Below are 57397 nucleotides of genomic sequence, written 5' to 3' on the forward strand. Positions count from 1 at the left end.
TGACAATGCCCGGGCAGCCTAGGAAATCCATGGGGTAAGCATGAGCGTCCTTAGCCAGATCCGGCGCAACGACCAGCCGATTTATCTCGACTATCAGGCGACCACGCCAATGGATCCGCGTGTCCTCGAAGCGATGATGCCGTATTTCACCCATAAGTTTGGCAATCCGCATTCGCGCAGTCATTCCTACGGCTGGGAAGCCGAGGAGGGTGTCGAGAAGGCGCGCGCCCAGGTCGCCAAGCTGATCGGCGCGGACGAGAAAGAGGTGATCTTCACCTCGGGCGCGACCGAGTCGAACAATCTCGCCATCCGTGGCGTCGCCGAGTTCTACAAGGACCGCAAGAACCACATCGTCACCACCGTGACCGAGCACAAATGCGTGCTCGATACCTGCCGTCATCTCGAGCAGCAGGGCTTCGAAGTGACCTATCTGCCGGTGCAGAAGAACGGCCTGATCGATCTGGATGCGTTGCGCGCCGCGATCACCGACAAGACGGCGGTGGTGTCGGTCATGGCGGTGAACAACGAGATCGGCGTGATCCAACCCCTGGCCGAGATCGGCAAGATCTGCCGTGAGAAGAAGACCTTCTTCCATACCGATGCAGCGCAGGCTGCCGGCAAGATCCCGCTCGACGTCGAAGCGATGAACATCGACCTGCTGAGCATCTCCGGCCACAAGATCTACGGCCCGAAGGGCATCGGCGCGCTCTACGTTCGCCGCAAGCCCCGGGTCCGCCTGGTGCCGCTGATCGTCGGCGGCGGCCAGGAGCGCGGCTTCCGGTCGGGCACCCTGCCGGCGCCGCTGTGCGTCGGGTTGGGCGAGGCGGCCGAGATCGCCATGAACGAGATGGAGGCGGAGGCCAAACGGCTGACCAAGCTGCAGGCGCGAATGCTGAAGGGCCTGCAGGATCGGTTGTCGGAGATTTACGTCAATGGCGACCTGGAGCATCGCATCCCGGGCAACCTCAATATCAGCTTTGCCTATGTCGAGGGCGAGTCGCTGATGATGGGCATCAAGAACCTGGCCGTCTCGTCCGGCTCGGCCTGCACGTCGGCCTCGCTCGAACCGAGCTACGTGCTGCGTGCGCTGGGCGTGGACGAGGAGCTGGCGCACACTTCGCTGCGCATCGGGCTCGGCCGGTTCACCACCGAGCACGAGGTCGACACCGCGGTCGACGAACTGGTGCGGCATGTCGAGAAATTGCGGGCAATGAGCCCGCTCTGGGAGATGGCCCAGGAAGGAATAGACATCAAGTCAATTGAATGGGCCGCCCACTGAGGCCCACCGGAAACTCGAGGAGAGTGTCATGGCCTACAGCGACAAGCTGATCGATCACTACGAGAATCCGCGCAACATCGGATCGCTCGACAAGAATTCCGAGGATGTCGGGACCGGTCTGGTCGGGGCGCCGGCGTGCGGCGACGTCATGAAGCTTCAGATCAAGGTCGGTGCCGATGGCCTGATCGAGGATGCCAAGTTCAAGACGTTCGGCTGCGGCTCGGCGATCGCATCGTCCTCGCTCGTCACCGAATGGGTCAAGGGCAAGACGATCGACGAGGCCGAGACGATCAAGAACACCGATATCGCGCGCCACTTGGCGCTGCCGCCGGTCAAGATTCATTGCTCGGTCCTGGCCGAGGACGCGATCAAGGCGGCGATCGCCGACTATCGCGCCAAGACGGCCAAGAAGGACGAAGCGGCGGAGTAGGGCTGATGAGCACGACTGTCGAGACGCCAAAGCCCGCAGCGGCGCGGCCGCGTCGGCCGCGACCTCAGGTGATGTCCGTGACGCCGGCGGCGATGGAACGCGTCAAGGCGTTGATCGACGGCCGCGGCAAGCCGACGGCCGGCATCCGCATCGGCGTGCGCAGCAAGGGCTGCTCGGGCCTGTCCTATACCCTGGAATTCGCCGATACCCAGCAGCCGATGGACGAGGTCGTCGAAGCCGGCGGGATCAAGATCCTGATCGACCCTAAGGCGTCGCTGTTCCTCATCGGCACCGAGATGGATTACGCCGAGGAGAAGCTGAAGTCGGGCTTCGTCTTCAAGAATCCGAACGAGAAGGGCCGCTGCGGCTGCGGCGAATCCTTCCACGTCTGATCATCCGGCCTGCGAAGCTTCATCATGGATCATTTCGCGCGGCTGGGACTGCCGGCGGCGCTCGACCTGGATCTCGCTCAGCTGGACCGGGCCTATTTCTCACGCCAACGGCAATGGCATCCCGATCGGTTCGTCGGCCGGCCGGCCGATGAGCGGGCGCGCGCATCGGTCGAAGCGGCGGCCTTGAACGACGCCTATCGCACGCTCAAGGACCCGATCGATCGCGCGGTCTACCTGGGGACCTTGAAGGGCGTCGAACTGCCGGGCGACGGCAAGACCATCGACGATCCGGACCTGCTCATGGAAGCACTGGAGGCGCGCGAGGCGCTGTACGAGACGGCCACCGTCGACGATGTCGATGTGCTGGCGGGACAGACCCGCAAGGACACCGAGGCAGCCCTTGGCAGGCTCGCGAGTTTGCTGTTGCAGGACGACAAGCCCGCCATCAGAAAGGCGCTCCTTCGTCTGCGCTATCTCGACAAGCTTGCCGAGGAAGCGCAGGCACGGCGCATGAATCTTGGACGGCCGAGGCCATGACATTGCTCGAGATCCACGAGCCCGGCGAAACGCCCCTGCCGCATGCCGGCGAGGACTCGCTGGCCGTCGGCATCGACCTCGGCACGACCAATTCGGTGGTGGCCATCGCGCGCGAGGGAAAGCCTGCGGCCCTGCACGACGAAGCAGGCCACGCGCTGGTGCCATCGGTCGTGGCCTATCCGCAGGCGGGCGGCGTGCTGGTCGGCGACGAGGCCCGCCTGCTGGCGCGCCAGGAACCCAGGAACGTCGTGGCGTCGATCAAGCGTCTGATGGGACGCGGCGCCGCCGAGCTCCATGCCGTGGCGGGCGTGCTGCCCTACGAGGTCGCCGCCGGCGGCGGGCCGACCGACATGGTGAAGCTGCAGATCGGCGGCAAGGCGCGCTCACCGGTCGAGATTTCGGCCGAGATTCTCAAGGCCCTGCGCGCACGCGCCGAAGCGGCCCTCGACAAGCCGATCGAGCGGGCGGTCATCACCGTACCGGCCTATTTCGACGACGCCGCGCGCACGGCGACGCGCGACGCGGCGCGCGTCGCCGGCCTCGAAGTGCTGCGGCTCGTCAACGAGCCGACCGCGGCGGCGCTGGCCTACGGCTTGGACAAAAGGGCGGAGGGTCTTTACGCGGTCTACGATCTGGGCGGCGGCACGTTCGACTTCTCCCTGCTGCGGCTGGAGAAGGGCGTGTTCCAGGTGCTGGCGACGGGCGGCGACACGGCGTTGGGGGGCGACGATTTCGACCGCGCCATCGCCGAGCGGATGCTGGGCGAGCGCCGGAGCGACGGCCTGGGCGATCGGATCGACGAGGCGGCTGTCAAGGCGGCGCTGGCGCTCGGCCGGCAAATCAAGGAACAGCTTTCCCATCGCGACCAAGCCTCGGGTCGACTGGAAATCTCCGGTGTGCCGTCGTTCCACACGCTGGATCGCACCGGTTTCGAATCGATGATCGACGCTTACGTCGCGCGAACGATCGACATCGCCTGCCAGGTATTGGCCGATGCCGGCATGACCGCCGGCGAGATCGAAGGCGTGGTCATGGTCGGCGGTTCGACCCGCGTGCCGCGGGTCCGTGCCGCCGTCGCCGCGATGAGCGGCAGACCACCGCTGAGCGACATCGACCCGGACGAGGTGGTGGCGCTGGGGGCGGCGCTCCAGGCCGAAGCGCTGACCGGCGGCGGCGACACGCTGCTGCTCGACGTGACGCCCTTGTCGCTTGGCCTGGAAACGATGGGCGGCATCGTCGAGAAGATCGTGCCGCGCAACACGCCGATCCCGGTCCAGCTCGCGCAGGAATTCACCACCTACCAGGACGGTCAGGCGGCGATGGCGATCCATGTTGTGCAGGGCGAGCGCGAGATGGTCGCCGATTGCCGCAGCCTGGCGCGCTTCGAGCTGCTCGGCATTCCGCCCATGACGGCCGGGGCGGCGCGCATCCGGGTGACATTCGCCGTCGATGCCGACGGGCTTCTCACCGTGTCGGCGGAGGAGCGTACTACCGGCGTGGCGCAGCGCATCGAGGTCAAGCCGTCCTACGGTCTTAGTCACGATGACATGGCCGACATGCTCTACGACAGCCTGGAGAACGCCGAGGCCGACATGACGCAGCGCCTTCTCACCGAAGCGCGGGTCGAGGCGCGGCGTAACCTGCTGGCGCTCGAGGCGGCGCTTGCCAGGGATGGCGATCTGCTGTCGGCCGAGGAGCGTGCTGCGCTCGATGCCGGCCGGGCGCGATTGGACTCCAGCCTGGGCGATGATGACCGCGGTGCCATCAACGCCGCGGCCGAAGCGCTCGAGACTCTGGCCAAACCGTTTGCCGAGCGCCGCATGGATCGCGGCATCCGCGACGCGCTGTCGGGACTGTCCGTAAACGAGCTCGAGAACCGGGTGGGCGAATGACGGGGTTTTGCTGAATGCCGAAGATGACGTTCATTCTCAAGGACGGATCGCGCAAGGAGGTCGACGCGCCGGTCGGCCTCAGCGTCCTCGAGATCGCCCATCGCAACCACGTCGACATCGAGGGCGCCTGCGAGGGCTCGCTCGCCTGCTCGACCTGTCACGTGGTGGTCGAGAAGGAGTGGTTCGATCGACTGGCGCCGGCCAGCGAGGACGAGGAGGACATGCTCGACCTCGCGTTCGGCCTCACCCATACGTCGCGCCTAGGCTGCCAGATCCGCATGTCCGAGGCACTCGATGGTCTCGTGGTGCGCCTGCCGGCGGCGACCCGCAACATGATGGTCGACAAGTAGGGAGGAGAGGCGATGGCCCGCAAGCTGCGCTGGACCGACGTCCAGGATATCGCCATCGAGCTCGAGGAGCGCCATCCCGAGGCCGACAACGTCAATCTGCGCTTCACCGACCTGCACCGCTGGGTCATGGAGCTGCCGGATTTCGCCGACGACCCGAGCCGGTCGAACGAGAAGATCCTCGAGGCCATCCAGGCGGCGTGGATCGACGAACGCAGCTAGCGATATGCCGCAATTTGAGCAAGAATCGTGTCGTACAGTAATGATGCCTGGGAGGGTGTCATGAGGGGTGACTGGCTCCGTCTTTTGCTGCTGCCGCTGATGTTGGCTTTGGGGGTGGGGGCGTGCGCCTCCAATGCCGTGCAGCCCGGCATCGTCCACACGTCGAGCGGCCCTTCCGGGTCGTATCCAGCGGCCGGGCCATACCCCGGCAGCGGCGGGCCGTACTATGGCGGGCCGCCGCCCGCTAGTGCGCCTTCCCAGGGCAGCGCCTATGCGACCCCGGGATCCGGTGATAGCGGGCGGGTCGTGTCGATCCGCGAGGTACCCCTCCAGGGGGCCGGTGGCGGAGGGGGTGGCAACGGCGCGGTGTGGGGCGGCCTGCTCGGCGCCGGCAGCGGTGCGACGATTGGCGCGATCACCAGCAACAGCCTGGGCGGCGCGCTGGTGGGTGCCCTGCTGGGCGCGGTCGGCGGCGCCATTGCCGGGACGATCGCCGACGGTGGACGCGGTCCCGGGCGCGGCATCGAGGTGGTCGTGCAGCGCGACGACGGGCAGCGGGTCACGATCGCGCAGCAGGACGACGGCGATGTCCAATTGGGCGATCGGGTGCAGATCATCCAAAACCGTCAGGGGGTCGCCCAAGCGGTACGCGACCCGTCGGTGCGGCAGGACTGATCTCCGCTCGAAACTTTATCTGGAGAAAGTGGATACCCCATGCTGGGTAAGTGGTTTTCGAGCCTGTTGATCCCGCTGGCTCTGGCGGCGGGACTGAGCGCATGCAACGGCAGCAGCGGCGCGGTTCAGCCGGGTGTCGTCAATACGTCCGCCCAGGCCGGCTATCGCGGCGAAACGGGCCGCGTCATCAGGATCCGCGAAGTGCCGGTGCGCAGCGGAAATACCGGCGTGAGCGACGGCACGCTGATCGGCGGAGGCGTCGGCATGGCCGGCGGCGCGGCGATTGGGGCCGCCACCACCAATTCGGTGGGCGGCGCCGTGGTCGGCGGCCTGCTGGGCGCCGTCGGCGGCGCGATTGCCGGCACTGCCATCGACCAGCAATCGACCCGCCGCGGCATTGAGGTCACGATCCAGCGGGACGACGGCCAGCGCGTGACGATCGCCCAGGCCGACGACGGCGACATCCAGGTCGGCGACCGCGTCGCCATCGTCTACGACCGCAATGGCGTCGCCAGGGCCGTGCGCGATACCGGCTATCGGCGGGACTGATCCGATTAGAAAGGTCCCTCGCTGCGCTCGGGATGACGTCACCTCTGCGGCAACAGCCCCGGTGTCATACTGAGCGCAGCGAGGGACCTCTCCTCGTCTGCGCGCCGCCAACGGGTGGGGGTGCGCCGTCTCGCGTCCGAGCCTATATAGGCACGGCCATGGCCAGGAATTTCCTCGGGCTCGACAAGCCGCCCGCCGACACGCGCGTCGTCGTGGCGATGTCGGGCGGCGTCGATTCGTCGGTGACCGCGGCCCTCCTGAAGGAGCAGGGCTACGACGTGGTCGGCATCACTCTGCAGCTCTATGACCACGGCATCGCTGTCGGAAAGACCGGCGCCTGCTGCGCCGGCCAGGATATCGCCGATGCCCGCCAGGTCGCCGAGCGGCTGTCCATTCCCCATTACGTGCTGGACTACGAGAGTCGCTTCCGCGCCGATGTGATGGATGCGTTCGCCGATTCCTATGCCCGTGGCGAGACGCCGGTCCCCTGCATCGCCTGCAACAGGACGGTGAAGTTCCGCGATCTGCTGAGCACTGCCCGCGAGCTTGGCGCCGAGGCGCTGGCGACCGGCCACTATGTCCGGCGCGTCGAGGGCGCCGACGGCGCCGAGCTCCATCGCGGCGCCGACCCATTGCGCGACCAGAGCTACTTCCTGTTCGGCACCACGCGCGAGCAGCTGGAGTTCCTGCGCTTTCCTCTCGGGGATCTGCCCAAGACCGAGACGCGCGCGCTGGCGCAGCGCTTTGACCTTACGGTCGCCGACAAGGCCGACAGCCAGGACATCTGCTTCGTGCCCAATGGCGACTATGCCGCCGTGGTGCAGAAGCTCCGGCCGGAGGCGGTCGAGCCGGGCGAGATTGTCGATCGCGAGGGCAGGGTGGTCGGCCGGCACGATGGCGTCGTGCATTTCACCGTAGGGCAGCGCCGTGGCCTGGCGCTTGGTGATCGCAGCGGCACCGACAACGAGCCGCTTTATGTCGTGCGGCTCGAGCCGGAGACGCGCCGTGTGGTCGTCCTGCCGATCCAGGTGCGCGTGCGATCGAGCCAGGCCTTGCGTCCCGCAACCATCGAACCGGCCGACGGCGGCGAAGCCATCGTCCGTTTCGCCGAGCCCGAGGTCGGCGTTTCGCCGGGGCAGGCCTGTGTCGCCTACGACGCTCGACATGGCAGCCGCTTGCTGGGCGGTGGCTTCATACGGCGCTTCCGATGATGAAGCTCGATCATCTCAACCTGCCGGTGAGCGACCTGGCGCGTTCGCGCGCCTGGTACAGCGAGACGCTGGGGCTGGCAGTCGAGTTCGAGGTGCCCGACAGGCGTACCGTGGCCCTTCGAGACAAGGAAGGCTTCGCCATTTTCCTGACGGAGGGCGGGCAGGCGGCGTCGAACGGCCTGGCCTTGTGGTTCCAGGTCGACAACGTCGACGCCACGTTCGAGGAATGGACGGCCCGCGGCGTCCGGTTCGCCCATGGCCCGCAGAAGACCTTCTGGGGGTACGGTGCCGAGCTGGCCGACCCGGACGGCTATCTGGTGCGATTGTGGGATGCCCGCACGATGCAGGACAAATAGCCTTCCGGGCACGTCGCCGAACCGAAGATCGGTATGTCTCCAGGCCAGAGCTGCGTGATCCATGATCCCGCGACGGGCAGTCGCGTCTCGGGCGGGGGGGATTCATCCGGCGTCCGTCATCGTAGGGTAACGGCCAGCCTGAATAAGGCCGTCATGGACCATGATAAACCCAAGCACATCGCCTTGCGACGCGACTATCTGCGTCTCGCGGCACTTTTCCTCGGCACCCAGGTCGTGCCTTCGATCGCACGGGCGCGCCAGGATCCCTATCCGAGCAAACCGATAAGATTGGTCATTCCGTACCCGCCCGGCGGCGGGACCGACATCACCGGTCGCGCCATGGCCCAGCAGCTTTCGGAGAATCTGGGACAATCGGTCGTCATCGACAACAAGCCCGGCGCCACCGGCATGATTGGCGCGGCAAGCGTCGCGAAGAGCGTGCCGGACGGCTACACGATTCTGTTCGGTGCGGCGAGCGAGATGGCGATCAATGCCAGTCTGTTCAAGAACATGCCCTACGACCCGCGCACCGACTTCGAGCCGGTGAGCCTGATCGCGACCTTCCCGCTGGTTTTCGTGGCGCCGGCCTCGCGGTCGCAGTCGCTTCGCGACCTGGTCGAGGTGGCGCGGGCGAAGCCCGATACGATCGGCTACGGCTCGATCGGCAGCGGCAGCCTGCAGCACTTGGCCGCCGAACTGCTGTCGACGATGGCCAAGGTGAAGCTGCTCCACATCCCATACAAGGGATCGGGACCGTTGGTGCAGGATGCGGTCGGCGGACATCTCGACATGGCCGTGAGCAGCGTGCCGCCGGCCGTGCCGCTCGTCCGGTCGGGCAAGCTCCGCGCGCTGGCGGTGACGTCGGCCACGCGATCGGAGGCCTTGCCCGACGTGCCGACGATCGTCGAGCTCGGGTTTCCCGGATACGAATTCAATACCTGGGTGGGCGTTGCCGCTCCCAAGGGAACGCCCCAGGACGTCATCGCGCGCCTTCGGGCTGCCTTGTCGACCGCCTTGGCGGCCAACGAAGTGCAGGCCGCGCTGCGCGACCAGGGCGCTGTTCCGGTAGGGTCGACACCGGAGCGGTTCCGGCAATTCGTCCTGGAAGAGGTGGCGAAGAGCGACCGGATCGTCATGGAAGCCGGAATCAAGCCGGAGTGACTGCAGAATTCGAGCGGTGCGAAGTCGCGATCGAGCTTGCGCCCGTCGAGGATGCCGATCGTCCGCGGCAAACTTGGATTTTTCTGGCTTCCCAGCGAATGCGTGGGCGGTCCACCGACAATCGTTCGACTCGGGTCGCCTGCTGTTCCTTGACAGGTCGGGGCCCCGCCGCTTAATAGCCCCCACCCATGGCTGGGTAGCTCAGCTGGTTAGAGCACGGCACTCATAATGCCGGGGTCGGCGGTTCAAGTCCGCCCCCAGCTACCATGGGGTATTTCCGTTAGTGATTCCAAAGGGTCAATTTCAGACCCTCAGGTGAGGGCCTGAAACAGCCTCGTGGGCTGTTCACGCAGTCGGGCAGGAACTCGCGAGAGAACGGGCCGCCCGGGATGTGCCTCACCGCCATCCGGATTTCGCCAACCCTTCCATCATGTGCTGATGATCCTCCGGCGGGAAGTACCTCGGCGGTCGACTGACGTACGACGCGAGCGAAGACGCGTAAGGGCCTGTCACGAAATAATCGAATCGAAACGGGTTGAACAACGCATTTAACGAATCAACTAAAATAAGTCAGGTCGGCGAGCAATGCGATATCTTGTAGGGCGTGATCGACGCTGACGCCATTCGTATGCGCTACGAGGCCGTGGCTGGCCATCTCGATGAGCGAGGACTGCGGCTGTTTGCTGCGAGTGAGGCGCGCGCCGCCGGGCGGGGCGGCATCGCCTTGGTGTCGCAGCTTACTGGCATCGCACGCAGCACGATTGGACGAGGCCTGAAGGACCTCGACAGGGAAGCGGCGGAATGGCCTCACGGCCTGATCCGTCGTAGTGGCGGTGGGCGTAAAGCAGCAAGCGTCGAACAACCTGGCTTACGCAAAGCCTTGCTGCGCCTGGTGGCGTCGGCCACGCGCGGTGATCCGCAGGCCGACCTGCTGTGGGTCAGCCGCAGCCACCGGCATCTGTCGGCGGCGCTCGCCGAGCAAGGATATCGCGCCAGCCGCAGCCTGGTCAGCCGCCTGCTCAACGACCTCGGCTTCAGCCTGCAAGCCAACGCCAAGACCCGTGAAGGCAGCCAGCATCCCGATCGCGACGAGCAGTTCCAGCACATCAACGATGCCATCGAGCGCTTTCGACGTGGCAAACAGCCGGCCATCTCGGTCGACACCAAGAAGAAAGAGCTGGTCGGCGATTTCAAGAACAACGGTCGCGAGTTGCGGCGCAAGGGCCGGCCCGAGGCGGTCCGCGTCCACGACTTCGTCATTCCCGGCAAGGGCAGAGCCATCCCCTATGGGGTCTACGACATTGCCGCCAATGAAGGCTGGGTCAGTGTCGGGGTCGATCACGACACCGCCGCCTTCGCCGTCGAGAGCATCCGGCGCTGGTGGCAGTGCATGGGTCGCAAGCGCTATCCCGCCGCCACGCGCCTGCTGATCACCGCCGATTGCGGCGGCAGCAATGGTGCGCGCGTCAGGCTATGGAAGGTCGAGCTGCAGAAGCTCGCCGACCAGACCGCGCTGACGATCTCGGTCGCTCATCACCCGCCCGGCACCAGCAAATGGAACCGCATCGAGCATCGTATGTTCGCCTTCATCAGCCAGAACTGGAGGGGCAAGCCCTTGCTCACTCACAAGGTCATCGTCCAGCTCATCGCCGCCACCAAGACCACCTCGGGTCTCAACATCGCCTCTGCCATCGACGGCTCCCAATATCCCAAGGGAGCCAAGGTCTCCGACTGCGAGATCGCAAATCTCAAGATCAGATACGACGCTTTTCATCCTGAATGGAACTACACCTTCGTCCCACGGCGGCCTCCCAGTGACTCCGCGAAATGAAGCACTTATTTCGTGACAGTCCCTAAGTGTGTCGTAGGGTGTCGACGACACGGGTGCCCTCCGCAAAGCATCCCAGTTGGCCGAGCGAAGCAGCCAGCCAGCGGTACGCCATTGGTACGGTCGGGTGTTCCCGTATCGCCTGCCGGGCAATTCGCTCCGCGTTTTCGTAGTCTTTCTCCAAATAGAAGGACGCGGCGATCTGGGATAGCCTGATGGGGCGCGCGGGATCGCGGGGGCTCAACCGCAAGAATCTCTCCAGAGAGGCGCGTCCCGCAGCATACTCACCGGAGAACACGAGGGTTGTTCCCCGCGCGCCGAACGCGTCGGCGCAATTGGGGCTGGCACTCAGCGCGCGCTCCGCTTCTTCGAGCGCTGCTCGACTCTCGCCGCGCAGGTGATGGGTGAGCGCGAGGCGTGCACGTGCCCCGGAATTGTCGGGATCGAGTTCGAGAGCGATGCGTGCCAGCGGCTCGCTCCGCTGGCATCCCTCCTCGATCGAGATGCGACTGAAGGCACTCGCCTCGATCAAATGCGTCCAGGCGAGCCCGTCATAACCTTGTGAACAGAGCGGCTCTAGACTGACCGCCTGCTGGAAGAGCTGCCTGGCTGAAAGGTTGTCTTCGGCAGACTGCTTAAGCATCTGCGCCACGCCGCGCTGATAGGATTCCCAGGCTGTCAGCGTGTCGGGCGCCCGGCGGGCGACCCGCTTGCGCTCGGCGTCGAGAATTGCCGGCGCAAGCTCCGTCAGGATCGCGTCGGTGACCTCGTCTTGAAGACGGAAGACGTCGTTCATTCCCAGCTCATATCGCGACGACCAGACTTGGAGCGCGGACTGCGTCTCGACGAGGCGGCACGCGACCCGAAAGCGGCCGTTGGCGTGTCGTGCGCTGCCTTCCAGGATGTAGCGCACGTCGAGCTGGCGGCCGACCTCGCGAATGTCGAATGCCGTGCCTCTGAACCTGAAGCTCGAATTTCGCGCAATGACCAACAACCAGCGCAGTCGAGCCAGTGCCGTCAGCACTTCCTCCGCGATCACATCGCCGAAGAAGTCCTGAGACGGGTCGCCCGATAGATTCGCAAACGGAAGAACGGCAATCGATGGAAGGTCTCGTGGCAAGACGCCATCCAGATGAGATGCCGTCTGCTCTTTGTGGACCTCACCGACAAAGCTGAGGCCCTTGCGCGGCAGCGTCTTGATCAGGCGCTGCTGATGCCCGCTGTCCCCGATGGCACTGCGCAGAATGTTGAGGCGCGTGGTGAGAGCGGAGTCGCCGATCGACCGTCCTTCCCAGACCGTGGCAACCAGCTGATCCTTGGTGACAATCCGGCCATGGTGCCGGACCAGAAAGGCGAGAAGTTCGACGACTTGGGGCGTCGCCGGCACGATCAGACCGTTACGACGAAGCTCTTGCCGATCCGTATCCAGGACATAGTCTTCGAAGCGATAGCGCACGGCACCACTCGCCGATTGGAGCGGTGAAACTACCACGGGCTGAAGTTGGTGACGGTGAGGAAAAGTGAGGTGGCGGTGAAGCTGGACGTTCTGGAAGCGCCTATGGTCGGCCGCGTCCGCCACAGGAGCCGACCGATGAACCGACGCCAATTCGCCTTCTGGACATGCTCATTTTGCGCTTCAGGTTCGACCGTCAAAGCGCAGCGGGCATCGCGATCCTCGAAGGTCGGCATTCTGATCAATGGCCGACCAGGTCCTGTCGTCGACGCATTCCGGCGGGATTTCCTCAAGCTTGGGTATGTGGAAGGGCAAAGCTTCACCATCGAGCCCCGTTTTGCGGAAGGGGACCTCGGTCGCCATCCCGGTCTTGTGGCTGAACTCGTCCGAATCGGCGTCGATGTCATCATGACGCTCGGAGGGCCAGCGACGCGGGCAGCGATGGATGCCACATCCACCATCCCCATCGTGTTCTCGATCGTGACCGATCCCCTTGCTCTCGGCCTCGTTGCCAGCATGGACCGGCCGGGCGGCAATGCCACCGGCCTCACGAGCCTCGATCCGGAGCAGGCTGAACGCCAAGTCGCATTGATTCGAAGCGCATTCCCGAAGATCACGCGCCTGGGCATCCTGAGCGACGACACCATCCCTGGCGCTGATCCCAGCGGCTTGGCTCCCATTGACCGCGCAAATGCTGTTGCAGCCCGGAAGCTCGGCGTCGAGCCGCTCGTCCGCAAGGTCGCCGGAGGGCTGTCACCCGACTATGCCGCCACCCTCGACGCCATGAAGAAGGACGGTGCAGAAGCGCTTCTGGTCCTGGAGGTTCCGATGCCGCTTCGCGACGGCAAGCTGGTGGCGGACCTCGCGACGGCGCGGCACCTGCCGACCGTATTCCCGGGCGGACAGTCTGGCACCGGCGGCTTGATCACCTACGGCACGACGGTGACCGACACCTGGCCGCGCATGCCGAGCCTTGTCGACAAGATCCTCAAGGGTGCCAAGCCTGGGGAGCTGCCGGTCGAGACCGTTTCGCGGCGTGAGCTAGTCGTCAATCTCAAGACGGCGCGTGCGCTTGGACTGGCTGTTCCCGAAGAGATCCTGAAGCCCGCCGACCGGCTGATCGAGTGAGGCGGTGTCGGCTAGCTGCACGTCGACAGTGCCGCCCGGGGCCTTCTTCCAAGCCCGGCTGCGTCAAAGCTGTGACAGGAACCTATTCTATCCCCGGAACGTTATCTCGTCTTCAAGGGGACAGAATGCCCGAGTACTACGAGCGTTCAAGTATCCTGGCCGGGAGGAACAGAGATGTTGAGGCTCTTTCTGAGGGCGATGCTCGTTGCGGGCATCGGCATGACAGGGGCGGCATGCCAAGACGACGGCTACGGCGCACCGAGCGGCTACTATCAGCCGGCAGCGACGGGCTACGGCAACCCGTACTACAACAATCCCCCACCTGCTCCACGGTATGGCTATGGGCAGCCTGCGCCGAGCTACAACTACGGCAATCAGCCGGGGAGTCACGGCTGGTACAACCAGACTGACGGCCGTCGCTATACCACGGTGACCGTGACGAACCGCGGCCAGAACGGGTATCGTGACGATGTCGTTCAGCAGCAGGTCGTCTGCGGCAGCCAGTACTACGACGGCTACCGTACCCGCAGAGCACCGTCGTGCTGAGGACCGACACGCGGCTGGCGGGTCATCTTCGGTGGGAGCGCGCCACTCCTGTGGCGCTTTTCTTGTCGACGCATCCTATGAGCGCCACGTCAGGGCGGAGGTTACTCTGCCCGCAGTGGTGCGCTCCCAGCGCATGACGTGCTCCTTGGCCAAAGCCGAGTTGAGTTAGCGCCTTTGAGCGGTGCCGCCCAGTTCCGCCCCGCTTGCCAAGCCGGAGCAGGGTAGGTGACCTTGGTCCGGAACATGCATGCCAACCTCGCATTCCGCCAAAGCGGGCGAGGAGGCGCGATTGCCGTCAGCCGGCGCGTTCGATCAGGGTTTCCAGCAATCGCTTGAGCTGCGCCGTCGCCTTGTCGCCGTAGCTGTTGACGATGTGCGCTTCCTGGTCGAGCGCCAGGGGGGCGAGCTTGTGCGCCAGCGCCTTGCCGCGGTCGGAGCAGAAGATCAGCACCTTGCGCCGATCGGCGGGATCGGAGATGCGGTAGACCAGCGAGTCGGCGACCATGCGATCAATCGTCTTGGTGAGGGTCGGATGATTGAGCAGGGCCGTCTCGGCGAGCTCGCCCATCGACCGGCCGTTGCCGTCCGACAGGAGCTTGAGGATCCGCCACTGCTCGACCGGCACGCCCTCCGAGCGCAGGCGGGCATCGAGCTGGCGGTTTATCTCGCGGTTGGCCTGGGCAAGCAGGTAGGCGAGATGCAGGGTGATCGGTGAATCGGCAGAGGACGAATCGGACACGAAGCGATCCCGGGCGGCGAGGGGCTTAAGTCGACACAGACGCCGGGTCTATATGACCGTGAACTATTGAAAGTTCAACTTTCCATCCGTGCGGTCGGGGGAGCGGGGTAGGATCGTCGTTTCGGGGCGGACGGAACCGGCCCATGATGGGGGCCGGGGAGGAGGAAAAGCATGGATTGCTCGTCTGCGAGCCTCCTGGGCATGCCAAGCGACGTTCCGTACACGCTCTTGCATGGGCGCACACCCGGACCGGAACGGCGCGACCGGTCGAAGCTCCGAATCGCCCATTTCGTCGCCCTGAGCGGCACGGCCGGCATCTGGGGACCGTCCTCGCTGAACAGCGCCGTGCTGGCGGCCACCGAGATCAATGCGCGCGGCGGCATCCTCGGCCGCGAGGTCGAGTTTTCGGTATACGATTCCGGCGCGCCTCTGGCCGGCCTGAGGCAAGACGCACGCGACCTGGTCGAGTTCGGCGACGCCGACGTGGTGATCGGCGCGCACACCAGCGCCGTTCGCGTCGGACTGAGAGACACGTTCGCCAGCCGGCTGCCCTATATCTATACGCCGATCTACGAGGGCGGCGAGCGGACCCCCGGCGTGCTGGCGATCGGCGAGACGCCGCCGCGCCAAGCCCGACCGGCCATCGCCTGGCTGGCCGAGCGCAAGCGGGCGGAGCGCTGGTACCTGATTGGCAGCGACTATGTCTGGCCATGGCTCTCGCACCGATCGGTGAAGAAATACATCGCCGAGGCGGGTGGCCGCGTGGTCGGCGAAGACTTCGTCGCCCTCGGGGAGGGCGACCACAGCCCCTATCTGGCGCGTATCGAGGCGGCGCAGCCGGACGTCGTGTTCATCTCGCTGATCGGTCTCGACGGCATCCTGTTCAATCGGTCGTTCGCCGAGCACGGGTTGGCCCGGCGCATGCTTCGCCTCGGCAACTGTGTCGACGAGACGGTGCTGCTGGGGATCGGCGCGGACAAGACGGAGAACCTTTTCGCCGCCTCCGGCTATTTCGTCGATATGTCCTGCGCTGCTGGCGAGGCCTTCCGCGGTGCCTACCGGGACGCCTTCGGCGATCACGCGCCGGTGCCCGGTGCAACGGCGCAATCGAACTACGAGGGGCTGTATTTTCTCGACGCGCTGGTGCGGCGTGCCGGATCGCTGGACGTGAAGGTCCTGGCCGCAGCGGCGGACGGCGCTTCCTATTGCGGCGGGCGGGGATCGGTCGGGCTGCATCGCCGCGCTGCCGACATGCCGATCTACCTTGCCGAGGCAGAGGGCTTCGACTTCCGGCTCCTCGAGAGATTCTAGAGCACGGCACTCGGTATGGGCTGAGGGCCGCGCCACTCGCGTGGCGCGATCATCGTCGATCACACAGGAGAGGCGCCACGGGAGTGGCGCGCTCCCAGCGCATGACCTGCTCTTTCGATAGCGTTTCAAGGCCGGCCACCAGGACCGAATCAGGAGGCTTTTCGGCCAAGAGGGCTTGCCGAGCTCTGAGAGATTGTAATTATCAGGGCCGTCGACTTGCGAGGAGGAGGGTTGCGAAGCCATCGATCGTGCACTTGATTGCTCGTCGATTGGCTGCATGCGCAATGCGCTTCGGCAGGGTCGTGTGCCTGACCGATGGATGTTGTCGCAAGTCGATGGTGTCGTGGGTGGGTCGTCAGTCGCGTTCGGCAACAAGGAACTGACGCACTGACGCAAGACGGGTCTGGCGAGTGCGGCTTGCGTCAGTGCCAAGTCATTGAAGAATCAGGAGGACTGACGCGCTGACGCAACGGACGCAAGAATCGGGGGAGTGAATCTCCGCGAGCGGCGAATGAGCGGAGATCATGGCTGGGAGCGCCCCTCTCGAGATGAGGATTGTGCTTGGAGGCATGCCAACGTTGGCGCGCTACCCGCGAAGAGGGCGAGGTCGATGGGAAAAGTTGGCGCTATGGCGCGCGCCCAGCAATGAGCTGCACGCGAGCTCGGCGAATTCACCGCCCCGGCGAAGTTTGTCGGGAGGATGCGTCTCGCTCCATCTCTCGCTGCGAACAGAAATTAATTGAAACGAGAAATGTTTCTGTTTTAACTATCTCAATCGGCCGGCGATTGCCGGCGTTTGCGCGGGGGGTCATGGGCATAGAAGTCAAGCTCGCGTTCGACCTTCTCGCCTTCATCTCGGTGATGGTGCTGATCGTGCTGGGGCTGGGAATCATCGCCAGCATGATGGGCATCTTCAACTTCGCCCACGGCGAGTTCGTGCTGCTCGGCGCCTACACGGTCTATCTCTTCGAGAGCAGCGGCCTGTCGTCGTGGGCCGGCATCATCGCGGCGCCGGTCGTGCTGGCGCTGATCGGGCTGGTGCTCGAACGCCTGGTCATCCGCCGCTTCTATGCTGCGCCCATCATCGCCATGCTCGGGACGTATGCGGTCGGGCTGGTGATTCGCGAGACCGTGCGCGGCCTGCTGGGCGGCCACTACAAGTCGATCTCCGAGCCGCTGCCCGGCGTGTTCACGCTGCTGGGCGTCGACTTCTCGGCCTGGCGGACAGTGATCGTGCTGACGACGATCTGCATCATCGCCGGCACCTGGCTGTTCCTGTCCCGCACCTCGGTCGGCCTCCAGATCCGCGGCTCGCTCGAGAACCCCAACCTGGCGCGGGCCTGCGGCATCTCGACCTCGAAGCTCTACGCCTTCACGTTCGCCTTCGGCGCCGCCCTGGCCGGGCTGGCCGGCGCGCTGATCGTGCCGCTCTACCAGCTCTCCGCCGACATCGGCACGCGCTTCCTGGTGCAGGCCTTTCTGTCGGTCATGCTGGGCGGAGTCGGGACTTTCGAGGGACCCGTGCTGGGCGCGGCGGCGGTCGGCGGCATGGCCGCCGGCCTGCCGTGGCTGGTCATTCCGGTGCTGGCCGATCCGCTGGTGTTCATCATCGCGCTGGCGATCGTGAAGTTTCGTCCGCAGGGATTCATCACACAGGGGAGGCTCTGATCATGAGCGAGAAGATCAATCGAGACCGCAACCAGCTCGGCCGCCGTCGCCTGCTCGGCGCAGGCGCACTCGGCGCCGCTGGCTGGATCGCCGGAGGCGGCGGCTGGATGCTGGCGCCCAAGGGCGCCTTCGCTGCCGATCCGATCAAGATGGGCATTGCCACCGACATCACCGGCGCCATCGCGCCGTCGGGCAACGCCAACTGGCAGGTCGCGCAGTTCACCGTCGAGCAGATCAACAAGGCGGGCGGCATCGGCGGCCGGCCCATCGAGCTTTTCCTCGAGGACACCGCATCCGATCCCAAGATCGCCGTCGGCAACGTCCGCAAGCTGATCCAGGACCGCAAGGTCAATGTCGTGCTGGGCGGCATCACCTCGGCGATGCGCCAGGCGATCAAGGACCCGATCGTCAATCGCGGCCGCACGCTCTACATCTACCCGCAGCTCTACGAAGGGCAGGAATGCACCAAGTTCCTCTACTGCACCGGTCCGACGCCGGCGCAGCAGTGCGACAAGCTGATCCCCTACATCATCAAGACGCTGGGCAAGAAGCGCTTCGCCATGCCGTCGGCCAACTATGTCTGGCCGCAGCTGCTCAACAAGTATGCCCGCAAGGTCATCGAGGCCAACGGCGGTAAGGTCGTGTTCGAGGAGTACTATCCGCTCGACCAGCCGGAATACTCGGCGACCATCGGCAAGATCCGCGACGGCAAGGTCGATTGCGTGTTCAACACCGTGATCCCGCCGGGCCTGCAGCCCTTCGTGAAGCAGCTCTACGAGTCGGGCTTCCAGAAGAACGGCGGCGTGCTGAGCTGCGTCTACTACGACGAGAACCTGCTGAACTATCATCCAGCACAGGAGATGGAGAATCTCTATAGCTGCCTCGACTACTTCCAGTCGATCAACGACCCGTTCAGCAAGCAGCTTCAGGTCGACTACATGAAGAAGTTCCCCGACACCAAGTACCTCTTCACCGCGGGTTCGGCGGCGACTGGCATGTACCGCGGCATCAAGTTCTACGAGGCCGCGGTCAAGGCGACCAACGGCGATCTTTCGCGCGAGGCCGTCTCGGCGGCGATGGACAAGGCCAGGATAGAGCAGGGCCCGGGCGGCGGTGCCGAGATGGTGCCCGGCAAGATGCACTGCAAGATGAACATGTACATCGCGCAGTGCAAAGTCGACGCCGGCAAGACGCGCTACGACGTCATCGAAAGCGACAAGATGGTCGACCCGAAGGAATGCTGAGCGAAGCAGGCTCCGGACTCGGGACGGCAGAGGGCAGCGCCGACAGGCGGCGGCCGGCGGAGCGCACGCGCGCGTTCCGCCGCGTGCTGCCGGTCGTCGAAGGCGTGACCTTGCTGCTGGCGCTCGCGGCGCCGGTCGTGCTCGGCGAGCGGACCGACTTGATCACGCTGCTCACCAACGTGCTGATCCTGTCGCTGCTCGCCATCAGCTTCGACCTGTGCTGGGGCCTTTCCGGCATCATGAGCTTCGGCCAGGCGCTGTTCTTCGGCGTCGCCGGCTACGCCATTGCGCTGGTCGGCCGCGACCTCGGCTTCAGCGAGCTCTGGGGCACGCTGCCGCTCGCCATGCTGGTCGGCCTTCTGCTGTCGGGGCTGTTCGCGGCCTTCCTGCTGCTCGGCCGCAAACCGCCCACCAGCATCTTCGTGGCGCTCGGCACGCTCACCGGGTCGTACGCCGCCGAACGCCTCGTCTCAGGATGGCAATATGTCGGGGCGGGCAACGGTCTCTCCGCCGTGAAGCTCCTGAAGATCGGCGACTACGAGTTCGTCGAAGGGACGGCGTTCTACGCGCTGGCGCTCGGCATCCTGCTGCTGGTCTATGCCGGCGCCCGTTTCCTGAAGCAGTCCCAGCTCGGCCTGGTGTTGGCGGGCATGCGTCAGAACGAGGAGCGTCTGGCTTTCTTCGGTTATCGCGTGCAGCTTTTCAAGGCGCTGGTCTTCTCGCTCGCCGGCATGGTCGCGGGCCTGGGTGGCGCGCTCTACAGCTACCACCAGGGCTTCATCGGGCCAGGCAACATGGGGCCCGGCCTGTCGACCGCCGCCGTCATCTATTGCCTGTTCGGAGGTTCCGGCACCCTGATCGGGCCGATCCTGGGCACCGCGGTCGTCGAGATCCTGACCTACGTGCTGGCCGACCAGGCCGCCATCAAGGCCATCTGGCCTGTCATCCTCGGGCTGGTCCTGCTGGTCGTGGTGATGTTCCAGCCCAAGGGCATCCTCGGCCTGTTCCTGTCCGATCGCGAACGCATCGGCTCCTATGGCCGGCGCCGGCGCGGCGGGTAGGGCGACATGGCGCTGCTCGAGATGCGCGGTCTCTGCAAGACGTTCCGCACGTTGCGGGCGCTCGACGGCGTCGATATCGACGTTCAGGCCGGCACCTTCCACGGCCTGATCGGTCCCAACGGCTCGGGCAAGAGCACGCTGCTCAAGGCCATCGCCGGTGATCATTTCGCCGACCGCGGGACCATCGTCTTCGATGGCCGCGACATCACGCGGGCCACGCCCTACGAGCGGGCGCGGGCCGGCCTCAGCCTGAAGTTCCAGATCACCGCCGTGCTGCCGGAGCTGTCGGTCTACGACAATGTCCTGCTGGCGAGGCAGTCCGGCGAAAGCCTGCCCAGGCTCCTGATGTCATCGTCGAGACGCCGGCTCGACGGCGAGATCGGCGCGCTGCTCGAGAGGTTCCGGCTGATAGATCGTGCCGACGATCTGGCCGGCGAGCTGAGCCACGGCCAGCAGCAATGGCTGGAGATCGCCATGGCGCTCGCGCTTTCACCGAAGCTGCTGCTGCTCGACGAGCCGACCGGCGGCATGAGCCCGGAGGAGCGCCGCGCCACCGGCCGCCTGCTCGAGCCGATCAAGGCGCATTGCACCCTCATCATCGTCGAGCACGACCTGCATTTCATCCGCGACATCTGCGATCAACTGACGGTGCTTGACCAGGGCAAGGTGCTCGACCAGGGCGACGTCGAGACGATCCAGCGCTCGCCCAAGGTCCAGCAGGTGTTCACGACCCGTGTCTGACGCAACCCTCCTGCAGGTCGAAGGCCTCAACGCCGGCTATGGTCGCAGCCAGGTGCTGTTCAGCGTGTCGATCGCCACGCCGGCGCGCGGCGCCGTTGCCGTGCTGGGTCGCAACGGCGCCGGCAAGTCGACCTTGCTCAAGACCCTGTTCGGCGAGCTGAAGCCGATGGCGGGCACGATCCGCCTCGACGGGCAGGCGGTCGACGGCGAGCCGGCCGAGCGGCGGGTGCGCCGCGGCATCGGCTACGTGCCGCAGGAGCACGGCATCTTCGCCAAGCTCACGGTGCGCGAGAACCTGATGCTGGGCGCGATCCGTCAGCGTGATCGCGCCGGCCTGGACTACGTCCTCGATTTCTTTCCCAAGCTGGCGCAGCGCCTCGGCCAGACCGCCGGCACGCTGTCGGGCGGCGAGCGCAAGATGCTGGCGATCGGCCGCGCGCTGCTCGGCCGGCCGAAGCTCCTGATGCTCGACGAGCCGACCGAAGGCGTGTGGGTCGGGGTGATCGAGGAGATCGCCGACCGGCTGAAGCAGCTGTCGCGCGAGATGTCGCTGATCCTGGTCGAGCAGCACATCGAATTGGCACTTGAGGTCGCCCAGCATGCCTATGTCATGGACCGCGGCCACATCGCCCTCGATGGACCGTCGCAATCGGTCAAGACCGACCCGCAGCTCATGCGCCACCTGGCGCCATAGGAGAGTCGCCATTGGCGCGTTACGCGACGATCATTCTCCTCCCCAGCTTCGCTGGGGAGGTGTCGCCGTCTTCGGCGACGGAGGGGTCATGAGCCTCATTGATGGTGGCTCATGACCTCTCCGCCCCGTGTGACGGGGCTCCTCCCCAGCGAAGCTGGGGAGGAGAATGAGAAGAAAGCCAAGACCAGGAAGAGGAGGAGAGAATGGCTGTTCAAGTTCCGACCGAGGAGCAACTGCGCCAGGTGGCGGCGGAAGTGGGGCTATCGCTGACCGACCGCGACGTCGCGTCCTTCATCGACCTGATGCGGCCGAGCGTGGCGGCCTACAACGTCGTCGACGCCATGCCCGACAACCTGCCGCGGGTGAAATATCCGCGCACGCCGGGCTATCGCCCGCCGCCCGACGAGAACAAGCACAATGCCTGGTATGTCAAGACCACGGTCAACGGCGCGTCGCGCGGCAAGCTCAAGGGCAAGACCGTCGTGCTGAAGGACAACATCATGCTGGCCGGCGTGCCGATGATGAACGGCGCGGCCACGCTCGAAGGCTACGTGCCGGATATCGACGCCACAGTAGTGCAGCGTATCCTGGATGCCGGCGGCACGATCGTCGGCAAGGCGCATTGCGAGAATTTCTGCCTGTCCGGCGGCAGCCACACCAACGCGACCGGCCCGGTGCACAATCCCCACAGGATGGGCTACTCGGCTGGCGGCTCGTCTTCGGGCAGCGCCGTCCTTGTAGCGCTGGGTGAGGCCGACATGGCGCTGGGCGGCGACCAGGGCGGCTCGATCCGCATGCCATCGTCATTCTGCGGCACCTACGGCATGAAGCCGACGCACGGGCTGGTGCCCTACACCGGCATCATGCCGATCGAGATCTATGTCGATCACACCGGCCCGATGACGGCGAACGTGTCGGACAACGCCTTGCTGCTCGAGGTCCTGGCTGGTCCCGACGGCTACGATTCGCGCCAGATCGCGGTCAAGACGCATCCTTATACACAGGCGCTCAAGGGCGACATCAAGGGAATGAAGATCGGCCTCGTGACCGAGGGCTTCGCCCAGGCCAATGCCGAGACCGACGTGAACGACAAGGTCAAGGCAGCGGGCAAGCAGTTCGTGTCCCTCGGCGCCACCGTGGGCGAAGTCTCGATCCCCATGCACTTGCTGGCGCCGGCGCTGTGGATGCCGATCGGCGTCGAAGGCCTGACCCAGACCATGATGTGGGGCGACGGCTATGGCGTCAGCCGGCCCGACCTCTACGTCACCAGCCTGATGGACTTCCATCGCAACTGGCGCACCCGCGCCAACGAGATGTCGGAGACCACCAAGCTTTTCACCATGTTCGGCACCTACATCCGGCGCTATTACGGCAGCCGCTACTATGGCAAGGCGATGAATCAGACGCGCCTGCTGACCGCCGCATACGACGCTGCCCTGGCCGAGTACGACCTGCTGATGATGCCGACCACGCCGATCAAGGCGACCGCGCTGCCGCCGGCCGATGCGCCGCGCGAGCTCTATGTCGAGCGGGCGTTGAACATGATCTCCAATACGGCGCCGTTCGACATCACGCATCATCCGGCCATGGCCGTTCCCTGCGGGATGTCCGATGGCTTGCCGGTGTCGCTGATGCTGGTCGGCAAGCACTTCGACGAGCCGACGATCTACAAGGCCGCGTTCGCCTTCGAGCAATCGGGCGATTGGAAGGCAATGTGAGTTGGGTAAAGAAACGGCGGGCCATGCCCGCCGCTTCATCTTTCCCCGAAACTCGTCTCAGCCACGGGCAGCTTGTGCTGCTCTCCTCCCTAAACTCAGGCTGCGCGCCTAAGCACTAGGCTCTCTAGCCGGAACGCCATGACTTGCCAAGACCTTTTCTTTCGACGATCAGCCCTTCGGCAGAACAATTATTGTGACAACGGCGGGCCCACCAACAAGCATATTTCCGCGCGATGCATGTGATTATCCAATGACCACGTACTTGATCACAAACAGCACTGCGAGAACGCCAACCGCAGGGTGAATGTCGCTGAAGCGGGCAGTGGCGAGCTTGATGCCGACATACGAAATGAAGCCGAAGGCAATGCCCTCGGCGATCGAGAACGTGAAGGGCATCGAAAGCGCCGTGATCACGGCCGGCGCCGCCTCCGTGATGTCGTCCCATTCCACTTCGGTCAGGCCGCGCGTCATCAGGCAGGCGACATAGAGCAGGGCCGGAGCCGTTGCGTAGGACGGAATGGAGCCGGCCAACGGCGCCACGAACAGCGCCAGGATGAACAGGATGCCCACCACCGCCGCCGTAAGACCGGTCTTGCCGCCGGCGTTTATGCCCGAAGCGCTCTCGATGTAGCTGGTCGTCGTCGAGGTGCCGACAGCGGCGCCGATCATGGCGGCACCGCTGTCGGCAATCAGGGCGCGGTGAAGCCGCGGCACCGTGCCGTCCGGCCGCATGAAGCCGCCGCGATGGGCGAGCGCGATCAGCGTCCCGGTGTTGTCGAACAGGTCGACGAACAGGAACGCGAAGACGACGGTGAGCAGCCCGACATGAAGGGCGCCCGCGAGGTCCATCTGCAGGAACACCGGAGCGATCGACGGCGGCATGTCGAAGATACCGGCGAACTTCTGCTTTCCGGCGGCGATGGCGATGATGGTCACCGCCAGGATGCCGATGATGACCCCGCCCATGATCCTCCGGTACTCCAGTGCCACGATCAGCACGAAGCCTAGCGTCGCCATGACCACGGGAAAGCTGGTGAGATCGCCGTGGGTAACCAGCGTGGCCGGATGATCGACCACGATCCCGGCATTCTTGAGCGCGATCAGGGCGAGGAACAGGCCGATGCCCGCGGCAATCGCCATCTTCAGCGATTTGGGAATGGCATTGACGATCCATTCGCGGATCGGCAGCACGCTGATGATGAAGAACAGGACGCCCGACAGGAACACGCAGCCCAGCGCCACCTGCCAGCTGAACTTCATGCCGCCGACGACAGTGAAGGCGAAGTATGCGTTCAGGCCCATGCCGGGCGCCAGGGCGATCGGGTAGTTGGCCAGGAACGCCATCAGGAAGCAGCCGATGGCGGCCGCCACGCAGGTCGCGGCGAACACGGCGCCAAACGGCATGCCGGCAGCCTTGAGGATGTCGGGATTGACGAAGATGATGTAGGCCATCGTCAGGAAGGTCGTGATCCCGGCCACGACCTCGGTGCGGACGTTGGTCTTGTGTTCGCCCAGCTTGAAGAGCTGCTCCAGCATTCCGGCTCTCCCTACGGGAACATCGCGGCAATCGCTGCCCGGTAGCGGGCTCCGGTGGCTTCGGCGGCGGCGCGGCCGGGCAGGGGCGTCGAGCTGGTGAACTGGAAGAAGCCGCCGTTGCGGCGCTTCACCAGATAGAACTCTTCGTAGACGTTGTTGCCGATGGCGTAGATGCCGACCGTGTCGGGCCTGCCCGGGATCGGCGGCAGGTCGCCGTACTGCGCCTTGGGATCCTTCATCACCGACTTGATACGCTCCAGCAGCGCCGTCTTGGCTTCGGCAACGGTCGTCCCTGCAGCCGGCGTATGCCAATAGGCGCTCATCAGCACATTGGCAGGTCCGCCCTGTCCGGGAACGCCGACATGACCCCATACGCTGGGCGCACCCTGGAAGCCCGGCGGCCGCTCCTTGTCGGGAAACACGATGTAGTTTCCCACGCCGGATTTTTCGGCCAGCGCCAGACCGGCCATCGCCGCCTCGTGGCGGTCGGCCGGGGTCTCCTGCGCCGCCGAGGGCGGCAGGGTCATCTTGGCGCGTTCGGTGAGGGCGCATTCGAGCAGGCGCGGCAGCACGGCCGTCATGCCGGTGATGTCGAAGCTCGAGTTGAGGCCCGGCAGCGCGGTGGCGAACTTGGTCGCCTTGCGCGTCGAGTCGTAACTGTCCGGGAAGGCCGGCAGGGCGATCTGCACCATCGTAGGGCTGAGCGCCAGCGCCGGTGCCTGCAGCTCCGGTCCCTGGTCCCACTTGACCGGCACGGTGAAACGCTGCTGCGGCGTAGCCTTGATGCGCGGATCGATGATCACGACGACCGGCGCGAGGTTTGCCGGCACGATAACCGTGACCTCGCTGCCGCCGGCGAATTTCACGGCAAGGCCGCAATTGCGGAACTCCTTGCTGGCATTGTCCACCCAGACGCCGCCGTTCCAGTTACCGACGGTCAGTCGCGACGCATAGTCCGCCTGCGCATTGGCACACCACGACAGCACGGCGCCGCAGACCGTCGCGGCCACCGAAACCCGATTGAGCATTGTTCCCCCAGCCTCATTGCCACGGCGACAGTGTCTCAGACCGAGTTGCAGACCCCAAGCACAAAGATGATGGGGTTCGGCAATCCGGGCCTGCGGGCCCGGCGTTTGCCATCGAGGACGGCGTTTCCTACAGTCCGCCGCCAATTCCCCCCCGAATCATTCCAGAGCCAGGACCGAGCCCCGATGCGGATGAGCCAATACTTCCTGCCGACCATGAAGGAGAATCCGGCAGAGGCGCAGATCGTCTCGCATCGCCTCATGCTGCGGGCCGGACTGGTCCGCCAGACCAGCGCCGGCATCTATGCCTGGCTGCCGCTCGGCTTTCGCGTACTGAAGAACATCGAGCGCATCGTGCGTGAGGAGCAGGATGCGTCCGGCGCCCAGGAAGTGCTGATGCCGACCATCCAGTCGGCCGACCTGTGGCGCGAGAGCGGCCGCTACGACGCCTACGGCCCCGAGATGTTGCGCATCCGGGACCGGCACGACCGCGAGATGCTCTACGGCCCGACCAACGAGGATATGATCACCGCGCTCTTCCGCGACGGCGTGAAGAGCTACCGCGACCTTCCCAGGAATCTCTACCACATCCAGTGGAAATTCCGCGACGAGGTGCGCCCGCGCTTCGGCGTCATGCGCGGCCGCGAGTTCCTGATGAAGGACAACTACTCCTTCGACCTCGACAAGGCCGGCGCCACGCACTCCTACAACAAGATGTTCGTGGCCTACCTGCGCACCTTTGCCCGAATGGGGCTGAAGGCGATCCCGATGCGCGCCGACACCGGCCCGATCGGCGGCGACCTCAGCCACGAGTTCATCATCCTGGCCGACACCGGCGAGAGCGCCGTGTTCTGTCACAAGGGCCTGGTCGACAAGGACATCCTGAACCGCCGGATCGACTATTCGGCCGATCTGCAGCCGATCGTGAACGAGTGGACCTCGCTCTATGCGGCGACCGACGAGATGCACGACAAGGCGGCGTTCGAGAAGATTCCCGAGGGCGAGCGTCTGGCGGCGCGCGGCATCGAGGTCGGCCACATCTTCTACTTCGGCACGAGGTATTCCGAGCCGATGAAGGCAGTGGTGGCCGGTCCGGGCGGCGAGCAGATCACGGTCGAGATGGGGTCCTACGGCATCGGCGTGTCGCGCCTGGTCGGCGGCATCATCGAGGCGAGCCACGATGAGGCCGGCATCGTATGGCCGGAGTTGGTGGCGCCCTTCAAGGTCGCGATCGTCGACCTGAAGCCTGACGACGGCGCCGTTTCCGGCGTCTGTGGAAAGCTCTACGGCGAGCTTGTCGCGCGCGGCGTGAGCGTGCTGCACGACGATCGCGACCTGCGGCCGGGCGCCAAGTTCGCGGACATGGACCTGATCGGCACGCCGTGGCAGGTGATCGTGGGTCCCAAGGGCGTGGCGGCCGGCAAGGCCGAGCTCAAGAACCGGCGCACCGGCGCCCGCGAGGAAGTGGCGTTCGACCAGGTCGCCCAGCGGTTTGGGTGAGCTGAGGAGGAATAGTTGGCGCCATGCCGTTCGCCGCCGTCGAGCGCCTCATCGCCTTTCGCTATCTGCGCGCTCGTCGCGAGGAGGGATTCATCTCGGTGATCGCCGGCTTCTCGCTGGTCGGCATCACACTGGGCGTCGGCACGCTGATCGTCGTGATGGCAGTCATGAACGGCTTTCGCGTCGAGATGCTGCGCCAGATGTCGGCCATGAGCGGCCAGCTCGGAGTCCAGGGCAACGCCAACGGCCTCGAGACGTCGGGCGACCTGTTGACCCGGATCGCGGCGGTGCCGGGTGTCCTGGCGGCGACGCCGGCGGCCGAGGGGCAGGTCATGGCGGTGGCCGGCAATCACGTGCGCGGCGTCGTGCTGCGCGGCATGCGGCCTCAGGATCTCAAGGCGCGCACGCCGCTCGCCGCCGCCATCGATGGGCCGGCGGACCTGCGCGATCGCTATCGGGCACAGTGCCGAGGCGACGAGGACAGGGTCTTCGACTGGGGCACCCTCAAAGGCTTTGGCGACGAGTTCTCGGTCGTCATCGGCCGGCGACTGGCCGACCTGCTGGGCGTCAAGGTGGGCGACGTCGTGCAGCTCGTCTCGCCGGCCTCCGTCGTGACCCCGTTTGGCGTCATGCCGCGCTCGGCGGCGGCGCGGGTGGCCGCCGTCTTCTGCGCCGGCATGTACGACTACGACGCCAACTTCGTCTATGCGCCGCTCGCCGACGTGCAGCGCATGCTCGATCTCGGAAACAAGGTGACCGGCATCGAGGTGTTCGTGAGCGACGGCGTGCCGCTGATGGCGACGCGCCGCCTGGTGTCGGCGGCTGTCGGCTCACAAGGCTGGGTGTTCGACTGGCTGCAGGCCAATTTCGGCTTCTTTTCCGCCATCCAGGCTCAGACCAACGTCATGTTTCTGGTGCTGACCATGATCGTGCTGGTCGCTGCCTTCAACATCGTGTCCAGCCTGGTCATGCTGGTACGCACCAAGGCGGCCGACATCGCAATCCTGCGGACCATGGGCGCGACCCGGGCCACCATAATGCGGGTCTTCCTGATCGATGGCCTGGCGATCGGCGGCGTGGGGACGGCGCTAGGCGTCATTCTCGGGCTGGCCTTCGCCCGCAACATCGAGGCCATCCGCCAGTGGCTGCAGCGCACCTTCGACATCGTGCTGTTCGACGAGACGCTGTACCTGCTGGCCGAGCTGCCGGCGCGCATCGAATGGTCGGAGGTGGCCGTGATCGCCACGATGGCGATGATCTTTGCCTTGCTCGCCTCGCTCTATCCGGCGGCGCGCGCCGCCCGCCTCGATCCGATCGAAGGGCTTCGCCGTGAGTGAGTCTGCCCCGGCCGTCGAACGCTGGCTGGCGTGGCGCTATCTCGCCACCCGCCAACGCGAAGGCTTCGTCTCCTTCATCGCCATCTTCTCGCTGATCGGCGTGGCGCTCGGCGTCGCAACCCTGATCGTCGTGCTGTCGGTCATGGGCGGCTTCCGCCAGCAGCTCCTCGGACGCATCATCGGCATGAACGGTCACATCGTGATCACAGCGCGCGATGGCATGGCGCAGGCGACGCCCGACCTGCTGGCCAGGCTCGGGACATTCCCCGGCGTGGTTGCGGTCCGTCCGGTGCTCGAGCGTCAGGCGCTGATCGCCTCGCAGGGGCAGACGCGAGGGGCGATGCTGCGCGGCATCCGGGCGGAGGACCTGCGGGGGCGGGAGATCGTGGCGCGCAGCATGGTCCTGGGCGGCCTCGCCGGCTTCGGCACCGAGCCTAGCGTGGTGATGGGCGACCGCCTGCGCGCGGTCCTCAATCTCGGTCAGGGCGACAAGATCACCCTGGTGACCCACAAGCTGAACGAGAGCGGCACGATCTCGCCGCGCTACACCGACTACAGCGTGCTGGGCAGCTTCTTGACGCGGCGCTTCGAGTTTGACAGCTCCTTGGTCTTCGTCCCGCTCGCGATGCTGCAGGACGACCTCGAGCTGGGCAACGAGGCGGTGAGCTCGATCGATCTCGACATCGCCGATCCGTCGCAGGCGCCCCGGATGGCCGACGAGATCCGCAAGGCGCTGCGGCGCGACGACCTCAAAGTCGCTCACTGGCTCGGGCTCAATGCCCGGTTCGTGGGGGCGCTGCAGGTCGAGCGCGTCATGATGTTCATCATCCTCACCCTGATCGTCGTGGTGGCGGCGATGAACGTGGTGGCGAGCTTCACCATGCTGGTGCGGGTGAAGCGCGGCAGCATCGCCATCCTGCGCACCATGGGCGCCTCGCCACGCACCATCATTCGCGCGTTCTTCATGTCGGCCGCCGCGGTCGGCCTGGTCGGCACCGCCGTGGGCACGGCGCTCGGCCTGCTGGTCTGCGCCAACATGCCGGCAATCGGCGCCTTGCTGTCTCAGATCACCGGGGCGGCGGGTGGTGGCTCGGCCGAGGTCGATTTCATCACGTCGATGCCGGTGCGGGTGCAGGCATTGGAGGTGGCGATGGTCGTCGTCGTCGCCATCGTGCTGTCGCTGCTGGCTGCCTCCTATCCTGCCTGGCGCAGCACGAGGATCGAACCGATCGAAGGGCTGCGTCATGAATGATGCCACGTCGCTGCTGTCCCTGGGCGGCATCACGCGTACCTTCGTGCAGGGCGACCGTCGCCTAGACGTGCTGCGCGGGATCTCGCTCGAGCTGCGTCACGGCGAGATCGTCGCCCTGGTCGGGCAGTCGGGCAGCGGCAAGTCGACCCTGCTGCACGTCGCCGGGCTGCTGGAGCGGCCGAGCGGCGGCGACGTGGTCGTCGACGGTCGGTCGGCCGGCACGGCGAGCGATCGCGAGCGCACCGAGTTGCGTCGCCGCTTCCTGGGCTTCGTCTATCAATATCACCACCTGCTGCCGGAATTCTCCGCCCTGGAGAACGTGATGCTGCCGCAGATGCTGAACGGCCAAACGCGGCGCGCCGCGCGCCAACGCGCCACCGAGTTGCTGGCGATGGTCCAGCTCGAAGCGCGCGGCGACCATCGGCCGGGCCGGCTGTCGGGCGGCGAGCAGCAGCGCGTGGCGATCGCTCGCGCCGTCGCCAACGCGCCGCGGGTGCTGCTGGCCGACGAGCCGACCGGCAATCTCGATGGGGCAACCGCTGACGCCGTGTTCCGCCAGCTGCTCGCCCTGGTGCGCGAGACCGGCATGGCGGCCCTGATCGCCACCCACAATCCCGAACTCGCCGCGCGCATGGACCGGACAGTCACATTGAAAGACGGTGTGCTGGCCTAGTTGATGACCTGAACGGGCCGAAGAATGGCACGTGCTACACGCGATTGCGGCTCGCTTTCCACAAGAGCGCGGCACCATAGTGGCCCGTGCCTACCGCTGACTTCGTCCACCTGAAAGTCCGGTCCGCCTATTCGCTCACCGAAGGGGCGAACAAGGTCGACGTCATTGCCTCGCTCGCCAAGGCGAACGAGATGCCGGCCGTCGCCGTCACCGATCGCGGCAACCTGTTCGGCGCGCTCGAATTCTCCCAGTACGCCGCCAAAGCGGGAATCCAGCCGATCATCGGCTGCGATCTCGGCATCCGGCGTGAGGACGAGAGCGGCCTGGCGGCAGCCGGCAAGGCCCTCGAAGCCGATTGGCTCACATTGCTGGTCCAGAACGAGGCGGGCTATCTCAACCTGATGCGGCTGGTCAGCCGGGCTCACCTCGAATTCAAGACCGGCTCGCTGTCGGCCCTGCCGCTCGCCGAACTGGTGGGCAATACGGACGGCTTGCTGGCCCTCGTGGGCGGGCCAGGCAGCGGCGTGGCCCGACTGTTGGCCGCGGGACAGGGACCTGCCGCCACGCACCAGCTCGAGCGTCTGCAGGCGGCGTTCGATGGCCGCCTCTACATCGAGCTGCAGCGCCACGGCGAGGATCTGGAACGGCGCATCGAGGAGCCGCTGATCAATCTCGCCTTTCAGCGCGGGCTGCCGCTGCTGGCGACCAACGACGTCCACTTCCCCAAGCGCGCGATGTACGAGGCACACGACGTGCTGCTCTGCATCGAGCAGGGCGCCCATATCGAGGATCCCAACCGGCGTCGGCTGACGCCCGAGCACTACTTCAAGCCCGCCGCCGAGATGCGCAAGGCCTTCGTGGATCTGCCGGAAGCCTGCGACAACACGCTGGTGGTGGCGCGGCGCTGCGCTTACATGCCGGTGCCGCGCAAGCCCATCCTGCCGCGCTACACCAAGCTCGCTGGACGCGCCGACAAGGAGGCGCTGGCCGAGATGGCCGGGAACGGGCTCGCAACGCTCAAGGCCGGCGGACGGCTGTCGCCGGACATCGATTTCGCGAAGTACCAGGAACGGCTCGCCTACGAGCTCGGCATGATCGAGAAGATGGGCTTCTCCGGCTACTTCCTGATCGTTGCTGACTTCATTCAATGGGCAAAGGACCATGACATCCCGGTCGGCCCGGGGCGCGGTTCGGGCGCCGGCTCGCTGGTCGCCTGGTCGCTCAAGATCACCGACCTCGACCCGCTGCGCTGGGGCCTGCTGTTCGAGCGCTTCCTCAATCCCGAGCGCGTGTCGATGCCGGACTTCGACGTCGATTTCTGCCAGGACAAGCGCGACCGCGTGATCCGCTACGTGCGCGACGAGTATGGCCACGACCGGGTCGCCGCCATCATCACCTTCGGCAAGCTGCAGGCGCGCGCCGTGCTGCGCGACGTCGGCCGCGTGCTGGGCATGCCCTACGGCCAGGTCGACCGCATCTGTAAGCTGGTGCCCAACAACCCGGCCAAGCCGGTGACCCTGGCCCAGGCGCTCGAGAGCGAGCAGCTCCTCAAGGATCAGTATGCTGGCGACGAGGAGATCAAGCGCCTGATCGACCTCGCGCTGCAGCTCGAGGGCCTGTATCGCAACGCCTCCACCCATGCCGCGGGCGTGGTGATCGGCGATCGCCCGCTCGACCAGCTGGTGCCGCTCTATCGCGATACCGACAACAAGGACTCGCTGCCGGCGACTCAGTTCAACATGAAGTGGGTCGAGACGGCAGGGCTGGTGAAGTTTGACTTCCTCGGGCTCAAGACGCTGACCGTGATCGAGAAGGCCTGCGCGCTGGTCGGCAAGGACACGATAGACATCGCCAAGATACCGCTCGACGACGAACCGACCTTCAAGATGCTGGCCAAGGGCGATGCCTACGGGGTCTTCCAGATGGAAGGCAGCGGCATGCGCGACATTCTCGCCAAGCTGAAGCCCAACCGCTTCGAGGATCTGATCGCGCTGGTGGCGCTCTACCGTCCCGGCCCGATGGACGACATCCCGACCTACATCAGCGTCAAGAACGGGCTCGAGAAGCCCGACTACCTGCACCCGTCGTTGAAGGGCATCCTGGAAGAGACCTACGGCATCATGGTTTACCAGGAGCAGGTGATGCAGATCGCCCAGGTCCTGTCGGGCTATTCGCTGGGCGGCGCCGATCTTCTGCGCCGCGCCATGGGCAAGAAGATCCAGGCAGAGATGGATGCCCAGCGCGCCACCTTCGTCGAGGGCGCGGCCAAGAACAACGTCGAGGAATCGCGCGCCTCGATGATCTTCGACAAGGTGGCGAAGTTCGCCGGCTACGGCTTCAACAAGTGCCATTCGGCACCGTACGCGCTGGTCGCCTACCAGACGGCCTTCCTGAAGGCCAATCACCCGGTCGAATTCTTTGCCGCGTCGATGACCCTCGATATGGGCAATGCCGACAAGATCGGCAATTTCCGGCGCGAGCTCGAGCGGCTGCAGATTCCTCTGATGCCGCCGGACATCAACCGGTCGATGGCGGAGTTCGCCGTCGAGGAGACGGCGGACGGCAAGAAGGGCGTGCGCTACGCGCTGGCGGCCATCAAGGGGGTCGGGCGCGACGCCATGAACCGGCTGGTCGAGGAGCGCGCGGCAAACGGTCCCTTCAAGGATCTGTTCGATGTCGCCGAGCGCCTCGACCAGCGCGTGATCAACAAGCGTCTGCTCGAAAGCCTCGTCAAGGCCGGCGCCTTCGATTCGTTGAACAAGAACCGTGCCCAGACCTTCGGCTCCGTCGAGGTCCTGTCGCGCCATTCGCAGGCGACGCACGAATCGCGCGCCAGCAACCAGAACAGCCTGTTCGGCGACGACACGGCCCAGCGCCGGCCGCAGCTCCCCAAGGTGCCGGACTGGGCGCCGATGGAGCGCCTGCAGAACGAGTTCTCGGCCATCGGCTTCTACCTGTCGTCGCATCCGCTGGCGGCCTACGAGCTCAGCCTGAAGCGGCTGGGCGTCAGCCGCGCGGCCGATCTCGCCGCGTTGCTGGGCCGGGGCGCGCCCGGTCGCATCAAGCTCGCCGGCACGGTGATCGACCGGCAGGAGCGCACGTCAGCCAAGGGCAATCGCTTCGCCTTCGTGCAGTGCTCCGACCAGTCCGGCGCCTTCGAGCTCACGGTGTTCAGCGAGCTTCTGGGCGGCAAGCGAAACCTGCTCGAGGCCGGTCAGGCGGTCCTGGTTTCCGCCGACGGCCGGCTGGACGGGGAGCAGGTGAAGCTCACGGCGCAGACGATCGAGCGGCTCGAGGAGGCCGTGGCCAACGCGGCGGCCGGCCTGCGCGTGGTCGTGTCGGATCGGGCTGCCGTCGAGCCGCTGCGCAAGGCGCTCGACGGCAAGCGCGGCCGCGGGCGGGTGACCCTGGTCGTCCCCATGACCGACGACGATGCCGAGGCCGAAGTCACCTTGCCGGGCGCCTATGCCATCGCCGGCGGCTTGCGCGACGCCATCGGCGGATTGCCGGGCATCATGCACGTGGAAGAGATTTGAGCCAGCAGGCCGAGCTGTTTGCTCATCCGGGTCCGCCGGCAAAGCGGATGGGGGAGGTTCGGTCCGCGCCCGACTCGCCGTTGCGTGGGGCTCCGCCGTTACCGGCCGGGATCAGGCTCGGGACATCGTCCTGGTTCTTCCCCGGCTGGCGCAGCTTGGTCTACGACCGCCTCTATCCGCAGCCGGTCCTGAGCCGCCATGGCCTGGCGGCCTACGCTGAAATCCCGCTGCTGCTCACCGTCAGCCTCGACCGCACGTTCTACGCGCCGATCTCGACGGCCGACTATCTGCGTTACGCCCGCCAGGTGCCGGACGGGTTCGGCTTCGTCGTCAAGGCGCCGGCCCTGGTGTGCGATGCGCAGGCGCGTGACGAGCAGGGACGCAGTAGAGCCGTCAACCCGCATTTCCTCGATCCGGGCTTGGCCGCCCGGGAATTCGTCGTGCCGTGCCTCGATGGGCTGGGGTCCAAGGCCGGGCCGCTGGTCTTCCAGATCTCGCCTCTCCCGCGCGACCTGGTGGAAGATGCGGCATCCCTGGTCGAGCGTCTGGCGGCGTTCTTCGGCGCCCTGCCGGATCACCTCGGAACGCGCCGACCGCTTTATGCGCTGGAGCTGCGCAATGCCGAGCTGCTGACGCCGCGCCTGATGAAGATGCTGGCCTCGGCGGGCGTTCGCTACTGCGTCGGCCTGCACGACCGCATGCCCGAGGTCGAACGCCAGGCGGCGGCGCTGAGGGTGCTCGACGGCCTCTCGCCCGGCCCCCTGGTGGTGCGCTGGAACCTGCACCGCGGCTTCCGCTACCAGGCCGCCAAGCAGCGCTACGAACCGTTCGACCGGCTGATCGACGAGGATCCGGAAACCCGGCTGGTCCTGGCCAGAATGGCGGCAGAGGCTTTCGGGAAAGGCCAGCCGGTCTGGATCACGGCCAACAACAAGGCCGAGGGAAGCGCTCCCTGGTCGCTCCTGAAATTAGCCGAGGAAATCGCCAAATTGCTGCCATAAGCAATTGATTTTGCTGGCACTTGCAATGGCCAGGCGAAGTCGTTAGAACCACGCCCACTTCGCACGCGGGTTTGCGGTCGACGGGGAGACATCCCGCCGCTCGCTCCGGTGTCCTTCGCTCCTTCGGGCACGGGGACGGCGCCCGCGGAGGATCAACCGGAAAAGGAGAAACGGCATGGCTATGCCGACCTTCACGATGCGTCAGTTGCTGGAAGCGGGTGTCCATTTCGGGCATCACACCCGGCGTTGGAACCCCAAGATGAAGCCGTACCTGTTCGGGGTGCGCAACGGGGTGCATATCATCGATCTCACCAAGACGGTCCCGCTGCTCGAGCAGGCGCTCCTGCAGGTCCGCCAGATCGTATCCAACGGCGGACGCGTGCTGTTCGTCGGCACCAAGGCGGCGGCGGCCGACCGGATCGCCGAGGCGGCCAAGCGCTGCGGCCAGTACTACGTCAACCACCGCTGGCTGGGCGGCATGATCACCAACTGGCAGACGATCTCGGCGTCGATCAAGCGGCTGCGCGAGCTCGACGAGCGCCTCAAGGGCGACGTCGTCGGTCTGACCAAGAAGGAGCAGCTCGACCTGACGCGCGAGCGCGACAAGCTCGAGCGGTCGCTGGGCGGTATCAAGGAAATGGGCGGCACGCCCGACATGCTGTTCATCATCGACACCAACAAGGAGGCCATTGCCGTCCAGGAGGCGCGCAAGCGCGGCATTCCGATCGTGGCGATCCTCGACAGCAATTCGGATCCGGACGGCATCGACTACCCGGTGCCCGGCAACGACGACGCCATCCGCGCCGTGTCGCTCTACTGCGAACTGCTGTCGGGCGCGGTGCTCGACGGCATCCGTGCGGAAATCGCCGCATCGGGCGGCGATCTCGGCGAGCTCGGCGAGCCGATGGGCGAGGACCTGCCGCCGCCGGTCGAAGGCGACGGCGCCGAAGCAACGGCGGCGGAGTAAGCCGACACTTCATCTTCGAGTGTTATCTTTCGAGGATTGAGGGGGCCGGTCGAAGAACCGGCCCCAATTGCGCCAACGGGTGCACAAACGGAGCGAGACATGGCTGAGATCACAGCTTCCCTGGTCAAGGAACTGCGCGAGAAGACCGGCGCAGGCATGATGGATTGCAAGCGGGCGCTGGGCGAGGTCCAGGGCGACCTTGAGAAGGCGGTCGACTGGCTGCGCACCAAGGGCCTGTCGGCGGCCGCCAAGAAGGCAGGTCGCGTGGCGGCCGAGGGCCTGGTCGGCGTGGCCGCGCGCGGCAACCGCGGCGCCGTCGTCGAGGTCAATGCCGAGACTGATTTCGTCGGCCGCAACGAGACCTTCCAGAAGTTCGTTTCGGCGACCGCCGGCATCGCCCTCGAGACCGCGGCCGACATGACCAGGATCGCCGCGGCGCCGTTCCCGGGTACGGGCCGCGACGTCCAGGGCGAACTGACCAACCTGATCGCCACGATCGGCGAGAACATGTCGCTGCGCCGCGCCGCCGCGCTGTCGGTGTCGGACGGCGTTGTCGCCGGCTACATGCACAATTCGGTGGCGCCCGACCTCGGCAAGATCGGCGTGCTGGTCGCGCTCGAATCGACGGGCGACAAGGCCAAGCTCGCCGGAATCGCCAAGCAGCTCGCCATGCACGTCGCGGCGGCCAATCCGCAGTCGCTCACCGTTGCGGATCTCGACGCCGCCGCGATCGAGCGCGAACGTGCGGTGCTGGCGGAGAAGGCCGGCCAGACCGGCAAGGCGGCCGACATCGTCGCCAAGATGGTCGAGGGCGGCCTGCGCAAGTTCCACCAGGAGGTCGTGCTGCTCGAGCAGCTGTTCGTCATCGACGGCAAGACCCGCGTGTCCAAGGTCGTCGACGACGCGGCCAAGCAGGTCGGCGCTCCGGTGAGGCTCGCCGGCTTCCTGCGCTTCGCGCTCGGCGAGGGCATCGAGAAGAAATCGGAGGATTTTGCGGCTGAGGTGGCTGCTCAGCTCAAGAAGTAGTAGTAACATTCCCCTTCGGCGCGCGGGCGGCTTGCCCGCGACGCCCAAGAAATCGCATACAGAGGCAATGATGCCGTCGGCCCCCCGCTATCGCCGTGTCTTGTTGAAGCTCTCGGGCGAGGGGCTGATGGGCAATCGGGAGTATGGTCTCGACCCAGCCATGGTTTCCATGGTGGCCGAAGAGGTGAAGGCCGTGCACGACCTGGGGGTGCAGATCTGCCTCGTCATCGGCGGCGGCAACATCTTCCGCGGCGTGTCGGCTGCCGCGTCCGGCATGGATCGCGCGAGCGGCGACTACATGGGCATGCTGGCGACGGTGATCAATTCGCTGGCGATGCAGAGCGCGCTCGAGCGGCGCGGTCTGCAGACCCGCGTCCAGTCGGCCATCCCGATGACGACGGTGTGCGAGCCCTACATCCGCCGGCGGGCGGTGCGCCACATGGAGAAGGGCAGGGTCGTGATCTTCGCCGCTGGAACAGGCAATCCTTTCTTCACGACCGACACCGCGGCGGCGCTGCGCGCGGCCGAGATGAGTGTCGATGCGATGCTGAAGGGCACCCAGGTCGACGGCGTCTATTCGACCGACCCGCACAAGGACAAGAACGCCCAGCGCTACGATTCCCTGACCTACATGGACGTGCTGTCGCGCGACCTGCAGGTCATGGATGCGTCGGCAATCTCGCTGGCGCGCGAAAACCGCATACCGATCGTGGTATTCGATATCCACAAGCCCGGCGCCTTCGCCCAGACGATGCGCGGGGAGGGGACTTTTACCATCATCAAGGACGAGGCCTGAGATGAGCGCGGACCCCAAGGAACTAGACAAACGCATGCATGGCGCGGTCGACGCGCTGAAGAAGGACCTGGCGGGCCTCAGGACGGGCCGTGCCTCGGTCAGCCTGCTCGATCCGGTCATGGTCGAGGCCTATGGCCAGCGCATGCCGCTCAACCAGGTCGGCACCGTGAGCGCCCCCGAGCCGCGGCTGCTCACGGTCAATGTCTGGGACAAGGGCCTGGTCGTGTCGACGGCCAAGGCGATCCGCGAGGCCGGTCTCGGCCTCAATCCGGCGCCGGATGGCCAGATGATCCGCGTGCCGATTCCCGATCTCACCAGCGAGCGCCGCGCCGAGCTGGTCAAGCTTGCCCACAAATATGCCGAGCAGGGGCGGGTGGCGGTTCGCAACGTCCGTCGCGACGGCATGGAAGCGCTCAAGAAGGCGGAAAAGGATCACAAGATCTCGCAGGACGAGCATCGCCAGAAGTCGGACGAGGTGCAGAAGCTCACGGACCGATACGTCAAGCAGGTCGACGAGGTGCTGTCTCACAAGGAAAAAGAGATCAAGACCGTCTGATGTCGACCGCGTCGCTTCCCGCCCACTCCGATCCCCCGCCCGGGCCGAATCACGTCGCCATCATCATGGATGGCAACGGCCGGTGGGCGAAGGCGCGCGGCTTGCCGAGGGTCGCCGGGCATCGCCGTGGCGCCGACGCGGTGCGTCGGGTGGTCCGCGGAGCAGGCGAGCTCGGCATACCGATCCTGACTCTGTTTGCCTTCTCGACCGAGAACTGGACGCGCCCGGCCGAGGAGGTCAACGACCTGATGGGGCTGCTGCGCCATTACTTGCGCAGCGAGCTCGAGGAGCTGCATCGCAACGGCGCGCGCTTGCGGGTGATCGGCAACCGCGCCGGGCTGGCGCCGGACATCGTCAGGGATATCGAGCGGGCGGAGGCGATGACGCATGCCAACAGCCGCATCGACGTCAACATCTGCGTCAATTACGGAGCGCGCGACGAGATCCTGCGCGCCGCCCGGCGTCTCGCCGAGCAAGTCGCGGCCGGGGAGCTCGAGGCCGATCGCATCGATGAAGGCCGTTTCGAGCGTGAGCTGCTGACCTCGGGCGTGCCCGATCCGGACCTCCTGATCCGCACCAGCGGTGAGCAGCGCATCAGCAATTTCCTGCTCTGGCAGTGCGCCTATGCCGAGCTGATCTTCGTCGACACGCTATGGCCCGACTTCGGCAAGGAGCATCTCGAGCGGGCGATGGCGGAGTTCCGACGGCGTGAGCGACGTTATGGCGGCGTCGTCGGCTGACGCGTCGACGCGAGGGTCGGGGCGGTTCAAGAGTGTGCTCGTTCGGGCTGTGTCGGCGGTCGTGCTGGGACCGCTGCTGCTCGCCGCGATCTGGTACGGCTTCCCGTGGCTCGATCTGATTGCCGCCGTGGCGGCGCCGCTGATGGTGTCGGAATGTCTTCGTCTCAGCCGAGGCCGGCCGGTGATGCGGCTGGTCGCGATCGCCTACGTGCTTGCTGCGGTCGTGGCGCTGCTCTGGCTACGCCATCAGCCGGCCTTGGGCCGCGAAACGATTCTGTGGATCGTCTGCTGCACCTGGGCAACCGACATCGGCGCCTACGTCGTCGGTCGCTCCGCCGGCGGCGCCAGGCTGGCGCCGCGCATCAGCCCCGGAAAGACCTGGTCCGGGCTGGTCGGCGGGATGGCGTGGGCGGCGGTTGCCAGCGCGGCATTCGGCTACGCCTTCGGGCTCGGGCAGACCATACTTCTCGCCGTCGTCGGTGCGCTCCTTGCCGTCGTCGGACAGGTGGGCGACCTTCTCGAATCGGCCATGAAGCGGAGCGCCGGCGTCAAGGATAGCGGCACTCTGATTCCGGGCCACGGCGGTTTGCTCGACCGCGTCGATGGTCTGGTCGCGATCCTGCTGGTCGTGGCATTGGTTCGACTGCTTGGTGACGGAGGCTGGCCTTGGACATGACGCGATGGGCTGCTCCCTCGCACGACCGACCGCGCGGCGTCACCATCCTGGGGTCGACAGGCTCGGTCGGGCAGAGCACCGTCGATCTGATTTCCCGTGATCCCGACGCCTACCGCGTCGAGGCCCTGGTCGCCGGCCGGTCGGTCGACCGGCTGGCCGACCAGGCTCGCCGGCTGCGCGCCCGGCTGGCGGTCGTCGCCGATCCGACGCGCTACAAGGAACTCAAGGAGGCCTTGGCGGGGACATCCACCGAGGCGGCAGCGGGGGCCGATGCCATGGCCGAAGCGGCCGCTCGGCCGGCGGAATGGGTGATGGCGGCGATCGTGGGCTTCGCCGGCCTGCCGCCGACCCTGGTCGCCGCCCGTCGCGGGGCGATGGTGGCGCTCGCCAACAAGGAAGCGCTGGTGTGCGCCGGCCGCCTGCTGATCGAGGCCGTCGAAACTTCCGGCGGCGCCTTGCTCCCGGTCGATTCGGAGCACAACGCCATCTTCCAGGTCTTCGAGCCGGGACAGCGGCACGCGATCGACCGGCTCATCCTCACTGCTTCGGGCGGGCCGTTCCGCCAATGGTCGCTGGCCGACATGGCGGAGGTGACCCCGCCGCAGGCGCTGGCGCATCCCAACTGGCAAATGGGCGACAAGATCTCGATCGATTCCGCCACCATGATGAACAAGGGCCTGGAGCTGATCGAGGCGCACCTGCTGTTCGGCATGCCGGGGGAGCAGATCGAGATCGTCGTGCACCCGCAATCGGTCATCCATTCGATGGTGGCCTATCGGGATGGCTCGGTGCTGGCCCAGCTCGGTTCGACAGACATGCGGGTGCCGATCTCGCATGCTCTGGGCTGGCCATCGCGCATCGAGGGGCCGGCGGCGCGGCTCGATTTCGCGACGCTTTCAGCGCTCACGTTCGAACAGCCCGATTCCGGCCGTTTTCCGTCCCTACGGTTGGCGCGTCAGGCTTTGGCGATCAACGGATTTGCACCCATCGTGATGAATGCAGCCAACGAGGCGGCTGTCGCCGCGTTCCTGGCGCGGCGCATCGGCTTTCTCGACATTGCACGCATCGTCGAGGACGTGATGGCTGGTTGGGACGACCTGGCAACGCCGGTTGCGGCGCTGCAGGAGGTCCAGGCTGCCGACGAGGAGGCCCGCCGGAGGGCCGATGTGCGATGTCAGGTCAGGTTGCCAAGCAATTGAGCTGAAATGAAATTCATGGTGTATTGACCTATGCACGGCGCTCTCAGTCTGTTCACGACCTACCTGCCGTACTTCGTCCTCGTATTGACCTTGCTCGTATTCGTTCACGAATTCGGACATTACTGGGTGGCGCAGCGCTTCGGCATTCATGCCGAGGTGTTCTCGATCGGCTTTGGCCCGGAACTGTTCGGCTGGACCGATCGCAAGGGCACGCGCTGGAAGATCTGTGCCGTTCCGCTCGGTGGCTACGTCAAGTTCCTGGGCGATGCCGATCAGGCGAGCGTCACGTCGTCGGGCGAGGCTCTCACCTCTGATCAGAGGGGGCGCGCCTTCTTCAGCCAGCCGCTCTATGCCCGCGCGGCCGTCGTCGTCGGTGGTCCGGCCGCCAATCTTCTGTTCGCCTTCATCCTATTGACGGCAGTCTTCTATTTCGTGGGAGAGCCCTATTCGCCGCCGGTCGTCGCCGTCCAGACCAACGGCCCGGCGGCCAAGGCAGGGTTGCGCACGGGGGATGAGATCATCCGGTTCGGCGACAAGCGGGTCAATCGCTACGAGGACATCCAGGATTCGCAGCTGCTCTATTGGACCCGGCCGATGCCGGTCGAGTACCGCCGCGGCAACCAGATCCTTCAAGGCGAGATCGTTCCGCAATTCTGCGAGCGGACCGACAAGTACAACAATACCCTGCGCTTCGGCGAGCTGGGGATGGACCAGCTGGTCAAGCCCGTGGTCGGCGGCTTCGTGGCCGACAGCCCCGCGGAAGCGGGCGGACTGAAGGTCGGCGATCTGCTGCTTGAGATCGACGGCAAGCCGGTGGACTATTTCTCGCGCATTCCGGAGATGATCGGCAATCAGGCCGGCAAGCCGGTCATCATCACCTACCTGCGCAACGGCCAGCGCGGCGAGGCGACCGTGGTGCCGATTGCCGACAAGGCGCTCGACTGCGCCGGCAAGGAGCTGACGGTCGGCCGCCTGCGTGTGCGTCCGGCCAACGTGACCGAGTTCCGCCGCGACGGTCTGATTCACGCGATGGATGCTGGCGTCCGCCACGTGTGGAGCATGACCAACATGTTCTACACGTCGATGGTCCAGATCATCACGGCGACCCGACCGGTCGACGAGCTCGGCGGACCGATCCGGATCGCCAAGGCCGCCGGCGAAGCGTCGCATGCCGGATGGTTCGGAATTCTCAACCTGGTCATCGCCCTGTCGATCGTGTTGGGTGTATTCAATCTGTTGCCAGTTCCCATGCTCGATGGCGGTCACCTTGCGATGTATCTATACGAGGCGATTCGAGGCCGGCCGCTCAGCCTGTGGGCGCAAGAACTCGGGCTGAAGGTCGGTCTCGTTCTGGTGATCGGCATGGCGCTGGTGGCCACCTTCAACGATATCAAGCTGCTGCTGCGCTGAGCCGTCAGCGCACGACAGCATTACCATCTGGGGACAAAAGGGGTGGCTAAGTCCTTGCTGCCGGTCTATGAAATTGCGTTCTTGAAACGGGTTGGCGATTGTGAAAGGTGCCGGGGGTGAAAGTGATCCTTCGCTGGGCGCTGATGGCCCTTGCCACCGTTGTCGTCCTTGGCCCCCCCGCCCACGCTCAACGCGCGGGCGGGGGGGCAGTGCCTGCAGCCGGCGGGACGATCACCGCCATCCAGATCCAGGGTAACGTACGCGCCGAGCCGGAGACCATCCGCTCGTACCTGCAGCTCCGGCCTGGCCAGCCCTACGACGCGGCCGCCGCCGATCGATCGCTGAAGGCGCTGTTCGCCACGGGCCTATTCTCCGACGTCACAATGGACATGCAGGGCTCGACCCTGGTGATCAAGGTCACGGAGAACCCGATCATCAATCGCGTTGCCTTCGAGGGCAACAGCAAGATAGACGACGACAAGCTGCGCGACGAGGTCCAATCCCGGCCACGTCAGGTCTTCACGCGCGCCCGCGTCCAGGCCGATGTCGAGCGCATCCTCACGATCTATCGCCGAAGCGGTCGCTACAATGCATCGGTCGAGCCCAAGGTCATCAAGCTGGAGCAGGGCCGCGTCGACCTCGTTTTCGAGATCAATGAAGGCGACGTGACCGGCGTCCAGCGCATCAGCTTCGTCGGCAACGAGCATTTCAGCGACGGCACGCTGCGCGGCAAGATCAGGACAGTCGAAAGCGCGTGGTATCGTTTCCTGTCGTCCGACGACCGTTACGACCCCGACCGCGTCAATCTCGACCGCGAGCTGCTGCGCAAGTTCTACCTTTCAGAAGGCTACGCCGACTTCCGCGTCATCTCGGCGGTCGCCGAGCTTGCGCCCAACCGGGAAGGGTTCTTCCTGACCTTCACGATCAGCGAAGGCGAGCGCTACAAGTTCGGCAAGGTCGAGATCTCGACGCGCTTCCAGGGGCTCGACGTCGACACGCTGAATCGCTTCCTGACGGTCGGCGAGGGCGAATGGTACGACGCCGATCAGGTCGAGAAGACCGTGACGGCCCTGACCGACGTGGTCGGAGCGCTGGGCTATGCTTTCGTCGAGGTTCGACCCAACATTCGGCGCAACAAGGACAATCTCACGATCGACGTGACCTTCGACATTCAGGAAGGTCCGCGCGTGTACGTCGAGCGCATCAACATCTCCGGCAACACGCGTACGCTGGACAAGGTGATCCGGCGCGAGTTCCGCCTCGCCGAAGGCGACGCCTTCAGCACGGCCAAGGTCCGTCGCAGCCAAGAGCGTCTGAAGGCCCTCCAGTTCTTCGAGAAGGTCGACATCTCGGCCGCCCCGGGATCGGCACCCGACAAGACCAACATTGAGGTCCAGGTCGTCGAGCAGAGCACGGGCGATATCTCGTTTGGCGCCGGTTTCTCGACCACCGCGGGCATCCTGGGCGACATCACGATCAAGGAACGCAACCTGCTGGGCAAGGGCCAGGAGCTGCGGCTCGGCCTGTCGCTCGGCACCTTGAGCACCCTGATCGATCTCAGCTTCACCGAGCCCTATTTCATGGACCGCCCGATGGCGGCTGGCTTCGACCTCTTTCGGACGTCGAACGACCGCCAGCAGGTCGCCTCGTACAACGACCAAAGCCTCGGCTTCGCGCTGCGCGCCGGATGGGCCTACAGCGAGTTCATGCGCCAGACTGTCCGGTACACGCTGCGCCAGACCACCATCTACAACGTCCAGCCATGGGCGTCGTACGTCGTCCAGCTGAATGCCGGCACGTCGGTCGTCTCCGAGATATCCGAGACGGTCGCCTGGGACTCGCGTGACACGCGTGTCAACACGACCAAGGGCTTCCTGGTCCGCAACTCGATCGCAGTGGCCGGACTGATCGGCACGGAGCAGTACTTCCGCACCACCGCCGATGCCGTCTATTACCAGTCCCTGTACGAGGACATCATTGGCTCGATCGGCGGATCGGTGGGTGCGGTGGTGCCTTACAACGGTTCGTCGCTCCGCCTTAACAACCTGTTCTTCATCGGCGGCGACAACCTGCGCGGGTTCCAGGTCGGCGGCATCGGGCCGCGCGATTCGATCACGGCTGACGCGCTGGGCGGCACCTATTTCTACACGGCGACCGGTGAGATCAGCTTCCCTCTGGCGTTCCTGCCCAAGGAGGTCGGCCTCTTCGGAAAGGCCTTCCTCGACATCGGCTCGCTGTGGGGCCTCGGGGGCCCGGCGGCGTACAGCAGCACGGTGCTGACCAGCAACACGATGCGCGTCTCGACCGGTGTCGGCGTCCAGTGGATCTCGCCCTTCGGGCCGATCCGCATCGACTACGCCAAGCCGCTGGTGCAGGACCCGTGGGACAAAACGGAGAACATCCGCTTCAGCTTCGGCACGCGCTTCTGATTGGGGACGCCGCAGTCATGAACATCCAGACCGACAAGACGGGCGTCGCGGAGACATCGTCGGTGGACATCAAGCGCATCCTGCAGATGATCCCGCATCGCTATCCGATGCTGATGGTCGATCGCGTCCTCGACATGCAGCTCGATCGCAGCGCTGTCGGCATCAAGAACGTCAGCATCAACGAGCCGTTTTTCCAGGGCCATTTCCCGAGCGAACCGGTGATGCCCGGTGTGCTGATCGTCGAGGCGATGGCGCAGACGGCTGCCGTTCTGGTGGTTTCCACCTTCGGTAGCGAGTCCGAAGGCAAGCTCGTCTACTTCATGTCGATCGACGGCGTGCGCTTCCGCCGGCCGGTGGTGCCCGGCGATCGCCTGGAGCTGCATGTCGAGAAAGTCCAGAGCCGGGCCAATGTCTGGAAATTCTCCGGAAAGGCGCTGGTCGAGGGTAAGGTGGCGGCCGAAGCGACGTTCGCTGCGATGATCCGCGACCGCTGAGGAGGGGAAGATGCCTGATACCGCTGCAAACTACCGCATGCTGCACACCATGATCCGGGTGAAGGATCTTGACAGGTCGCTGGCCTTTTACACCGGCCCGATGGGCATGCAGCTGCTGCGCAAGCGCGACGTGCCGGACGGTAAGTACAGCCTGGCGTTCGTCGGTTACGGTGACGAGAAGGAGCACTGCGTCGTCGAGCTGACCTACAACTGGGACCAGGACAAACCCTACGAGATCGGCACCGGCTTCGGCCACTTGGCCGTCGGCGTACCCGACGTCTACGGCCTCTGCGATCAGGTCACCAAGGCGGGTGGCAAGGTCACGCGCGCGCCCGGTCCGGTCAAGTTCGGCACCACAGTGATCGCGTTCGTGGAAGACCCGGATGGCTACAAGATCGAGCTGATCGAACGGAAGTAGGTGACCTGAAGATCTCAACCGTCGGCTTTGCCGCGTTGCTCGGCTGAAGCTGTCAAGTGGTGAGCGTGGCGCGGACCCGGAGACGCTCAGGTGCTCGCCGCTCACGCGCCCGACTAGGCGTGATCGGCTTTTGTTGAAACACCGAGAACCTCCCCCTGAGAGCGTGTGACTGCTTCCAAGCGATCGGCTCTGGTCATGCGATGGAGAAAGGAAAGATCCCTCGCGACGCTCGGGACTGACAATCATGGTGTCATCCCGCCGGACTGAAAAAAGCGCCTTCCCGGCGCCCGGAAAAGGAGAAATCCGCCAGTCTCGTTCGTCTTGTATCTAGGGGGCTGGCATCACGGCCACCGGGGAAAGGGCGGACGAGGTGCGGGGCATCTTCCGGAGGCACGGGTTTCAAACGACGGTCCGAGTGGCGACCGCCGTCGGTGGCGGTTACGCCGCGGCGGCCGGATTTGCCGCATTGATGGCCGTCGCCTTGCCGGCGACAGGCTTGGTGATCCGCAGCGAGGCGGTGGTGCTGTCCTCGATGCTGGCCTTTCTTATCTATCTTGCCTTGCTGATATTCGCCTTTGCCTATCGCCACGTGGGCGGGCTCTGCCTGATCATGGCCAGCGGCGCGATGGCGCCGTGGGCCGGGGCGTGGACACTTGCACGCTTCACCGTCGGCAGCTGACATGGCCGCTGCTCTGATGATTGCGTTGCTTGTCGCCGTCTATTGCGGATTTGCCCTCCTGGCGCTGAGTCAGGACCGGCACTGGCAGCGCGCCGGTGGCCCGCTGCCGTGTCCGGCGCGTCTCATCATGCCAATGCGCACGCTGGGCTACGGCCTGTTGCTGGTCGCGCTGGTGCTCGCCCTGATGCGAGATGGGGCAGGCTTCGGTTCGCTCGTCTGGGCAACGATGTTGAGCGTCGGCGCGCTCACTGTCGTCGCCACGCTCACGTGGCTGGCGCATTGGCTCGCCCCGCTCGTCCGCATCCTCCAGGGTCTGGCGTAATGCTCATTCTTCGTCTGGTGGCCGCGTTGGTTTTGCTGCCGACCCTCGCCTTTGCCCAACCGCAGCCACAGCCCCAGGAGAGTCCAGCGCCGCCGCCACTGACCTCGGCCGACTTCTCGGCGTTTGCCGGCGCCCAACCCTCGGTGCCGGCTCCGGGGAACGGGGCGGCTGCTCCGACCGTGGCGGCGGCGCTGCCCAAGGATCTGTCGGTCTGGGGCATGTTCCTCGCCGCCGACCGGGTTGTGCAGGGGGTGATGCTGGGGCTGGCATTCGCTTCCGTGCTCACCTGGACGGTGTTCGTGGCAAAGGTGATCGAACTCGGCATCGCCAACCGTCGACAGGGACGCATGCTCGCTGCCATCGACCGCGCGCTATCGCTCGCGAATGCGCCGGCCGATCCTTTAGTGCGCGCGGCGCGCGAGGAATGGAAACTGAGCGATGGCGGCTCCAGCGAGGACCGCGACGGGCTGAAGGAGCGGGTGGCCTCGCGACTCGAACGCCTCGAGGCCGCGGCCGGCTGGCGCATGCTGAAAGGCACGGGTCTGCTGGCGACGATCGGCGCCACCGCTCCCTTCGTCGGTCTGTTCGGCACGGTGTGGGGCATTATGAACTCTTTCATCGGCATCTCGAAGTCGCAGGTCACCAACCTCGCGGTGGTGGCGCCGGGCATTGCCGAGGCGCTGCTGGCCACGGCGCTGGGCCTCGCCGCGGCGATACCGGCGGTGGTGATCTACAATCACTTCGCACGGCGGGTGTCGGCTTATCGCGCGCTGGTGGGCGATACGTCGGCCGCCGTGTTGCGCTTGGTCTCGCGGGATGTCGGCAGATGTCGGTGAAGCTTGACCATGGCGAGGACGAGCTCGCCGAGAATCACGAGATCAACGTCACGCCGTTCATCGACGTGATGCTGGTGCTGCTGATCATCTTCATGGTGGCGGCACCCTTGGCGACGGTCGACGTGCCGGTGGAGCTGCCGGCCTCGACAGCCGAGCGGCATCCCAAGCCGGACACACCGCTCTATCTCACCCTCAAGAGCGACCTGTCGTTCGTGCTGAAGGACAAGCCGGTGACGCGGGCCGAGCTCGGCAAGGCGCTCGATAACGCGACGGGGCGTAAGAAGGACGAGCGCATCTTTCTGCGTGCTGACAAGGCGGTGCCGTACGGCGAGCTGATGCAGGCGATGAACCTGATGCGCAGCGCCGGCTATCTTAAGGTCGCACTGGTCGGACTGGAGCAATGAGAGATAGCCTCCGCTGGGCTGGCTCGTTCGTCTTCGTGCTGGGCGTTCACGCGGGCGTGGTGGGCATTGCACTGTCGTGGGCGAGCATGGAGGCGCCTTACGCGCCGCCGCCGGCCGCCGTGATGCTCGAGCTGGCGCCGCTGCCCGCTGCACCGGAGGCGACGCCGACGGAAGCCCCGCCGGCGCCGGAACTCAGCGAAGCTGTGCCCGACCCGCCCGAGCCGCCCCCGCCAATCGACCTCAAGCCGATGATGATTGATGTCGAGCTGGCCGAACCGCCGCCGCCGGTTGAGGTTCCGCTGGCCGAGGTCGTGCTGCCGCCGCCCGATCCGCCGCCGCCAGTTGATCTGAAGCCGCCGGAAAAGTCCAAGCCGGTCGAGAAGCCCAAGCCGCCGCAGCCCAAGCCGAAGGCCATTGCGGCCGTGCCGCAGGCAGCACCAGAGGAGACGCCGCGTGCAGCAGCACCAGCCCCCGGCGCGACTCCCGAGCCGCCCTCGGCGTCGTTGCCGACGTGGAAGGGCCTGCTGCTTCGCCATCTCGAACGTCACAAGCGCTATCCCCCCGAAGCGCAGCGCAGTCGACACGAAGGCATGCCCTATGTCGCCTTCACGATGAGCCGGGACGGCCGCGTGCTGTCGGCCAGGATCGTGCGCAGTTCGGGCGTGGCCAGCCTTGATCAGGAGGGCCTCGATCTCCTGCAGCGCGCCCAACCCCTGCCGCCGCTTCCCCCGGACCAGGCCGGCGAGAGCCTCGACCTCGTCGTGCCGATCCAGTTCTTCCTGAAGAGGTAGGCATGGATCGTCTCGAGCAGCTTTGCCGCGAGCGCGGCGTCAAGCTGACGATCCAACGTCGGATCGTGCTCGAGGTGCTCGAGGCGGCGACCGATCATCCCTCTGCCAACGAGATCCATCGTCGCGCCAGGCACGACCGTCCGGTCGGTGCCGCGACAGTCTATCGCGCGCTGAACAGACTGGCCGCCGCCGGTTTGATCGCACGCCTTGTCTTCAAGGACGGAAAGGTGCGCTACGAGCGCGTGGGCCGTACCCCGCATCCACACCTCATCGATGTCGGAAGCGGTGCCGTCGTCGAGGTTGATGACGACGGCGGCCTCGTCCAGTTGATGGAGGAGGAGGCACGTCGCCGAGGCTATCGGCTCGTCGACTACCGGCTCACAATGCTGGGCGTACGTACGTCCGGCTGATATGGAGACCGCTGATACGGAGACCGAAGAGCCAGATCTCGGACGTAGTCTGCGAGCCTCGGGCTGGACAGCTGGTTCGACAATCTCGACGCACAACGGCCACCCAGCATTTGCTACGCGTCACTTGGATCAGTTCGGCTTGGCGGGCGGTGGCGCAGGCAGCGGCTCGACACCCTGTGGTTGAACAATCGTCAGCGTCGTCACGTAGCTCGCGCTGTCGTAAGCGTCCTCGCCGCGATTGCCCGCCGCCTTGTCCTCGTGCTTGGTCTCCAGCACGTAGGTGCCGCGCCACGGCAGCGTCGTCGAGACCTTGCCGTCGGCGTCGCTATGAAGTTCCTTCTCCCAGCCCGACTGTGTCATTACCGAGACCTTCGCTTTGGCGAGCGGCTTGCCCTTGAAGAACACCTGGAAGGCGCCGGGGCCGGTCGGCACGATGTCGAGGTCGAGCACCGCGGGCTGAGGGCTCGTGTCGCTCACCAGGCGGGCAGCCGGCACGTAGATCCCGCGGCTGATCAGGCCGTCGCGCTTGCGCTCGAAGGCAGGATAGCGCGCGTCCTGAGCGACGATGCTGGCGCCGGTCGGCAGCGGCCCGGAAACGGCGAACGACGTGGCGCCCTTGTCGACCTTGAGCGGCAGCTCGCCGGCCGGCGACACGGCACGGGCGCTGGGCGCGAGCTTGTCGAGCAGGCCGGGCGAGACTTCGCGCAGGTTCTCGCCGAACTCGCCGAAATAGACCTGCACTCCCTGTCCATCGGCCTCGATCCAGATCTGGTGCGCCGAAGCGGGCGCCGCGGCGAGCACCAGCAGGAGGGCGGCGAGGGAGGGGCGGAAAGACATGACAGACCTCATCGGGTTTGCGGGAGAACGGGCGAAGACTTAGTGATCGTCCGGGGCTCGCGGAGGCGCAGCAGCCGCCGCACCGTCAGCGCCGCGATCGCGGCCGACGCCAGCAGCAGCAGGTCCATGCCGGCGATCGGCCAGAGATGGGCGCGCGCGAGGCTGCGCACGAGATGGTCGCCGGTTGTCAGCCAGTTCAGCAGCACCGCCGTCACGGCGAGCACGGCGATGGCGATACACTGCCAGGCCCATGCGCGAGCCGGCCGCAGCCACGCATGCGCGAACGTCGCGAGCCAGACGAGATAGAAGGCCCAGATCTCGAGCGCCGCGCGGTCATAGCCGGCGAAGGTTGCGCCGGGCGGCAGCAGGCGGTTGACGACAAAGAAGGCCAAGGTCGCGATCAGAATGCCGGTGACCGAGCCGATGGTGAGCCCGTCGACCACGCGCACGCCCTTGAGGCCCAGGCGCTCGTGGCTCCGGCGGCGCGATTCCAGCCAGAACAGGTAGCCTGTGGCGATTAGCACGCAGCCCGCGAGACCCAGCACGAAATAGACCCAGCGCAGGGTCCAGTGGCGGAACTGGATGAAGTGCAGGCCGGCGATGAAGCGCTGCGCGGTCAGGATCGGCGCAGCCGACGATCTGTACAGCAGCGCGCCCGTCGCGGCGTCGAAATAGGCGGTGTCGACGCTCATGGTGACGGTGTCGTCGAAGGCGCGCCGGATCTCGACATAGGACGCCGCATCGCCGGGATGCCAGACGCGCACGAAGTAGGGCGGTGCGCCGTGCCACATCCGCGACGTCGCGGCGACCATGACGTCGAGCGAAGCGCTGGCGGGCGCCGGCGCGTTGGCCCTGGGGCGGGTGTAGGTGCCGAACGTCTCGCGGTTGAAGGCCTGGCGGTCGCCCTGGTAGGCCGGATCACCGACGTTGGGGAAATAGAGCGTGAAGAAGATGATCAGGCCCGACAGGGTGATGACGAAATGGAACGGCAGGCCGAGCACGCCGGTGACGTTGTGCAGGTCGAGCGTCAGCCGGCGCGGCTTGCGATCGGCGCGGAAGGTGAAGAAGTCGGCGAAGATCTTGCGATGGATCACCACGCCCGAGACGCAGAGCGCCATCATCGCCATGCCAGCCAAGCCGACGATCCACAGGCCGACTCTCTCGAAGCTGATGTGCAGCATGAAGTGGAAGGGAAAGAGAAAGCGCGTGCCGGCCCAGGTGCCCGGATCGGGCATCGGCGCTGCCGTCGCCGGATCGATCTGGCGGGTGACGAACGCCCCGCCGACCGACGGATAGCCCAACCGCACGACCGGCTCGCGCTCGATGGGGAGCAGCAACGAGTACCATCGCCGGGCCTCCGCGACGCTCTCGCGGGCCTGGTGCACCACGGCATCGAGGGAGACGGTCGCGACCGGCGCCCGGCGAGTCGCCGGCATCATCCAGCGATCGATCTCGCGATCGAACACCGACAGCGTGCCCGTCCAGAAAATGGCAAATAGCAGCCCGCCCAAGACCACGCCGGCCCAGGTGTGCAGCCAGTTCATCGAGGCCCGGAACGTCGAGCCCATGTCAGTCCGCCAATTTCATCGTGCCCTTATCGTCATGCCCGTATCGTCCTGACTGCCGATGGCGCCTAAAAATCCGCCGTGAGGGAAACCCGGAACATCCGCGGCATGCCCAGCGACAGCGTCGTCGCTCCCAGGCCGCCCGCCCAGTAGTTGGCGTCGAAGACATTCTCCACGTCGAAGCGGGCGACGAGCAGCTTGCCCTTGGCGCCCGGATTCTCGAAGGCGTAGCGCGCGCCGAGGTCGAAGCGTGTCCACTCCGGCAGAGTGCGCCGCGGGAATGTCGTGTCGAAATACTGCGAGCCGGTGTAGACGACGCGTCCATTCACCGTCAGGCCGGGCGCGAACGGCAGATCCCATTCGCCGCTGAGATTGAGGTTGAGGGCGGGCGTGAACGGCGCGACCCAGCCATCGGTCAGCCCGCCTTGCGTCTTCGTGAGCACGGCATTCAGCAACATGAGGCCGCCAAGCAGGCGGACGCCCGGAACAGGTTCGCCGAAGACGTTGAGCTCAAGGCCCTGGTTGACCTGCTCGCCGCCCAGGAACTGGGTGTTGTTCGCGGTGTTGGTCAGGATGCTCGGCTGGGAGATCTGGAACAGGCTCGCCGTCGTGGTGAACTTTCCCCAGTCGACCTTCACGCCGGTTTCGAACTGCGTCGACTTGAACGGCGCGAACACCTGGCCGGCGTTGGTGAAGGTCGGGCCGACGACGGTGCCCTGCTGCAGGGCCTGGATGTAATTGCCGTAGACCGACACGTTGTCCCACGGCTTGAACACCAGGGCGACCGCGGGGCTGAGCGCACCCTGGTCGTAGCTGGTCGTGCGCGCGCCCGTGATGGTGTTGAAGTTGGCCGCCGTGACCTGCTGCAGGCGCAGGCCTGCCGTGAGCTGGATGCGCTTTTCCGCCGCCGTCAGCGTGTCGGCGATGCCGAGGCTCGAGAAGCCCGTCACCGAGGCCTTGTTCGCCGCCGGGGTCGGGATATTGGGGCGGGAGACGATCGTCGGATTGTAGAGGTTCGACGCGAACGCAGCGCCGCTCACGATGTTGAAGCCGTTGGTGTTCTCGAAGGTCGTGGCGGTGACCGCGATCTCGTGGTCGATCGGGCCGGTATTGGCGCGTGCGCGAACGCCCGCATCGACGGTCAGGATGGTGTTGTACGCACTGAGCGCGCTCGCCCCGCTGGCCGTGGCCACGCCATTGGAATTCGTGGTCACGGTCAGCGTGTTGGTGTTGAAGCCTTCGATCCGGGAGTCGTGGGCGCCGAAGGAGACGTAGGCGGTGATCTCCTCGGTCATGTCGACCTCGGCCCGGATGACGCCGAACAGGTCCTTGCGCTGCTGGGTGTTCCAGGGTTGTCCCAGGTTCGCCCTGGCGTTTGGCGCCCACGGCACGGCGACGCCGGGGTTGATGCCGATATAGGGCATCAGCCAGTTGATGTTCTGGTACTGGTATCCGCCATCGACCGAGAGGCGGACGTTCTCGCCGCGGAAATCCAGTCCGATGAGGGCCAGGGCACGCTCGTCGGTATTGTTCGTCACCGCCGTCAGGCCGCTCCGGTAGACGCCGTTGACGCGCACGCCGAACTGCTTGTCGTCGCCAAACCGGCGGGCGACGTCGGCGTGGCCGCCGAATTGACCCGCCGAGGCATAGCTCGCCGTCACCTGGGTCAGGTCTTCCATGGGCGCGCGCTTGGGCACGACGTTGACCAGGCCGCCGATGCTGGCGTTGGTCGGCGCAATGCCGCTCAGCATGGCATACGGGCCTTTGAGCAACTCGATGCGCTCGGCCATCTCCACCATGACGGAGCTCGACGGCAGCATGCCGAAGAGGCCGCCGTAGGCGAACGCCTGTGGCTGGACGTTGAAGCCTCTGATGTAGAGGTTGTCGGCGCCGCTGGTGCCGTCGGCCGCCCAGAAGCGCACCGAAGGATCGTCGACCAGGACGTCGCGAACGGTCTTCGCCTGCTGGTCCTGCGCCTTCTTCGCCGTGTAGTTCGTCTGGTTGAACGGCGTATCCATCACCGGGCGGTTGCCGAGCAGGCCGAGCTGCCCGCCGGTCGCCACCTGTCCGCCGGCGTAGGGCGGCGGAATATTGTCGATCATCCCCTGCGGCGGCACGGGAAAGGCGCCCTGCACCTGCACGGGGTCGAGTTGCATGGCACCGCCCGCGTCTGGTCCGCCGATGATGCTGACCATGGTGGGCGACGTGAAACGATACGAGATGCCCGTGCCGGACAGGAGCAACTGCAGCGCCCGCTCCGCGGTCATGGTGCCACTCACCGCGGCGCTCGTCTTGCCCGCGACCGCCGACGCATTGACGGCCACCTGAATTCCCGCCTGCTGCCCCAGTGCGGTGAGCGCCTGAGCGAGGGGCTGTGCCGGGATATTGAAGTTGGTGGTCCGCCCCGCCTGCGCCTGCTGATTGACGTCCGGCGGAACCTCCTGCGCCAAGACGCCGCCTGTTGCCGAGAGGCAGACTGCCGAAACGAAGGCAACCAGAATTGCGCGGGTCCGACGCGCCGTCGATCGCTTGGTTGACAAGAAATTCTCCCCCAAACGTCCGCTGCCGGCAGGTCACGGAGCACTGCTCACGCGAACATCGATCGGTCGCGCTCGAATCGTAGACGCAGTTCGGAGCGTCTACTCCAGCTTGAACCAGAAAAAAGTTGGAGCCGGCGTCAGGGCGCGGAGACGATCGTCAGGTAGGGAGTGATCTGAATGACTTTCGCATGTTGCGAGATCGCAAGGCCCTCCAGGGCTTCTCGTGGCCGGGCTAGGTCGAAGATCCCTGAAACCACTAGTCGATTCAACGAGCTGTCCTGGATCACGATCGCGCCAGGCATGTGCCGCCCGAGCTCTTCGACGACATCGGCGAAGATGGCATCGTAAACGATCAGCCTTCGCGCGCGCCACGACGCCACGACGGCAACCGCGATCTCTCCGCGCGATACGGTGCGCAGCTGGCGATCGAATACCATCCTCTGGCCGACGGTCAGGCGATCTCGTTTGGCTGGATTCGCCGTGGTCACCTCGACACTCCCGGACTGGACGCCAACGAACACGTTGTGTGGCGTCTTGCGGACGTCGAATGCGGTGCCCGTCACCGTGACCGAAACCTCGTCCGCTACGACGGTGAAGGGTCGCTCGTTATCGCCAACGACAGAGAAGAACGCCTGCCCCTCGATTAATGTTACCGAACGGCGGCCCTGGGCATAGCCGACCGCGATGGCGCTTCCCGCATCGAGATAGACGACGCTGCCGTCAGGGAGAACGATCTCGCGCAACTCCGCCGTGCCGGTGGTGTAGTCCGCCAGGACGTGCTTCTGAATCACCGGGAACAACACCAAGGCAAGACAGGCTGCGGTGACCGCAGCGCCGGCGGCCATCCAACGCATGACTCGCGACCTGCGAACCGCAAGCGGTGAGACGTTGCTCGTTCTCTTCCCGCCTGCGTGAGCGTCGTGCGGGATCCGCCCCATGCCAGACCAGGTGTGGCGTACCTTCTGATACTCGACCGAATGCGCTTCCTTCTCGCCGAGCCAGAGTTCGAACTCGCGCCGCAACGCGGCGTCCGCTGGTGTGGCTTCCAGGCGGAGCACCCAATCCGCCGCCTGCACTCTGATTGGCTTTCGCTTGGCGGAGGGTGCTTGCACGCAGTTTCATCCCATCGAGGCACGGACCGTCGCGCACCCCTGATTTATAGATTGTTCTGGACAGGCCATTTTCAGGTAGTAACAGAAAAATGGTCAGCTTTCGTCCTCGCTGTCTCCATAGAGGCGCTTGGTGCCGTGCAACAGTGCCTCACGCACCATTTGATGGGCCCTGGATATGGAAATGCCGAGGCGATCAGCCACTTCCTGGAGAGGCCTCTCCTCGAGCTTGTACATCCGGAATGCCAGCTGAACGCGAGGCGAGAGTTCGGCGACGGCCTCCATCAACGCGCGCACCTCGTCCCTGTGGACGACGACATGCTCGGCCGATGGCGCTTCGGATGGACGCTGGACCAGCGTGATGCTGTCGGGTGCTTCGGAGATTTCTCGGGGGCCGCGTCGGACCCAGTCGAGTGCCAGATTGCGGACGATCGAATAGAGGTAGCTCAGCGTATTCTTGATCTCTTCGCCGTGGTCGCTCCTGGCGGCCAGACGAAGCCATGCCTCCTGGACGACATCCTCAGCGATCGCGCGGTCCTGCAGGTAGCGGTAGGCGTAGTTCAGGAGTTCGTCTCGATGCTCCATATACACGGTTAAGGACGAATCTGGCGGCGCCACGCCGAAGCCTCTCAAATGCGAGTCATTCACATTATCGTACGGCTGGCAGTAACCGGAATCAATTGCGACGAGGGCGCTATTTGATGCGGCAGGCTGCGCTCCGCCGGGATCCGCGTCAGCCCCATCGACGAGGCAGCGTTGGTCTCGGCAATGTGGTCGGGGCGATGAAAGTCAGCTCATCCAGTGCGTTGCCGCGATCAGAGCCGCAGCGGCGGCAAGGGCGAGGAGGATCACGCGCATCGCGGCCCGTCGCGGTCGGAAGTTGTCGTTCGCCGGCCGCCCGATCCGTAGCACTTGGGGGGCCGCTACCGGCCCCTGCAGCGCAGTGCCGGGGAGCACCCGGCGCTGCCCCTGAGATGATCTAGCCATCATGTCGTCTCGCTCCCGCGCCGCTTGGCGCGATTAGCCCCGCATGTGCAACGGCTTGTAGGGCCGCTCGGTCTGGCCGTTGTAGAGCTGGCGCGGGCGGCCGATCTTCTGGTCGGGATCCTCGATCATCTCGTTCCACTGCGAGATCCAGCCGACGGTGCGCGCGACGGCGAACAGCACGGTGAACATCGAGGTCGGGATGCCGATCGCCCGGAAGATGATGCCCGAGTAGAAATCGACGTTGGGATAGAGCTTCTTCGAGATGAAGTAGTCGTCCTTGAGCGCGATATTCTCCATCTCCATAGCCAGCTCGAGCAACGGGTCGTGCTGGATGCCGAGCGAGGTCAGGACCTCGTGGCAGGACTGGCGCATCACCTTGGCGCGCGGGTCGTAGTTCTTGTAGACGCGATGGCCGAAACCCATCAGGCGGGTGTGGTCGCCCTTGTCCTTCACGCGCGACAGGAAGGCCGGAATGTTCTGCTTGCCGCCGATCTCGTGCAGCATGTTGATGACGGCTTCGTTGGCGCCGCCGTGGCTCGGCCCCCACAGCGAGGCAATGCCGGCGGCGATGCAGGCGAACGGGTTGGCACCCGAGGAGCCGGCCAGGCGCACCGTCGAGGTCGAGGCATTCTGCTCGTGGTCGGCGTGCAGCATGAGGATGCGGTCGACCGCCTTCTCGAGCACCGGATTGACCTCGTACTCCTCGGCCGGCACGGAAAACATCATGCGCAGGAAATTGGCGGCGTAGCTGAGATCGTTGCGCGGATAGACGAACGGCTGACCGACCGAATACTTGTACGCCATCGCCGCGATGGTCGGCATCTTGGCGACCAGGCGATACGACGCGACCATGCGCTGGTGCGGATCATGGATGTCGAGCGAGTCGTGATAGAACGCCGACAGGGCGCCGACCACGCCGCAGCATACCGCCATCGGATGAGCGTCGCGCCGGAAGCCGCGATAGAATTGGCTGATCTGCTCGTGCACCATCGTGTGCAGGGTGATGTCGCGGGTGAACTTCTCCTTCTGCGCCTTGTTGGGCAGGTCACCCTTCATCAAGAGGTAACAGACCTCCATGAAGTCGCTCATCTCGGCCAGCTCGGCGATATTGTAGCCGCGATAGAGCAGCACGCCCTCGTCGCCGTCGATGTAGGTGATGGTGGA

56 protein-coding genes and 1 tRNA gene (2 of these 57 running past the window's edge) are annotated in these 57397 nt (G+C 65.7%); 47 read left to right on the top strand and 10 right to left on the bottom strand.

All coding sequences use genetic code 11. The annotated features are described in order from the left end of the window. The 15 genes from ACILR9_RS10095 to ACILR9_RS10165 form a co-directional block, all read left to right on the top strand. On the top strand, nt 1–22 hold the 3' end of the coding sequence (locus tag ACILR9_RS10095; protein ID WP_395709789.1) for a cysteine desulfurase family protein. Its footprint begins 1097 nt before the window's first position; 22 of the gene's 1119 nt are visible here — the last part of the coding sequence; the start codon falls outside the window, past its left edge; it ends in the stop codon at nt 20–22. An 18-nt stretch (nt 23–40) separates the two neighbouring features. Next, on the top strand, nt 41–1279 hold the full coding sequence (locus ACILR9_RS10100) for an IscS subfamily cysteine desulfurase (protein WP_395709790.1): 1239 nt from the start codon (nt 41–43) through the stop codon (nt 1277–1279). Nucleotides 1280–1307: 28 nt separating this feature from the next. Further along, a complete protein-coding gene (gene iscU, locus ACILR9_RS10105; RefSeq protein WP_395709791.1) occupies nt 1308–1709 on the top strand; it encodes a Fe-S cluster assembly scaffold IscU in 402 nt (133 codons plus the stop codon). A 5-nt stretch (nt 1710–1714) separates the two neighbouring features. Beyond that, nucleotides 1715–2101 (top strand): HesB/IscA family protein, encoded by a 387-nt coding sequence (locus ACILR9_RS10110; protein ID WP_395709792.1) that lies wholly within the window; start codon nt 1715–1717, stop codon nt 2099–2101. 24 nt (nt 2102–2125) lie between these two features. Continuing rightward, nucleotides 2126–2638: a Fe-S protein assembly co-chaperone HscB gene (gene hscB, locus ACILR9_RS10115; RefSeq protein WP_395709793.1), complete on the top strand. Its 513-nt coding sequence runs from the start codon at nt 2126–2128 to the stop codon at nt 2636–2638. Continuing rightward, nucleotides 2635–4530 (top strand): Fe-S protein assembly chaperone HscA, encoded by a 1896-nt coding sequence (gene hscA, locus ACILR9_RS10120; RefSeq protein WP_395709794.1) that lies wholly within the window; start codon nt 2635–2637, stop codon nt 4528–4530. Before hscB ends, hscA begins: the two co-directional genes overlap by 4 nt. Before the next feature lie 23 nt (nt 4531–4553). After that, a complete protein-coding gene (locus tag ACILR9_RS10125; protein ID WP_395709795.1) occupies nt 4554–4880 on the top strand; it encodes a ferredoxin family 2Fe-2S iron-sulfur cluster binding protein in 327 nt (108 codons plus the stop codon). 12 nt (nt 4881–4892) lie between these two features. Beyond that, entirely contained in the window at nt 4893–5099 is a 207-nt protein-coding gene (gene iscX / locus ACILR9_RS10130; RefSeq protein WP_395709796.1) for a Fe-S cluster assembly protein IscX, read from the top strand. Nucleotides 5100–5159: 60 nt separating this feature from the next. Next, on the top strand, nt 5160–5774 hold the full coding sequence (locus tag ACILR9_RS10135; RefSeq protein ID WP_395709797.1) for a hypothetical protein: 615 nt from the start codon (nt 5160–5162) through the stop codon (nt 5772–5774). Nucleotides 5775–5813: 39 nt separating this feature from the next. Beyond that, entirely contained in the window at nt 5814–6323 is a 510-nt protein-coding gene (locus ACILR9_RS10140) for a hypothetical protein (protein WP_395709798.1), read from the top strand. A gap of 158 nt (nt 6324–6481) precedes the next feature. Next, nucleotides 6482–7534 (top strand): tRNA 2-thiouridine(34) synthase MnmA, encoded by a 1053-nt coding sequence (mnmA, locus tag ACILR9_RS10145; protein WP_395709799.1) that lies wholly within the window; start codon nt 6482–6484, stop codon nt 7532–7534. Next, entirely contained in the window at nt 7531–7890 is a 360-nt protein-coding gene (locus ACILR9_RS10150; RefSeq protein WP_395709800.1) for a VOC family protein, read from the top strand. Before mnmA ends, ACILR9_RS10150 begins: the two co-directional genes overlap by 4 nt. A 153-nt stretch (nt 7891–8043) precedes the next feature. Beyond that, nucleotides 8044–9051, top strand: coding sequence for a Bug family tripartite tricarboxylate transporter substrate binding protein (locus ACILR9_RS10155; protein WP_395709801.1), 1008 nt, complete (start codon nt 8044–8046; stop codon nt 9049–9051). 190 nt (nt 9052–9241) lie between these two features. Further along, nucleotides 9242–9318: transfer RNA gene (locus tag ACILR9_RS10160), tRNA-Met, on the top strand. 361 nt (nt 9319–9679) lie between these two features. After that, nucleotides 9680–10882 (top strand): ISAzo13 family transposase, encoded by a 1203-nt coding sequence (locus tag ACILR9_RS10165; RefSeq protein WP_395709874.1) that lies wholly within the window; start codon nt 9680–9682, stop codon nt 10880–10882. A gap of 22 nt (nt 10883–10904) precedes the next feature. On the opposite strand, the gene ACILR9_RS10170 is transcribed toward ACILR9_RS10165, so the two are convergent. Beyond that, the gene (locus ACILR9_RS10170; RefSeq protein ID WP_395709802.1) at nt 10905–12335 is read right to left on the bottom strand and encodes a winged helix-turn-helix domain-containing protein; all 1431 of its coding nucleotides are present in this window, start codon (nt 12333–12335) and stop codon (nt 10905–10907) included. A 69-nt stretch (nt 12336–12404) separates the two neighbouring features. Between ACILR9_RS10170 and ACILR9_RS10175 the strand changes: the two genes are divergently transcribed. Next, nucleotides 12405–13460: an ABC transporter substrate-binding protein gene (locus ACILR9_RS10175; protein ID WP_395709803.1), complete on the top strand. Its 1056-nt coding sequence runs from the start codon at nt 12405–12407 to the stop codon at nt 13458–13460. A gap of 174 nt (nt 13461–13634) precedes the next feature. Continuing rightward, a complete protein-coding gene (locus ACILR9_RS10180; RefSeq protein ID WP_395709804.1) occupies nt 13635–14006 on the top strand; it encodes a hypothetical protein in 372 nt (123 codons plus the stop codon). A gap of 295 nt (nt 14007–14301) precedes the next feature. Here ACILR9_RS10180 and ACILR9_RS10185 read toward each other — a convergent pair whose 3' ends face one another. Then, entirely contained in the window at nt 14302–14745 is a 444-nt protein-coding gene (locus ACILR9_RS10185) for a MarR family winged helix-turn-helix transcriptional regulator (RefSeq protein ID WP_395709805.1), read from the bottom strand. Nucleotides 14746–14916: 171 nt separating this feature from the next. Here ACILR9_RS10185 and ACILR9_RS10190 point away from each other — a divergent pair, with 171 nt between their 5' ends. The 7 genes from ACILR9_RS10190 (at nt 14917) to ACILR9_RS10220 (ending at nt 23182) form a co-directional block, all read left to right on the top strand. Then, on the top strand, nt 14917–16056 hold the full coding sequence (locus tag ACILR9_RS10190; protein WP_395709806.1) for a substrate-binding domain-containing protein: 1140 nt from the start codon (nt 14917–14919) through the stop codon (nt 16054–16056). Nucleotides 16057–16866: 810 nt separating this feature from the next. After that, entirely contained in the window at nt 16867–17724 is an 858-nt protein-coding gene (locus ACILR9_RS10195; RefSeq protein ID WP_395709807.1) for a branched-chain amino acid ABC transporter permease, read from the top strand. A 2-nt stretch (nt 17725–17726) separates the two neighbouring features. Continuing rightward, nucleotides 17727–18968 (top strand): substrate-binding protein, encoded by a 1242-nt coding sequence (locus ACILR9_RS10200; RefSeq protein ID WP_395709808.1) that lies wholly within the window; start codon nt 17727–17729, stop codon nt 18966–18968. Continuing rightward, nucleotides 18962–20029, top strand: coding sequence for a branched-chain amino acid ABC transporter permease (locus ACILR9_RS10205; RefSeq protein WP_395709809.1), 1068 nt, complete (start codon nt 18962–18964; stop codon nt 20027–20029). Before ACILR9_RS10200 ends, ACILR9_RS10205 begins: the two co-directional genes overlap by 7 nt. Nucleotides 20030–20035: 6 nt before the next feature. After that, a complete protein-coding gene (locus tag ACILR9_RS10210) occupies nt 20036–20770 on the top strand; it encodes an ABC transporter ATP-binding protein (protein WP_395709810.1) in 735 nt (244 codons plus the stop codon). Next, a complete protein-coding gene (locus ACILR9_RS10215) occupies nt 20763–21464 on the top strand; it encodes an ABC transporter ATP-binding protein (protein WP_395709811.1) in 702 nt (233 codons plus the stop codon). Before ACILR9_RS10210 ends, ACILR9_RS10215 begins: the two co-directional genes overlap by 8 nt. 203 nt (nt 21465–21667) lie before the next feature. Then, nucleotides 21668–23182: an amidase gene (locus ACILR9_RS10220; protein WP_395709812.1), complete on the top strand. Its 1515-nt coding sequence runs from the start codon at nt 21668–21670 to the stop codon at nt 23180–23182. Nucleotides 23183–23425: 243 nt separating this feature from the next. Here the strand turns inward: ACILR9_RS10220 and ACILR9_RS10225 are convergent, their stop codons facing one another. Beyond that, nucleotides 23426–24718, bottom strand: coding sequence for an NCS2 family permease (locus tag ACILR9_RS10225; RefSeq protein WP_395709813.1), 1293 nt, complete (start codon nt 24716–24718; stop codon nt 23426–23428). A gap of 11 nt (nt 24719–24729) precedes the next feature. Then, the gene (locus tag ACILR9_RS10230) at nt 24730–25746 is read right to left on the bottom strand and encodes a hypothetical protein (RefSeq protein WP_395709814.1); all 1017 of its coding nucleotides are present in this window, start codon (nt 25744–25746) and stop codon (nt 24730–24732) included. Nucleotides 25747–25929: 183 nt separating this feature from the next. Between ACILR9_RS10230 and proS the strand changes: the two genes are divergently transcribed. The 23 genes from proS (at nt 25930) to ACILR9_RS10345 (ending at nt 49195) form a co-directional block, all read left to right on the top strand. Continuing rightward, nucleotides 25930–27243 (top strand): proline--tRNA ligase, encoded by a 1314-nt coding sequence (gene proS / locus ACILR9_RS10235; protein WP_395709815.1) that lies wholly within the window; start codon nt 25930–25932, stop codon nt 27241–27243. 23 nt (nt 27244–27266) lie between these two features. Continuing rightward, nucleotides 27267–28580, top strand: a complete 1314-nt coding sequence (locus tag ACILR9_RS10240) for an FtsX-like permease family protein (RefSeq protein ID WP_395709816.1) — start codon at nt 27267–27269, stop codon at nt 28578–28580. Beyond that, nucleotides 28573–29832 carry an FtsX-like permease family protein gene (locus ACILR9_RS10245; protein WP_395709817.1) on the top strand — a complete coding sequence of 420 codons (1260 nt, stop codon included), beginning with the start codon at nt 28573–28575 and terminating at the stop codon, nt 29830–29832. The genes ACILR9_RS10240 and ACILR9_RS10245 overlap by 8 nt, the downstream gene beginning before the upstream one ends. Beyond that, nucleotides 29825–30505, top strand: coding sequence for an ABC transporter ATP-binding protein (locus ACILR9_RS10250; protein WP_395709818.1), 681 nt, complete (start codon nt 29825–29827; stop codon nt 30503–30505). Before ACILR9_RS10245 ends, ACILR9_RS10250 begins: the two co-directional genes overlap by 8 nt. Nucleotides 30506–30591: 86 nt before the next feature. Continuing rightward, nucleotides 30592–34041 carry a DNA polymerase III subunit alpha gene (gene dnaE, locus ACILR9_RS10255; RefSeq protein ID WP_395709819.1) on the top strand — a complete coding sequence of 1150 codons (3450 nt, stop codon included), beginning with the start codon at nt 30592–30594 and terminating at the stop codon, nt 34039–34041. 155 nt (nt 34042–34196) lie between these two features. Further along, nucleotides 34197–35042 (top strand): DUF72 domain-containing protein, encoded by an 846-nt coding sequence (locus ACILR9_RS10260; protein WP_395709820.1) that lies wholly within the window; start codon nt 34197–34199, stop codon nt 35040–35042. A gap of 175 nt (nt 35043–35217) precedes the next feature. After that, on the top strand, nt 35218–36009 hold the full coding sequence (rpsB, locus tag ACILR9_RS10265) for a 30S ribosomal protein S2 (RefSeq protein WP_395709821.1): 792 nt from the start codon (nt 35218–35220) through the stop codon (nt 36007–36009). Nucleotides 36010–36108: 99 nt separating this feature from the next. Continuing rightward, nucleotides 36109–37035: a translation elongation factor Ts gene (gene tsf, locus ACILR9_RS10270; RefSeq protein WP_395709822.1), complete on the top strand. Its 927-nt coding sequence runs from the start codon at nt 36109–36111 to the stop codon at nt 37033–37035. A gap of 70 nt (nt 37036–37105) precedes the next feature. Beyond that, nucleotides 37106–37831 (top strand): UMP kinase, encoded by a 726-nt coding sequence (pyrH, locus tag ACILR9_RS10275; RefSeq protein ID WP_395709823.1) that lies wholly within the window; start codon nt 37106–37108, stop codon nt 37829–37831. A 1-nt stretch (nt 37832) separates the two neighbouring features. Further along, the gene (frr, locus tag ACILR9_RS10280) at nt 37833–38387 is read left to right on the top strand and encodes a ribosome recycling factor (RefSeq protein ID WP_395709824.1); all 555 of its coding nucleotides are present in this window, start codon (nt 37833–37835) and stop codon (nt 38385–38387) included. Then, the gene (locus ACILR9_RS10285) at nt 38387–39127 is read left to right on the top strand and encodes an isoprenyl transferase (RefSeq protein WP_395709825.1); all 741 of its coding nucleotides are present in this window, start codon (nt 38387–38389) and stop codon (nt 39125–39127) included. Before frr ends, ACILR9_RS10285 begins: the two co-directional genes overlap by 1 nt. 34 nt (nt 39128–39161) lie before the next feature. Then, nucleotides 39162–39803 carry a phosphatidate cytidylyltransferase gene (locus tag ACILR9_RS10290; RefSeq protein ID WP_395709826.1) on the top strand — a complete coding sequence of 214 codons (642 nt, stop codon included), beginning with the start codon at nt 39162–39164 and terminating at the stop codon, nt 39801–39803. Continuing rightward, entirely contained in the window at nt 39800–41002 is a 1203-nt protein-coding gene (gene dxr / locus ACILR9_RS10295) for a 1-deoxy-D-xylulose-5-phosphate reductoisomerase (RefSeq protein ID WP_395709827.1), read from the top strand. The genes ACILR9_RS10290 and dxr overlap by 4 nt, the downstream gene beginning before the upstream one ends. Nucleotides 41003–41032: 30 nt before the next feature. Beyond that, nucleotides 41033–42412 carry an RIP metalloprotease RseP gene (gene rseP / locus ACILR9_RS10300; RefSeq protein WP_395709828.1) on the top strand — a complete coding sequence of 460 codons (1380 nt, stop codon included), beginning with the start codon at nt 41033–41035 and terminating at the stop codon, nt 42410–42412. A 209-nt stretch (nt 42413–42621) separates the two neighbouring features. Beyond that, nucleotides 42622–44841 (top strand): outer membrane protein assembly factor BamA, encoded by a 2220-nt coding sequence (gene bamA / locus ACILR9_RS10305; protein WP_395709829.1) that lies wholly within the window; start codon nt 42622–42624, stop codon nt 44839–44841. Nucleotides 44842–44858: 17 nt separating this feature from the next. Further along, nucleotides 44859–45335, top strand: coding sequence for a 3-hydroxyacyl-ACP dehydratase FabZ (fabZ, locus tag ACILR9_RS10310; RefSeq protein ID WP_395709830.1), 477 nt, complete (start codon nt 44859–44861; stop codon nt 45333–45335). Nucleotides 45336–45345: 10 nt separating this feature from the next. Further along, nucleotides 45346–45753 (top strand): lactoylglutathione lyase, encoded by a 408-nt coding sequence (gloA, locus tag ACILR9_RS10315; RefSeq protein WP_395709831.1) that lies wholly within the window; start codon nt 45346–45348, stop codon nt 45751–45753. Between the two features lie 415 nt (nt 45754–46168). Further along, nucleotides 46169–46432, top strand: a complete 264-nt coding sequence (locus ACILR9_RS10320; protein WP_395709832.1) for a hypothetical protein — start codon at nt 46169–46171, stop codon at nt 46430–46432. A 1-nt stretch (nt 46433) separates the two neighbouring features. After that, nucleotides 46434–46754 carry a DUF3325 domain-containing protein gene (locus tag ACILR9_RS10325; RefSeq protein ID WP_395709833.1) on the top strand — a complete coding sequence of 107 codons (321 nt, stop codon included), beginning with the start codon at nt 46434–46436 and terminating at the stop codon, nt 46752–46754. A gap of 179 nt (nt 46755–46933) precedes the next feature. Further along, nucleotides 46934–47590, top strand: a complete 657-nt coding sequence (gene exbB, locus ACILR9_RS10330) for a tonB-system energizer ExbB (RefSeq protein WP_395709834.1) — start codon at nt 46934–46936, stop codon at nt 47588–47590. After that, nucleotides 47581–47994 carry a TonB system transport protein ExbD gene (gene exbD / locus ACILR9_RS10335; RefSeq protein WP_395709835.1) on the top strand — a complete coding sequence of 138 codons (414 nt, stop codon included), beginning with the start codon at nt 47581–47583 and terminating at the stop codon, nt 47992–47994. The genes exbB and exbD overlap by 10 nt, the downstream gene beginning before the upstream one ends. Beyond that, nucleotides 47991–48785 (top strand): energy transducer TonB, encoded by a 795-nt coding sequence (locus ACILR9_RS10340; RefSeq protein WP_395709836.1) that lies wholly within the window; start codon nt 47991–47993, stop codon nt 48783–48785. Before exbD ends, ACILR9_RS10340 begins: the two co-directional genes overlap by 4 nt. Before the next feature lie 2 nt (nt 48786–48787). Continuing rightward, entirely contained in the window at nt 48788–49195 is a 408-nt protein-coding gene (locus ACILR9_RS10345; RefSeq protein ID WP_395709837.1) for a Fur family transcriptional regulator, read from the top strand. 129 nt (nt 49196–49324) lie between these two features. On the opposite strand, the gene ACILR9_RS10350 is transcribed toward ACILR9_RS10345, so the two are convergent. The 6 genes from ACILR9_RS10350 to gltA form a co-directional block, all read right to left on the bottom strand. Continuing rightward, the gene (locus ACILR9_RS10350) at nt 49325–50032 is read right to left on the bottom strand and encodes a DUF4198 domain-containing protein (RefSeq protein WP_395709838.1); all 708 of its coding nucleotides are present in this window, start codon (nt 50030–50032) and stop codon (nt 49325–49327) included. 8 nt (nt 50033–50040) lie between these two features. Continuing rightward, complete coding sequence (locus ACILR9_RS10355) at nt 50041–51600, bottom strand: PepSY-associated TM helix domain-containing protein (RefSeq protein WP_395709839.1); 1560 nt, start codon at nt 51598–51600, stop codon at nt 50041–50043. A gap of 65 nt (nt 51601–51665) precedes the next feature. After that, on the bottom strand, nt 51666–54047 hold the full coding sequence (locus ACILR9_RS10360; protein ID WP_395709840.1) for a TonB-dependent siderophore receptor: 2382 nt from the start codon (nt 54045–54047) through the stop codon (nt 51666–51668). Nucleotides 54048–54274: 227 nt separating this feature from the next. Further along, nucleotides 54275–55249, bottom strand: a complete 975-nt coding sequence (locus ACILR9_RS10365; protein WP_395709841.1) for a FecR family protein — start codon at nt 55247–55249, stop codon at nt 54275–54277. Nucleotides 55250–55342: 93 nt separating this feature from the next. Then, nucleotides 55343–55864, bottom strand: coding sequence for an RNA polymerase sigma factor (locus ACILR9_RS10370; RefSeq protein WP_395709842.1), 522 nt, complete (start codon nt 55862–55864; stop codon nt 55343–55345). Between the two features lie 402 nt (nt 55865–56266). After that, nucleotides 56267–57397, bottom strand: the 3' portion of a protein-coding gene (gene gltA, locus ACILR9_RS10375) for a citrate synthase (RefSeq protein WP_395709843.1). Its footprint extends 168 nt past the window's final position; only the last 1131 of its 1299 coding nucleotides appear in the window; the start codon falls outside the window, past its right edge; its stop codon occupies nt 56267–56269.

The organism is Reyranella sp. (genome assembly GCF_044224635.1).
GTDB lineage: Bacteria > Pseudomonadota > Alphaproteobacteria > Reyranellales > Reyranellaceae > Reyranella.

Coding starts and splice junctions, on each gene's coding strand:
- ACILR9_RS10165 (WP_395709874.1), top strand. CDS start 9,680: ATGCGCTACGAGGCCGTGGCTGGCCATCTCGATGAGCGAGGACTGCGG.
- rpsB (WP_395709821.1), top strand. CDS start 35,218: ATGGCTATGCCGACCTTCACGATGCGTCAGTTGCTGGAAGCGGGTGTC.
- ACILR9_RS10135 (WP_395709797.1), top strand. CDS start 5,160: ATGAGGGGTGACTGGCTCCGTCTTTTGCTGCTGCCGCTGATGTTGGCT.
- hscA (WP_395709794.1), top strand. CDS start 2,635: ATGACATTGCTCGAGATCCACGAGCCCGGCGAAACGCCCCTGCCGCAT.
- dxr (WP_395709827.1), top strand. CDS start 39,800: ATGACGCGATGGGCTGCTCCCTCGCACGACCGACCGCGCGGCGTCACC.
- ACILR9_RS10100 (WP_395709790.1), top strand. CDS start 41: ATGAGCGTCCTTAGCCAGATCCGGCGCAACGACCAGCCGATTTATCTC.
- gloA (WP_395709831.1), top strand. CDS start 45,346: ATGCCTGATACCGCTGCAAACTACCGCATGCTGCACACCATGATCCGG.
- ACILR9_RS10230 (WP_395709814.1), bottom strand. CDS start 25,746: ATGCTCAATCGGGTTTCGGTGGCCGCGACGGTCTGCGGCGCCGTGCTG.
- iscU (WP_395709791.1), top strand. CDS start 1,308: ATGGCCTACAGCGACAAGCTGATCGATCACTACGAGAATCCGCGCAAC.
- ACILR9_RS10110 (WP_395709792.1), top strand. CDS start 1,715: ATGAGCACGACTGTCGAGACGCCAAAGCCCGCAGCGGCGCGGCCGCGT.
- ACILR9_RS10345 (WP_395709837.1), top strand. CDS start 48,788: ATGGATCGTCTCGAGCAGCTTTGCCGCGAGCGCGGCGTCAAGCTGACG.
- mnmA (WP_395709799.1), top strand. CDS start 6,482: ATGGCCAGGAATTTCCTCGGGCTCGACAAGCCGCCCGCCGACACGCGC.
- ACILR9_RS10325 (WP_395709833.1), top strand. CDS start 46,434: ATGGCCGCTGCTCTGATGATTGCGTTGCTTGTCGCCGTCTATTGCGGA.
- ACILR9_RS10150 (WP_395709800.1), top strand. CDS start 7,531: ATGATGAAGCTCGATCATCTCAACCTGCCGGTGAGCGACCTGGCGCGT.
- ACILR9_RS10225 (WP_395709813.1), bottom strand. CDS start 24,718: ATGCTGGAGCAGCTCTTCAAGCTGGGCGAACACAAGACCAACGTCCGC.
- exbD (WP_395709835.1), top strand. CDS start 47,581: ATGTCGGTGAAGCTTGACCATGGCGAGGACGAGCTCGCCGAGAATCAC.
- proS (WP_395709815.1), top strand. CDS start 25,930: ATGCGGATGAGCCAATACTTCCTGCCGACCATGAAGGAGAATCCGGCA.
- pyrH (WP_395709823.1), top strand. CDS start 37,106: ATGCCGTCGGCCCCCCGCTATCGCCGTGTCTTGTTGAAGCTCTCGGGC.
- ACILR9_RS10140 (WP_395709798.1), top strand. CDS start 5,814: ATGCTGGGTAAGTGGTTTTCGAGCCTGTTGATCCCGCTGGCTCTGGCG.
- hscB (WP_395709793.1), top strand. CDS start 2,126: ATGGATCATTTCGCGCGGCTGGGACTGCCGGCGGCGCTCGACCTGGAT.
- ACILR9_RS10350 (WP_395709838.1), bottom strand. CDS start 50,032: ATGTCTTTCCGCCCCTCCCTCGCCGCCCTCCTGCTGGTGCTCGCCGCG.
- ACILR9_RS10250 (WP_395709818.1), top strand. CDS start 29,825: ATGAATGATGCCACGTCGCTGCTGTCCCTGGGCGGCATCACGCGTACC.
- ACILR9_RS10125 (WP_395709795.1), top strand. CDS start 4,554: ATGACGTTCATTCTCAAGGACGGATCGCGCAAGGAGGTCGACGCGCCG.
- ACILR9_RS10200 (WP_395709808.1), top strand. CDS start 17,727: ATGAGCGAGAAGATCAATCGAGACCGCAACCAGCTCGGCCGCCGTCGC.
- ACILR9_RS10285 (WP_395709825.1), top strand. CDS start 38,387: ATGTCGACCGCGTCGCTTCCCGCCCACTCCGATCCCCCGCCCGGGCCG.
- ACILR9_RS10205 (WP_395709809.1), top strand. CDS start 18,962: ATGCTGAGCGAAGCAGGCTCCGGACTCGGGACGGCAGAGGGCAGCGCC.
- iscX (WP_395709796.1), top strand. CDS start 4,893: ATGGCCCGCAAGCTGCGCTGGACCGACGTCCAGGATATCGCCATCGAG.
- tsf (WP_395709822.1), top strand. CDS start 36,109: ATGGCTGAGATCACAGCTTCCCTGGTCAAGGAACTGCGCGAGAAGACC.
- ACILR9_RS10355 (WP_395709839.1), bottom strand. CDS start 51,600: ATGGGCTCGACGTTCCGGGCCTCGATGAACTGGCTGCACACCTGGGCC.
- ACILR9_RS10240 (WP_395709816.1), top strand. CDS start 27,267: ATGCCGTTCGCCGCCGTCGAGCGCCTCATCGCCTTTCGCTATCTGCGC.
- rseP (WP_395709828.1), top strand. CDS start 41,033: ATGCACGGCGCTCTCAGTCTGTTCACGACCTACCTGCCGTACTTCGTC.
- ACILR9_RS10220 (WP_395709812.1), top strand. CDS start 21,668: ATGGCTGTTCAAGTTCCGACCGAGGAGCAACTGCGCCAGGTGGCGGCG.
- ACILR9_RS10340 (WP_395709836.1), top strand. CDS start 47,991: ATGAGAGATAGCCTCCGCTGGGCTGGCTCGTTCGTCTTCGTGCTGGGC.
- ACILR9_RS10155 (WP_395709801.1), top strand. CDS start 8,044: ATGGACCATGATAAACCCAAGCACATCGCCTTGCGACGCGACTATCTG.
- ACILR9_RS10195 (WP_395709807.1), top strand. CDS start 16,867: ATGGGCATAGAAGTCAAGCTCGCGTTCGACCTTCTCGCCTTCATCTCG.
- ACILR9_RS10180 (WP_395709804.1), top strand. CDS start 13,635: ATGTTGAGGCTCTTTCTGAGGGCGATGCTCGTTGCGGGCATCGGCATG.
- ACILR9_RS10190 (WP_395709806.1), top strand. CDS start 14,917: ATGGATTGCTCGTCTGCGAGCCTCCTGGGCATGCCAAGCGACGTTCCG.
- ACILR9_RS10210 (WP_395709810.1), top strand. CDS start 20,036: ATGGCGCTGCTCGAGATGCGCGGTCTCTGCAAGACGTTCCGCACGTTG.
- fabZ (WP_395709830.1), top strand. CDS start 44,859: ATGAACATCCAGACCGACAAGACGGGCGTCGCGGAGACATCGTCGGTG.
- frr (WP_395709824.1), top strand. CDS start 37,833: ATGAGCGCGGACCCCAAGGAACTAGACAAACGCATGCATGGCGCGGTC.